The following is a 57,671-nucleotide window of genomic DNA, read 5'->3' as shown; positions in this document are numbered from 1 at the left end:
GACGGCCTCCAACTGACGGCGGCGATTCGAGAGCGCGACGACGAGATTCCGGTGATTCTGTTCAGCGGGCAGGGAAGCGGCGGCCTCGCCGACGAAGCCGCACGCGTCGGCGTCTCGGACTACATCCCGCTCCGCGCCGACCGGGACAACTTCGCGTTGCTCGCGCGCCGGGTTCGAACGCTCTCGAACGCCGCTCGCGCGCGGCGCGACGCCGATCGAGCGCGGACACAACGCGACCGCGTGCTCGAACGGACGAGCGACGGCGTCCTCGCAGTCGACGGCGAGTGGCGCATCGAGTACGCGAACGAGCAGTTCGCCGAGCGCCTCGGCCGCGCCCCCGACGAACTCGTTGGGACCGGGTTCTGGGAGGCGTTCCCGTCGGTCCGCGGGACCGAACTCGAAGCCACGCTCCGAACGGCGATGGAACGCGGCGAGGCCGCCTCGGTCGACCGGGGTCGCACCACGCCGTTCGGCGACAACGTCGACCTACGCGTGTTCCCCGACGACGACGGCCTCACGGTGTTCTCGCAGGCGAGCGCCACCGACCGGGGCCGCACCCGGACCCAGCGCCTCGACGCCGAGCGAAGCGAGACGGTTCTCGAACAGATTCACGACGTGGTGTTCATCCTCGACGCCGACCGGACCGTCCAGTTCGCCAACGCGGCGGCGGCCAGACTGCTCGGCGCGACGGGGCCGTCGGCGCTCGTCGGGTCGCAGTTAGGGTCGCTCGTCGGCCGGCACGTGTCCGACGACGACGCGAGCGAGTTCGTGCGGGCGGTCGCAGACACGCTCGACGCCGCCGAAAGCGACGGGGGGACCACGGGGCTGTACGACGCCGACCTCCAAGTCGATTTCACGGACGGAAGCGGCACGCGGACGTTCGACGTTCGACTGACGCCGTTTCGCCGGGCGGGCGAGTCCAACGCGCTCGTCGTCGCCCGAGACGTGACCGAACGGAGCGACGCCCAACGACAGTTAGAGCGCGAGCGCGACGCGCTGCGCGAACTCCAGTCGGTGATGGCCGCCGAGACGCCGTCGCCCGACGAACGCCTGTCGAGTCTGATTGCGGTCGGCTGTCGGACGCTCGGCCTCGATATCGGCATCGTCTCGCGTATCGACGGCGAGGACTACACCGTCCGGGCGGTCCACCCGTCCGACGCCGGCATCGACGTCGGCGACCGTTTCGACCTCGCGGCGACGTACTGCGAGGAGGTGGTCGGCCAGCGCGAGGTGTGCGCGTTCACGGACGCGGCGACCGCGGGGAAAGCAGACCACCCCGCCTACCGCGAGTTCGCGCTCGAATCGTACATCGGGGCCCCGCTCGTCGTCGACGGCGAGCGCTTCGGAACGCTCAACTTCTCGAGTCCGTCGCCGCGGGCGACGCCGTTCGGAACGCTCGAACACACGTTCGTCGAACTCCTGTCGGAACTCGTAAGCGCCGTGCTCTCGCGGAGCCGCGACCGGGGCGAACTCGAACGCCAGCAGTTCCTGTTCGACCGGGTCCAAGACATCGCTGACATCGGTATCTGGGAGTTTATCCCGGCGACCGGCACGCTCGAGTGGTCGGCCGGCGTCAGGCAGATTCACGGCGTCGACCCGGACTACGAGCCAGCGCTCGACGACGCCATCGACTTCTACCACCCGGACGACCGAGACCGGGTTTCGGCGGCCGTCGCGGCGGCGGTCGAAGACGGCGAGTCGTTCGACCTCGATCTTCGGCTCGTCCGGACGGACGGTGAGATTCGCGACGTTCGCGCGTGGGGCCACCCGGTCGACAGCGACCCCCACGACGGCCGGGTCGTCCGCGGCGTCTTCCAGGACGTCACCGAGCACACCCAGCAGGCGCGCGTCCACAAAACGCTCGCCGAGGAGTACGAGGCCCTGCTCGACACGTCCGGCGACGCGATTTTCCTCATCGACGTCGAGACGACCGACGACGGCCCGAGCTTCGAGTTCACCCGTCTCAGCACCGGCTACGAGCGGGCGACGGGCCTGACGACCGACGACGTGCGAGGGAGGACGCCGCGAGACGTGTTCGGCGAGGAACGCGGGGACGAGTTGGAAGCCAACTACCGCCGCTGTGTCGAGCGGCGCGCCCCGATTTCGTACCGCGAGGAGCTTCCGCTCGGGGTCGACGCCCGATTTTGGGAGACGAGCCTCGCACCGGTCATCGTCGACGGCGACATCGCCAGAATCGTCGGCATCGCTCGCAACGTCACCCCGCAGGTCGAGCGGGAGCGCGCGCTCGAAACCACGAACCAGCGGCTCGAATCGCTCATCGAAGCCGCGCCGCTCACCATCACGGAGTTCGACGCGGACGGCGACGTCGTCCTCTGGAACCGGGGCGCAGAAGAGATGTTCGGGTGGTCGCAAGACGAGGTCGTCGGCGACCCCGTCCCGTTCGTCCCCGACGACGCCGAAGACGAGTTTGAGGCCCACCGAGAGCGGGCGCTTCAAGGCGAGCGAATCCGCGGCAAAGAGGTCCGCCGCGAGACGAAAGCCGGCGAGCAGTTGGACCTCCTCCTGTCGGCCGCCCCGATTTCGGACCCCACGGGAGAGGTGGCGAGCGTGCTCGCGGTGCTCGACGACATCACCGAACAAAAGCAGTTAGAACGCGACCTGCGCGCGCTTCAAGAGACCGCCCAAGCGCTGAGCCGGGCGCAGACGAGCGACGAAATCGGCGACATCGCCGTCGACGCCGCGAGCGACATCCTCGGTTTCGAAATCGCCGGCGTCTGGGAGTACGACGACCGGGACGACGCGCTCTTGCCGATCAGCGAAACCGCCACCGCGCGCGAGACCTTCGAGTCGATTCCGCGGTTGACCGCCGGCGAGAGTTTGGCGTGGCAGGCCTTCGAATCGGGCGAGTCACAGGTGTACGACGACGTGCTCTCACAGCCGGGGCTGTACAACCCGGAGACGGAGATTCACAGCGAGATTCAGGTCCCGCTGGGGGAGTACGGCCTCATGATGGCTGGCTCGCCGTCCACGGCGGCGTTCTCCGAGACCGACGTCGACCTCTTTCGCATCCTGAGCGCGACCGTCGAGGCCGCCTTCGCCCGCGCGAGTCGCGAGGCGAAACTCCAACGGCAGAACGACCGCCTCGATAAGTTCGCGAGCGTCGTCGCGCACGACCTCCGGAACCCGCTCACCGTCGCCATCGGCTTCCTCGAACTCACACAGGAGACGGGCGACACGAGCTATCTGTCGAAAGTCGAGTCGGCGCACGGGCGGATGGAACGGCTCATCGAGGATCTCCTCGCGCTCTCGCGCGGGGCGACGAGCGTCGAGCAACCGACGCAAATCGACCTCGCGGCGCTCGCGACCGAGGCGTGGGGCTACGTCGACACCGACGCGGCGACGCTCACGACGGCCGACGACCTCGGCGCGATCGCCGGCGACCGCGGACGACTGACGCAACTGTTCGAGAACCTGTTTCGGAACGCCGTCGAGCATGGCTCGACGGGCAGTCGGGATGCTCCCGACGACGCTGTGGAACACGGTTCCACAGGCAACCAGACTTCGTCTGGTGACGCCGTCGAGCATGGCTCGACGGGCAGTCGGATTTCATCCGACGACGCCATGGAACACGGCGGCCGCGACATCACGGTGACTGTCGGCCCCCTCGAAGACGCGGCGGGCTTCTACGTCGAAGACGACGGCGTCGGCATCCCCGAGTCACATCGCGGCGAGGTGTTCGACCACGGCGTGACGTTCAGCGACACGGGAACCGGCTTCGGCCTCTCCATCGTCGACGACATCGCGAGCGCACACGGCTGGCAGGTGGACGTGACCGACGGCACCGACGGCGGTGCGCGCTTCGAGTTCCGGACGGAGCGGTGAGCGAGTGCGGCCGGCTGCCGTCTCCGAATCGTTCCGTCAGGTCGTTCAACGAAGGGTCGCCACCCGTCCGCATCCCCGCGAGCAACAACACCATTATGTTGTGGTACGATCACGTTTGTCTCACGAATGGATCCGCCTCGCGACGCGCCGCGTTCGCTCTTGGAGTCGGCGTCTATCGACGTGCTGCACGTCGATGACGACCCCGAGTTCGCCGAGATGATTGCGGCGTTTCTGGAACGCGAGCACTTCACCGTCCATACCGAGGCAGACCCGCAGACCGCGCTCGACCGAATTCGGCGGAACGGCTCGGCATTCGACTGCATCGTCTGCGACTGCGACATGCCCGATGTCGACGGCCTCGACGTGCTGCGGCGCGTCCGCGACGAGCACCCCGACCTCCCGGTCATCCTCTTCACCGGAAAGGCGAGAGACGAGATTGTGAACGAGGCGCTTTCGGCAGGCGCGACCGACTATCTCCGGAAGGGCGACGACACGAGTCAGTATCGACTGCTCGCCACCCGCATCGAAAACGCCGTCGAGCGCACTCGGGCCTCGCGGGACCGCACCCGCGGACTCGCGGCCATCGAAACCGCGCACGATGCCATCTGCATCCTCGATACGGACGGCACTATCGAGTACGCGAACACGGCCAGCGCGACGCTGTTCGGCACCGACCGCGAGGACCTCCTCGGCCGCCACTGTGAGGCGTTCTTCCCCGACGACGACGTGCCGGCAGTCTACGACTCGGTGTTGCCCGAGGCCCGCGAGAGCCGGTGGTCGGGTCGGTCGTCGCTCGTGCGTGATGACGATGGACTGGTCGACGTGGAGCACACGCTCACGAGCACGGCGGACGGAGCGCTCATCTGGTCGCTGTCACAGCGTTCGCGAGGCGACGAACTCGAAGCGAAACTGTCGCGTCGGGAGCGGGCGATGGACGAAGCGCCAATCGGCATCGTGCTCACCGACCCCCACGCGGCGGACAACCCCATTGTCTACGCCAACGAGCAGTTCACCGACCTCACAGGCTACCGACGAGACGAGGTCCTCGGACGGAACTGCCGGTTCCTCCAAGGCGAGCGGACGGACGAGGCGGCCGTCGACGAACTCCGGACGGCGGTCGAGGAACGCGAGCCTGTGACGACCGAACTCCTGAACTATCGCAAGGACGGCACCGAGTTCTGGAATCGCGTGCGCGTCGCGCCCCTGTTCGACGACGACGGCGTGATCGACTTCTTCGTCGGCTTCCAAGACGACATCACGCCGCGGAAGACCTACGAGGAACTCCTCCGGTCGAACACCGCCCGACTCGAAGCGCTGTTCGAACACTCGCCCGACCTCGTCGTCGTTCATCAAGACGACGGCACCATCCAAGACGTGAACCAGCGGATGTGCGAGGAACTGGGCTACAGTGAGGCGGAGCTCGTCGGCAAGACCGTCTGGGATCTCGACCCCTCGTCCGACCCGGCCCGCTCGAAGTCGTTCTGGGCGGAGCTGCCGGCGAACGAACCACACCGGTTCGAAGGCGCGCTCGAACGCCGCGACGGCACGACGTTCCCGACCGAAGTCCACCTCATCGAACTCAACATGGACGGCGAGGACCTGTTCGTCGCGATGATTCGCGACATCAGCGAGCAGAAGGAACGCGAGGCCGAACTCGTCGAACAGAACGAGCGCCTCGACCGCTTTACGAGCGTTGTGAGCCACGACCTCCGCAACCCGCTTCAGGTCGCCATGGGTCGTCTCGAGATGCTACAGGACAACTGCGACAGCGACCATATCGACGATATCGACCGCGCGCTGACCCGCATGGACGACCTCATCAGCGACCTGCTCGTCCTCGCCCACGACGGCGACGATGCCATGGACATCGCACCGGTCGCGCTGGCCGACCTCGCGCGGTCGTGCTGGCAGAACGTCGTCACCGACGGCGCGACGCTGACCGTCGAGACCGACGCCGTCCTCGACGCCGACCGCGACCAACTCCAGCAACTCCTCGAAAACCTGTTTCGCAATGCGGTCGAACACGGATCCGACGACGGCGACGTGACCGTCACTATCAGCGAGACCGACGACGGCTTCGCCGTCGAAGACGACGGCCACGGAATCCCCGAGGACGACCGTCACACCGTGTTCGAAGCCGGCTACACCACGTCTCCCGAGGGGACCGGCTTCGGCCTGAACATCGTCTCGCAGGTCGCGGCCGCGCACGGCTGGGAGGTGGCGGTTTCAGAAGGGGCCGCAGGCGGCGCGCGCTTCGAGTTCCGCGTGGACTGACTTACGCGTCGCCGGCGTCGAGGTCGAACTGCTCGTTTTCGGAGACCGCGTTGAGGACGACGCTGGTGTTCGACTCGCGGATGGGCGCTTCGCTCAACAGCGCCTTGATCTGGCGGTTCATGTCGTCGGTGTTTCTGAACTTGCCGACCGCGAGGACGTCGTAGTCGCCGGTGACCTCGTACACCGAGACCATCTGCGGTTCGTCAGCGAGGAGTTCGGTCACATCCGTGAGCGCGCTCCCTTCGACTTTGAGGTGCATGACCGCGGTCACGTCGTAGCCGAGCGCGTCGTAATCGAGCCGTGGCGTGTAGCCCTCGATGATACCCTCTTCTTCGAGGTCTCGCAGGTGGTTCGAGACGGTCGTCACCGACACATCGAGTTCTTCGGCGAGGCTCCGAAGACTGCGCCGCCCGTCTTTCAACAGGGCATTGATGAGGTCGGAATCCAGGTTTTCGTAGGTCATACGCGGTCTGTTTGCAGGTGATTGTGATTAATCTCTCGGTCGAAAGTTGACAATCCGGTGAATCGTCCACGCTTTCATTCTGAAAATGTCTCGAACCCTCGTCGGTCGAGAACGAACCGCCTGCCACGTCATCACCCCCGCGTCACTCCGACAGTTGGCCCGCGTTTTCGAGAGGGAAGTGCGGTAAAGGAATATCTCACACTTTCGTCTCACCGATTTACGACACGAAAATAGCGCATAATTATTTATGTTACTCAACTCTGAGTGAGTCTGAGGCCACACTATGGCACCAAGGGACACAACCGCGGGCGATTCGAAAGACGAGACGACAGCGCAGGAGACACGACAGCGTGGGAGCCGACGGCGGGACGTTCTCAAATCGGGACTCAGCCTCGCCGCGATGGCTGGGGTCGCGGGCTGTATGGGTGGCAACGGCTCGGAAGAGACGACCGAAACGACCGAGACGTCCGGCTCGGACGACGAGGAGACCGACTCCGAGACGACAACGAGCGACGAGTCGGAAAGCGAGCCGACGAACGTCGCAATCGTCTCCAGTCCGGCGGGATTCGGCGACCAGGCGTTCAACGACCTCGCGCTCCAGGGACTCCAGACGGCCGCCGAAGACTACAACATCGAGATTCAGCAGGTCGAAGAGACGAACCAGTCGAACTACCAAACGGTCCAGTCGCGGCTCGCAGAGAGCACGAATCCCGACTACGACCTCATCGTGCTCGTGAGCTACAACCACACGCAGGCGCTGCAGACGAACGCCGAGGCGTACCCTGACCAAGACTGGATGCTGATAAACGCGTCCGTCGACCAACCGAACGTCGCGGGTTACACGTGGGCGAACCACGAGATGTCGTTCCAGGCGGGCGTGTTGGCTGGGACGATGACGACCCGCGAACTCTCTCACGAGGGGAACTCGCTCGACCCCGACACGTCGACTGTCGGGTTCGTCGGCGGCGTCGACGGCTCGCTCATCAACGCCTTCGAGCGTTCCTACCGAGCGGGCGTCGAGTGGGTCGACGAGAACATCGACGTCAGGGTCGGCTACATCGGAAACTACACCGACACACAGACCGCCAACAACATCGCCACCTCGCAGTACGATGCCGGCGCGGACATCGTCTACCACGCCGCGGCGGCGGCGGGGCAAGGTGTGTTCCAGGCCGCACAGGACTCCAGCCGGTTCGCCATCGGCGTCGACGCGGACCAGTCGGTCACGCTCCCGGAGTACCAAGACGTCATCATGGGCTCCGCGGTGAAGTACATCAACGAGGGGACGTACGAAGTCGCCGAGGCCGTCGTCCAAGACAACTGGTCGGCAGTCCAGGGCGCGAACGTCCTCGGCCTCGAAGAGGACGCCGTTCGGGTCGTCTTAGGTCAGGCAGTCGGCGACTCGCTTCCCGACGTCGTCACGCAGAACCTCGAAGAGGCGAGACAAGCCATCATCGACGGCGACGTCTCTGTCCCCTGTAGCGCCGGCGGTTGCTAACGACGCCGCCATGTCACCCTTTCGCGGATTTTTTACTGACTGCACCGACGCCAACCCATGACAGACACAACCGCACCAGCAGTTCAACTCACGGACATCACGAAGCGTTTCGGCGACGTCGTTGCCAACGATAGTGTCGACCTGACGCTCGATCGCGGGTCGATTCACGCCGTTGTCGGAGAGAACGGTGCCGGAAAGACGACGCTGATGAACGTCCTGTACGGGCTGTACGACCCGAATGAGGGGACCATCACCATCGACGGCGAACCCCGGTCGTTTGACTCTCCGCGAGATGCGATTGCGGCGGGCATCGGGATGATTCACCAGCACTTTCAGCTCGTCGACAACATGACCGTCCTCCAGAACATCGTGCTCGGCCACGAACCCTCGACACGGGGGCTCGTCGACGAGGACGCCGCCCGCCGTCGAATCACGGATATCTGCGACACGTACGGCTTTACCGTCGACGAACACCTCGACACGCGAATCGAAGAACTCGGCCTCGGCATCCAACAGCACGTCGAAATCGTCAAAAGCCTCTATCGAGGTGCCGAGACGCTGATTCTCGACGAACCGACGGCCGTGTTGACGCCCCAAGAAGTCGAGGGACTGTTCGACGTGATGGAGGAGCTCACCGCCGACGGTCGGTCGCTGATCTTCATCACCCACAAGTTAGACGAGGCGATGCACGCGGCCGACGATATCACCGTCCTCCGCGACGGGAGCGCCGTCGGGACGGTCGACGCATCGGCGACGTCGCAGAACGAACTCGCACGCATGATGGTCGGGCGCGAAGTGCTGTTCGACGTCGATTCGGGGACCAGCACGCCCGGTGAGGTCGCCCTCACCGTCGACGACATTGCCGTCCGCGACGAGCGCGGTCTCGAGCAAGTCCGCGACGTCGGCTTCACCGTCCGCGAAGGCGAGATTCTCGGTATCGCCGGTGTCGAGGGCAACGGCCAACAGGAACTCATCGAGGCCATTACCGGGATGCGCGAACCGGAACGCGGCACCGTTTCGCTCCACGGACGGGATATCACGGAGACGTCTCGCCGCCACCGCATCGAAGCCGGCATCTCGTACGTTCCGGGCGACCGACTCGAAGAAGGGCTCGTCCAGGACTACACGCTCGTCAGGAACGCGCTGTTGAGCAACCAGACGATCGACGCGTTCTCCGACGGGGTCTTTCTGGACTGGGCACGAATCAGCGACCACGCGGACGAGATTATCGAGGAGTACGACGTGCGACCGCGAAACCCGGAGGCGACCGCGAAGTCGCTTTCCGGTGGGAACCAACAGAAGTTCATCGTTGGTCGCGAACTCGAACGCGAGCCGTCGGTGCTCGTCGCGGCCCACCCAACCCGCGGCGTCGACATCGGGTCGATCGAGTTCATTCACCAGCGATTCCAAGAGATGCGAGACGAGGGCGTCGCTATCCTCCTCGTCTCGTCGAAACTCGACGAGGTCCAGAAGCTCTCAGACCGAACGGCCGTGATGTACGAGGGCTCGGTCGTCGATATCGTCGATCCGGACGACGTGACCGAGGAGGACCTCGGCTTACTGATGGCAGGACGGTCGCAGAACGACACCGAGCACACGACCGCCGGCATGGAGGGTGACGCGTGAGCGACGCCGCAACTGGTGGGGTCCGCGGCCTCGCAGATCGCATCGCCGACTACATGCTCGACGCGTCGGTGCTCGAACGCATCGTCATCGCAGTCGTTGCGACCGCGCTCGCGTTGCTCATCGGCTCGATCATCGTCGCCGCGTCCGGATACGACGCCGTCGAGTTCGTCTCGTCGCTCGTGTACGGCGCGGTCGGAAACGTCTCTAACCTCGCGTTCATGCTCCGGCAGTCGTCGATGTTGATACTCACCGGCGTCGCGGTCGCGGTCGCGTTCCGCGCCGGCGTGTTCAACATCGGCGTCCAAGGCCAGTTCGTCGTCGGCGGCTTCGCGGCCACCCTCGGCATCCTCTTCGCCGCGCCGGTGCTCCCGCAGTCACCGCTCTCCGGCGTGGTGTTGATGGCGTTCGCCACAGTCTGTGCGCTCGTCGCCGGCGGCGCGTACGCCGCGCTTCCGGGACTCATGAAAGCGTACGCCGACGCCAACGAGGTCATCACGACCATCATGCTGAACTTCATCGCCTCCGGCGTCGTCTACTTCCTGCTCGATGCGTATCTCCGCCCGGAGGGGGCGGCCGCACCGAACACCGAACAGTTCCCCGACTACGTCGGACTCCCATCGGTCGTCTTCGAGAGCCCGTCGTTTTCGATTCTCGGGCTCGGCGTCGCGCTGGTGACCGTCGTCGTCATTTATCTGGTGATGGACCGCACGGGGTTCGGCTACGACCTCGTCACGAGCGGCTACCAAGAGCCCGCCGCGAAATATTCCGGCGTCGACCCCCAGCGGATGATCGTCCGGACGATGACAATCTCCGGGATGATCGCCGGCCTCGCCGGCGCACTCTTCGCAATCATGATTCTCGGCTACTACAGCGACCCCAACACGTTCCCGACCTTCGGCTTCGATGCGATCGCCGTGAGCCTCCTCGCGGCGAACAACCCGCTCGGTGTGATTCCCGCCGGACTCCTGTTCGGTGGCCTCGACGCCGGCGGCCAGTACATCGGGTTCACGCTCGACGTGCCGAGCGAGCTCGTCGACGGCGTCATCGGGCTCATCGTCCTGTTCGTCGCCGCGCCGGAACTGTTCCGCGCGGCGGGACAGTACACCTCTCTCGGGGGTGACCGCGAATGAGCGCGACCGGCACCCTGTTCGACGACCGCCGGGCACTTCTCGGTGTGCTCGGCGCGCTCGTCGCCGTCATCGCGCTCCTGCTGTTCGTCGATCTCCCGGGGTCGGACCTCGTGACTGTCGGCGCGCTCGAACGCGCCCTCCAGGCGGCGACGCCAATCGCGCTCGCGGCCATCGGCGGCCTGTACGCGGAGAAAAGCGGCGTCTTCAACATCGGGTTAGAGGGCTTCATGATCTTCGGCGCGCTCATCGGTGCCGCGGTCGCCTGGCTCATCGCCGGTGGGGGAGACATCAGTCAACTCCACCTCTGGATCGCCTTCGGTGCGGTCGCCGTCATCACTGGCGTGTTAGCGACGCTGTTCGCCGTCCTGCTGATTCGGTACGAGGCGAATCAGATCGTCGCTGGCCTCGCGGTGTGGTTCATCGGACTCGGCTTCGGGCCGTTCGCCGCGACGGTCCTCTGGGGCGGCGTGTCCAGCCCGTCGCTCCCGAACATCGATACGATTGCCGTGCCCGTCCTCGCCGAGATTCCGGTGCTCGGACGGTTGCTATTCGACGCCTCACCGCTCGTCTTGCTGACCATCGTGGTCACCGTCGCGGCCTGGGTCGTCCTGTTCCGCACGCGATACGGCTACTGGGTCCAAGCGGCCGGCGAGAACCCGGAAGCACTCGATACCGCCGGTGTCGACGTCAACCGCGTCCGCTATGCGACGGTCATCTTTTCGGGCGTCATGGCCGGCTTGGGCGGCGCTGTCCTGTCGATCGGTATCGGAAGCGGGTTCACCGGCACCGGCGTGACGATGGTCGACGGCCGCGGCTGGATCGCTATCGTCGCGTATCTCTTCGGCAACTACAACCCGCTCGGGACGTACGGCGCGTCGCTCCTGTTCGGCGCGATGGACATGCTCCAGATTCAACTGCAGACCATCGGCATCTCGCTGCCGGGGAGCATCACCGGACTGTTCCCCTACGTCGCCGTACTCATCGTCCTCGTCGGCGTTGGCTACACGCGCGTGCCGTCGGCGGTCGGTGAGTCCTACGACACCGAGGAATAGGGTGCTGGCTCCCCTCCCGGGGACGCCAGTTCGAACCGACAACACCGACTGCGGTGTCCGTAGTGCTGTCACCAACGAACAGTTCAACTATCGTTCGTCTCGAAAGGTGGGGTAGTGACCATCGATGAACCAACCGTTCGCGAACGGCTGAAGGCGTTCGGCTTTTCGGACAAGGAGGTCGACACGTACGTCGCGCTCTTGGAACAGGGCGAGGCAAAAGCGAGCGACCTCGCCCAGCGCGCCGGCGTGTCCAAGCGCTACGTCTACAACGTCCTCGGTGACTTCGAGGACCGTGGACTCGTCGAGGTCAATGACCACGAGACGCCGACGACGGTCCGCGCGGTCGACCCGGCGGTCGTCGTCAGACAGCTCACCGATCAGTTGTCATCGCTCGAAACACAGCTCGAAGCCATCCACAACCCCGACCCCGGCGAAGACCGCCGCTACGAGGTCATCAAATCCACGTCCACCGTGAAAAAGCGCATCGCGTCGCTGGTCCAGCAGGCCGAAAACGAGATCAATCTCTCGGTGCCGGCGTCATTGCTTCCGGACCTCGCACCCGAACTGGAGCAGGCCGTCGACCGGGGGGTCCTCACGCTCGTCCTCGCCAACGGCCACGGCGGCGAACCGGCCTCCACGTCAGCGCTCGAAGGGCTCGGAAGCGTCGTCCGATACTGGGCCAACGATGGCCCGATGCTCGTCTGTGTCGACCGTACGCACGGGCTGTTCTCACCACCGGAGTTCGTCATGGGGCGCGAGTCAGATCGGCAGGCGATCGGGTTTACCGAGGACCGCCTTTCCCCCGCGCTCGTGGGGTCGTTTCTCGGCAATTACTGGCCGCTCGCCGAGGAGGTCTACCTGCACGAACCGGACGACCTTCCGGCGACGTACGAGCGCTTCAGACACGCGATTTTCACGGCGACCCGCTATCTGAAACGCGGCTACACACTCGTTGCCGAGGTCGAACTCAGGGCCACAGACTCGAACGAGGCGTTCGAAACCCGAACGGGACGCGTGAGCGAGGTCACTCAGGGGCTGGTCAAACCAACGACGAATTCCATTCCGATCGAGAACTCGTTCGTCATCGATGACGGGACTGAGCAGTTTACTGTTGGCGGCCCCGGTGCCATCGTCGAACCGTACGAGGCCAGACGCGTGACCCTCGACGTCGTCGAGTCCGACGGGCAGTCTGTCGCGGAGTTGCTCAGTCGGTCAGACGTCCTTGCCGACCGCTAATCGCCGAGTTCCGTCTCACTTCTGCTTGCGTCCGAGAATCCACTCGCACTTCCCGCAGGGCGTCTTCCCCGTTCGCTTAGCCTCGGCACGGGTGACTTCGACGAAGCGACCCTCGCTGTGGCCGCCGCAGACGATGTCGCCGTCCTCGTTGAGTTCGTGGTACGCATAGCCGCCGGTGTACGCGCCGTTGGGGGTCGTTGCGACGCGGTCGTCGTCGTCGCGGGTGTCCTGCGCAGCGAGTTCGCTTCGCTGCTCGCTCGTGGGCTTCTGGTCGATGTGCTCTCGCGTCGGCATCCGTGCAGGTACACTCACCGGGCGGCATATGTTCATTTCGGCCCTGACAGGACGTGAAGAACCATCATAGATATTCGCGGCGCGTACTGGTTGCGTCTCACTCGGCGAATGCTGCACGTCCGTCGCTTTCGTTCGACGACGTACTGGCACGCGATCAGTATGTGCAGAAACTGGCCAACACTTATTATATGTCGTTGCGCAGGATCAGATAGTGTCCGACAACACGAAACAACATATAAAAGTCTGCCTTCCCGTCACACCCGGTGACGACACGAAGATATTCAGGCTCCACGCGGCTGACGACGCGCTTCGGTTGCTCGTCGACGCCCACCAGTCGGAGTTCACACTAAAGGAGTTGTCCGAGATGACCGGCCGGAGCCGGTCAACAGTCTGGCGGGCAGTCGAGTTCCTCGACGGACTCGGCGTCGTTCAAGTACGAAAGACGACACAGCGAAAGTACGTCTCTATCGACCCCGCACGACTCCAGAAAGACGATCCAATACTCGGCATCGAACAGACCGAGTACCACGCTCCGGTTCGTACGTTCGTAGAGCGCGTCGAGACAGTCGTCGAGAACTCGGACGAAGTCGACCAACTGCTCGGCGTGCTCGTGTTTGGGAGTGTCGCTCGCGGTGAGGCCGACCGGAAGAGCGACATCGACGTGTTCGTCCTCGTCGACGGCGACCGAACAGCTGCTCGCCGCGTCGTCTCGAACGTGGCCAGCGAACTCGGAGAAAAGCGGTTTGACGGTGACCGATACACGTTCGAACCGTTCGTCGAGAGCGAAGGGAGTGCAGCCCGAGCAGGCGAGAAACTCCGAGAGATATTCCGAGAGGGCACCACCGTCTACGGCGGCGACGACTTCCAACGAATCCGGATGAAGGTGATGGGAGGTGAGTAGTGTCCGAATCGAGACGTTGGTAGACGAGGTGCAAGCCGCCTTCGACTATCGGCCCGAGAACGTCGAGGATGGCCTAGAGACGAGCGAGGCGGACGTCCTCCAGCTCCGAAAGTCGTGTCGACTACTCGCGGGCGCAGGGACACTACTGGAACAAGGGTTCTACACGTTGGTTATCGAGGCGTCGTTCGTCGCCATCGAGCGCGTCGTCGAGTTCAAACTCCTCGAAGGTGGCATCGAACCGCGAGACCTTCCCGGAACGCACCCCGGCGTGTACACAGAAGCAGCGAGACGCGGAATTCTTTCAGAACACGTCGCCGAGAGTCTCCAAGATCTGTGGCGGAACTACCGTGCGAAGACTATTACCAGGATGAACTCGCGGCGAGAGAGCGCGCAGAGAAGTTATACGAACTCGCGTTGGAGACCCACGAGTACGTCGTCAACCAGTCGGCGAAGAAACACGAGTGTGTCTGCCACTAATTGAATAAGGAGTTCGGCTTAACGAGACGCTCACGGCTCGTTCACTCACGAGAGCACGACTCTCGTGAACGCAGTCGCTCCCCCCTAGTTGCATTCTCCGGTCGTACCTTGCGGAAGGGGCTAACCACCTATTTCAGGCGAAATCCTTTGTCGGAGTGGGTCGATGCAGCCGACAGATGGGTCGGACGCTCGAACTCTCAGGGACGTGGTTCAGCTATCTGCTGTACGCGGTCCAACTAGCCGTGCTCGCGTTGGTCCTCGTGTTCGTCGTGCCCGCGCTCGAGTACCCGGCCGATATCCTCTTGGGCGGGCTGTTCGCCGTGGTCATCCTCGCGTCCGTGGTCGCGCTGTGGCGGCGTGCGACCGGACACGATGGCGAGAGTCGGCTCGGAACCGCAGAAGACATCACCTATGACCCGTTCGCGGACCCCGGGCAGGCCGCCCGCGACAGGTGGGAGAAAGCCGTTCGCCGGCTTCCCGGCTCGGACGACGACGAGTGAGACACCGTCCTCGGTCCGTCTGGAGCGAGATTCAGGGAGTCACGCCATCTCGGGGACGGGGAAGTCGAACAGTTCCGCGCGAAGCTGTTCGGGGGACTCGGTCTTTCCCCACTGAATGAGTTTCCCCACGAGCTCGGGGTCGGAGAAGTCGACGTGTCGCGCCCGCTCGTCGCCCCAGCCGTAGACGTGCTTCGGGAGCCAGTCCGCTCGCCGCAGTTCCGCGAACAGCAGGCCAGCGGCCTCGTCAACGCTCGCGTCGCCCGCCCGGTAGGCGTCCAGTATCTCGCCCATTCGTCGATGTATCTCGGCTTTCTGCGGCACGAATGGCGCGCCGTCACCCGGCGTCGGCTCTGCGAGAAGCGAGTCGAACTCGGCGGGCTGTCCGGTCGCGAGGTAGGTGAAGCAATGCCGCTGGATGTACAGGTCGTGAAACAGGACCTGCCCCAGCCACATCTGGGTCCACGCGTTCCAGAGCCGGAAGTCACCCATCGACTTGTACGCGTTGCTGATGACCCGGTCGTTGGTCGCGAGTTGGCGGTGGTGCATCTCGTCGATGGGCGCGAAGCGCGCCGCCGAGAACTCGCCGTCGTCGAACGCGTCCAGCAGCAGGTTGGTCGACACGAAGACGGATTCGAGGGTGTTCACCAGCCCGACCGCGTAGAGCGGGTCGACGAAGCCGTAGGTGTTGTTGGTCAGGTAGTGGCGGTGCCCCGCGGACTGATTGGCGGTCCGCTGGAGTCTCCCGGTCCGGACCCACGGACGCACCGGCGTCGCCGACTCGAGGTGGCGCTCGATATCGGGGAACTCGGCGATGATTCGTCGGGCCTCTCGCTCGGCGCTGACCGACTCGTCTGTGGGGTACTGCGTCCGGTCGAGTACCAACCCGACGCTCGCCTTGTTCGCCTCGGAGCGGTCGAAGTTGTCGAAGGGGATAATCCACATCCAGCCCCCGTCGAACACGTGGTGGAGCGTCCCGTCGTGGAGGCGGTTGGACTGTCCGGGGCGGGCAGCCTCGTCGAGTAGCTCGTCGAACGGGGTGAGCCCCTCCACGTGCGTGAAGATGGCGCGCGAATCCGTCTCCAACTCCGGCGCGTCCTCGCGATATCCCATCTCGTCGGCGAGGACGGAGTTCCCGCCGGTGCCATCGACGTAGAACGTCGCGTCGATACGACCGTGGTCGGTCGTCACAGTCACCTCGTCGTGCCCGATGTCCACGCCGGTGATTTCGGTCTCGTCGAGATATTCCACGCCGTACCGCTGGGCGGTCTCGACCAGATAGTGGTCGACCTCCGAGCGCAGCAGGTGACTCTCGCTGTAGAACGGCAGGCTCGGCGGGATCAACTGGTGGCTGTGGTCCGCCGCGACCGACCGATCTGGCTCGTGGTACGCAAAGCCGATAGAGTGTTTGATACCGCACGACGGCGTGACGTTGTCGACGATGTCGTTCGTGTCGCTGAGATACTGAATCTCCGGAATGCCGTGGTACTCCCCGAGAATCCACATCCACATCGAACTCTGCGGGAGCATCGCCTCGCCGACGGCGAACCGCGGATGCGACCCAGCCTCCAGCATCACTACGTCGAGGCCGCGTTTCCCCAGAATCATCGCGGTGAGTGACGCCGACATCCCAGAGCCGCCGACAATCACGTCGTAGGTGTCGGTCGTTGGTGATTCTCCGTTGCCCCGGTCGTCTCGTCGCCCGTGCTGTCGATTCTCGTCGCCCGAATCGGTCTGCCCTGTCCGTTCCATATCCTGCTCGACGGACAGATCAGGATTATAGTCATTCCCTGAGACGGCGTCTCAGGTCGTGAGACATTGTTCAATCAGTATACTGCTCTCTCGCGTGTCGGGTAGCTACTGCTCGGTGCTCATCTGCGTCATATCGAGCCTGTCTGCATCGCGTTTGTAACGCCGATAGAGGTCCACGGCCCACTCACGAGCCTCGGGGTCGTCGGTCGTGACGGAGGCAATCGGGAGGGCAGTCTCGTCGTCGAAGCCGCCGACGATGACCACGTCGTCGATGATGCCCATGGTGAACGGCAATCCGGGGTGGGTGTACAGCGCGGGCGCGTCAGCCGACGCGATGGTGTCGAACGCGTTCTTCGAGGCGTTTCGGTCCGCTTCGAGCGCCAGCGGCGTGCAGATGGCCTCGAAATCCACGTCGTTTCGGGCGTGCTCGATGCCCTGTTCTGTGACCTTCGGCGGGCACCCCGCGACGACCAGACTCCGCGAGTGGTCGAACGACGCGAAATGTTCGAGCCACGGTTCGATGGGCGCGTTCGGGTTCTGCGGCGTGGCGACGTGGAGATCGGCGTCGGCGAACAGATGGACGTGACGCGTGAACTCCGGTGCCGAAATCTGGGCGAGTAGTGGTTCTAACCGGTCGGCCGCCGCGATTGAGCGCTCGAATCTGGAGACGGCATCGGCGACGGCACATCGCGCGCCCGTCGTCTGGTAGCCCGCAGGCGTCTGTTCGAGCAACTGCTCGTCCGTGAGCGCGGACGTCCACCGATAGGCCGTGGCACGAGAGATGTCGAGTTCATCTTGGAGCGTGGACCTATCGAGCGGCCCATCTCGGGTTGCATCCAACAGCGGTGCCTGGTCCAGCAATTGGTGTGAGTCCGGTCCGTGGTGAGCCATGTTCTCGGCACGGCCCTGCGAACTGTAAGTATATCTCTCAGAGAATGTCGTGGAATCGAGGGCGACTGAGACTCGTCTGTCGGCGACCCGCTACTGGACGACCGCGTCACCGAATCCGGTCGTGAATCTCGAGGAACCCGAGCGACCACACGAGTGCCCCAGCCAGTCCGGTGAACGCCGATGCGTTCCCCAAGAGGCCGAACCACTCCCCGTACAGGATCCCCGCGTTGAGGCCGAGGAAGAACCCGTCGAACGACGCGATGGTCTTCGCACGGACTCCCGCGTAGCGTTCGAGGACGACGAGTCCACACAGGAGGACGACAGACCCGGCGAGGAGTGCGCCGCCGATGTGTACGAGTGAGGCCTGCTGGCCCACCGTCGACTCGACGTACCAAAACGGACCGAAGGGCGCACCGAGAACGACGGCGATGAGCGCGTACGTCCCGAGCCGTTTGCTCGTCTCGGCGAGCGCGTGGGTGTCGGCCATTCCGTATTCGTGTGTCGAGTCGGGCGGTGAAATAACTCGGCGGTCCGAGGGTTTCTACACCCACGCAGTTTCCCGCAACAACGTGTCCGCTGTGGCCGTCGTCGCGTCGATTCCACGTCGGCCGGCAATCGCGGCCAAATTCGGGGCCTCTCGACGAACCCCCGTTTCAGGTCGAACGGGGCGAAAACGAGCGTTCAGACGGCGAGAGACGGGAGACTGTGGACTGTCGTCGACGCGCGTCGCGCCCGCATCGAGACGCCACTTCGAGTCGGATTTCCGGTTTCGAAATCGGTCGATACACCCCATCTACGACTGGGTGTACCGGAGAATCGACGATTTTCGACCCTGCCAAAGCGACGACGACCGGCCGTCGAGACGGCATTTACAGGACCGACTGTGAATCCACAAACGCGCCCAGAGACGGTGTGAGACGACTGCAGGCCGGAGTTGGGAGGAGCGACGAGAGCCACACAGCCGGCGTCGATGGTGCTCGCGACAGGTCACGAAGCGACGTGAATCGAGTACACCCTTGCGGAGAATCGGCGTCCATGTACACCCCTGCATGTCGGGGGTGTAGCGCCTCTGTCCCGGTTCACCCTCGGCATCAGGGGTGTAGAATGAGCCGGGATTTCGGCAGGGGTGTATCGAGGTGGGCGGCGTGGTAGCGTCGGCGCGGTCGTGGATGGCTGGCTGTGGAGTGCGCACATTTTCGGTTCGTCGTCGTGTTATATTCTCCACACGAATCGGATGCGTCGAGCTGTCGCAGGCGCGGCATCGCTCCGGTGTGTCCACAACTAAGCGAGGGAACCAGTCGGGGGCGACCACCCGGCGTGAAACGCCTGTTGAAACCCCGTTCTCTCTGGCGAGTTGCTGACTAGTGAAGTGCCAAAGCGACCGCGAAAACCCGGAGCAGAGCGACTCCCAACGATTCAACGGTGACGGCTGTCAGGAGAGCCGTCTCGATACGTTGGGATTCGATAAACAGTACCCCCGTGGTCAACAGTTCACTACATAGCACTAGTGTCAGATATTATAAGTGCTTAACGTGTCCGCCCGAGGGAATCGGGTGTGGAACGAACACACCAGACGAGCGAAATCGGGCGTCGAGCTGTGCTCGGACTCACCGGCGGAACCGTTCTTGGACTCCTCGCAGGGACAGCTGTCGCGGGGAACGACCAGGCGGCGGCTGACGCCGAGGCTGCGGGTGGGGTTTCGGGCGTCGAGAACGTCACGTTAGAACAGATCGGGCGGTACGAGTCGGGGCTGTTCGACGAAGGAGGGGCCGAAATCATCGCCTACCACGCCCCCACTCAGCGGCTGTTCGTGATCAACGCCGACCTCGGCGGCGTCGACGTGTTGGACGTGTCGGATCCGACCACGCCCGAGAAAGTCGGTGCGATCGACGCCGCGAGCGAGCTCGACGACGTGAGCTCCGCGAACAGCGTCGCGACGTCCGCCGACGTCGTCGCCGTCGCGCTCGAAGCCGAGGTCGCACAGGACCCCGGACAGGTCGGGCTTTACGACCCCGAGACGCTCGACCGCCTGGGGACGGCCCCGGTCGGTCCGCTGCCGGACAAAGTCACCTTCACCCCCGACGGAACGCGAGTGCTCGTCGCGAACGAGGGCGAGCCGACGGACAACTACGCGTACGACCCCCGTGGCTCGGTCAGCATCGTCGACGTGTCCGACGGTGCGGCTGCGCCGACGGTCAGCACCGCCGACTTCACCGCCTTCGACGGCAAGGAAGACCAGCTCCGAAAGCGAGGCATCCGCATCTTCGGCCCGAACGCGAGCGCGTCGCAGGACTTCGAGCCGGAGTACGTGGCCGTGAGCGACGACTCGGAGACGGCGTGGGTTCCGCTGCAGGAGAACAACGCGATCGCAGAGGTCGACATCGACACGGCGACCATCACGGACCTCATGCCGCTGGGCTTCAAAGACTACAGTCTAGCGGGGAACGAACTCGACGCGAGCAACGAGGACGGCGGGGTCAACATCCAGAACTGGCCGATCAACGGCATCCTCCAGCCCGACGCGATCGGCGCGTACAGCCCCGATGGCCAGACCTATCTCGTGACGGCCAACGAGGGCGATAGCCGGGATTACGGCTCGTTCAGCGAGGAAGCGGAAGTCGCGGACCTTCGACTCGACCCCGAAGCGTTCGACTTCGACGGGATCGAGGGGATCGACAGCGTCGAGGAACTCCAGCGGCCCGAGAACCTCGGCGCAAAAGGTGTGACGACGACGCTCGGCGACGTCGACGGCGACGGGCGCTACGAGGAGCTTTACGTCTTCGGTGGCCGGTCGTTCAGCATCTTCACGACGAACGGCACGCGGGTGTTCGACAGCGGGAGCGACTTCGAAACCATTACCGCCGAGCGATTCGGCGACCAGTTCAACAACGACAACAACGAACACGACCCTGACGGTCGCAGCGACAACAAAGGTCCCGAACCCGAGGGGCTGACAATCGGGCAGGTCGGCGACCGATACTACGCGTTCATCGGCCTCGAACGCATCGGCGGCGTCATGGTGTACGACATCACCGACCCCGAGTGTGCCACGTTCGTCGAGTACGTCAACAACCGGGACTTCTCGGTCGATATCGAGGCGGCCATCGAAGACGGTGACGCGCCCGCCGGGGCTGCTGGCGACCTCGGCCCGGAGGGACTGGACTTCGCGACCGCCGAAGAGAGCCCGATTGACGACCCGCTCGTCTTCGTCGGCCACGAGATCAGCGGCACGACGGCGATATTCCGCGTGACGAGCGACGGGAATGCGGACGTCCCTGTGGGGTCGTGCAGCACCGACTTACCGGGGAACGGACGTAAGAACGGCCGTGGCAACGGTCGTAAGAATGGCCGTGGCAACGGGCGCAAGAACGGCCACGACAAGGACCGTGGCAACGGCCGCGGGTCGTGAGCTAACGACGCCGACTGCGGGTCAGTAGCGAGCGGCCCAGTACCAGAGACGCACGGCGAGTGTCTCAGAGTCGGATGGGTCTCAACGCTGTCCGCAGTCAAGCAGGGCGTTAACAGATGAAGTCGCAGGGGTGAATTTCTGATTCACATCACCAGAACGAATTCCGTAGCGTCTGCACATCCCAGGTGTGGACCATTCGATACGGTCCGCTCTCTCCCCCCACCACTTCATCTGTTCGTGAGGAACGCCCGAATCTTCGGCAGCGACTGCACCACGACCGTTCACTTCCAATGGGTCGTGAGTGTCGGTTATCGGAGGGGAGATGCCACGAGAAGCAGCGACACAGATGACGTTGTGAGGTGGGAAACGGTGGTTCTGCAGGCGACGTGAACCTGCGAGTCTGGGCGTATAGACGATATATCTCTGCCACACAAAAGAAATATCGTGTTTGGGTGCGAACAGCCGTGTATGGAATCCGACCAGCCCGCGGATGCACGTGCCCAGTGGCGTGCAGAACGCACGACGTTCCAGCGGGTGTACGACGTGAGTACGGGCATGACCGAGTATGCGTCGGCGAAAGCAGTCAGCCAGCGGGCGGACTGCTCAGTTGATGGTGCACGTGCGGCGCTCGAGCAGCTTGCGGAGATGGGCATTGTTGAACGTCGTGACGGCCGTCCGACGACGTACCGCCGAAATGAGTCGTACCTCCGATGGAAGCGGGTCGAATCACTCGCACAAGAACACTCCGTGAGCGACCTCCGTGCGGAACTCGAGTCACTGCTCACCGAAGACGAGTCGTTCCAGACGCAGTTTGGCGTCCCTGATCCAGACGCGGTGTCGCCGAAATCGTTCGATATCGCCGACCACGACGCACTCCACGACCGGTGGGACGCACTAACTCGATGGCGGACCGTTCGCGAGGATCTTGCAGTCCTTCAGGAAGCACTCCATCGAGCAAGTGGCGACTCTAACGGTCAAACCGGGACTTCAGCGTCGGTATGAATCGGTGCACCGATGACTGACGACGAACAGAACGCGCCGCCCGACGCCGCTGTCGGCCGCCTCGACGTTCCGACACTTCAAACGCTCGCACAACGTGCGGCAACACACCCGCTCGTTGTCGACTGGTCGTTCGATCCCTCCAGCCTCTCACCACGTCGACTCCAGCTCAGTCTCGATGCACATGCCTATCCCGAACGAGTCGCAACTGCCCGACTCGACATCCGGTGGTTCACGTCCGGGGACTACTCGGTTCACTATCTAGAACTTGGACAAGACGACGGAGATGGACCGCAGTACCACTGTCGCTGGGATCGCCATCCCAAACCAACAGCTCCCCGAACGCACTTTCATCCGCCGCCAGATGCTGGTACTGCAGAACCATCTTCGCTCGAGCCCCACCATCTTGAGGTTCTGTTCACGGCCCTCGATTGGATTCGAGAGCGGGTCGAACAGTCGCATGGGACGACGTGATAAAGATACGAGCGCATACCCCCGTCTTTAGGCGGGGGTCAAGCGGACAATAGCCTACACACTCACCAAACGACTCCACGGCTGGATTTTCCACCGTACTATCAGTAGTATTAACACGCCGACAGACCATAGTGTGTAACACGGATGAAGACCACACGGCACGCGACTTACAACCTCAACTACCACATAGTGTGGTTGCCGAAGTACCGTCAATCGGTACTCGTCAATGAGGTTGCAGACCGTGTGAGAACTATCCTCCACGAAATAGCCGACGACAAAGGCGTCGAAATACTCGACCTCACCGTACAGCCGGACCACGTTCACCTGTTCGTCAGTAGCCCACCCAAGAACGAACCGGCGCTACTCGCCAACTGGTTCAAGGGTATCTCCTCGCGCAAGTACAACCACCGATACGCCGACCACGACGGCGAGAAAATCGGATGGGCGCGAGGATACTACGCAGGGACCGCCGGGCATGTTTCAAGTGAGACTGTCGAGAACTACATTCAACAGCACAAGGAGGGCGACTCGTGACCGAACTCACGAAAACTCTGGAACTCAAACTTGTGGACCCGAACGCCCACAAGCGGAGGAAACTCCGAGAGACGCGAGAAGCGTACAAACACGCCCTTCAAGACGCCTTCGACGCCCGATGTACCACGCAGACCGAAGCGAACGACGTGGTGGTCAACTACGACCTGAGCGGGTACGCGAAGAACGTGCTCAAGAAGTACGTCCCGCAACTCACAACGACGTACAACGCGGGCGAACTTCACGACGACCACCCTGTGCGCTTCACCAACGAGGGGCTACGGTTCGACCACAAGCCCGAGAACGCTATCGAGTGGTACGTCAAAATCCCGCACCACGAGGACTACCACCTCTGGATGCCAGCACAACCGAATCCCGAACAGCGGGGCTGGCTGGAAGCGTTAAACGCGGGGGACGCCACGATGGGCGAGAGTCGGCTGTTCGAGCGGGACGGAACGTGGTATCTCCACGTCACCGCCACCCGCGACGTGGAGGAACGCTCCGAGGTGTCCGCAGAAGAACGGACGCCCATCGGAGTGGACATCGGGGAAGCGTCACTCGTCACGGTGTGTCACCGCGACGACCACGGTTCTCCGACCGCGCCCGAACTGTGGGCCGACGAGGGCAAGACCGTTCGTCGTCACCGTAAGACCTACTTCACCGCCAAGCGCCGACTCCAGACGCGCGGGAGCGAACGTATCGCGGAGTCCTTCGGGAATGACGTGTGGAGACAGATCGACGACGTGTTCCACCGCGTCACCCGCAAAGTCGTGGAGTACGCCGAGTCCGTCGAGAATCCTGTTCTTGTTCTGGAAGACCTGACGAACATACGGGAGTCGATGGACTACGACGACTTCATGAACCGGCGTCTCCACGGATGGGGATTCGCCAAACTCCACGCGCAGATACGCTACAAGGCCGTCGAGAAGGGCATCCCCGTCGAGACGGTGAACCCGCGCAACACCTCAAAGGAGTGCCATGCCTGCGGTGAAGTAGGATACCGACCGCGACAGGCGACGTTCAAGTGTACGAACGACGCTTGCTGGATGGGCGAGTACCAAGCGGACGTGAACGGTGCGATAAATATCGCAGACCGCTACCTCAGTGGAGAGAGCCATTCAAGAGAACACACGGATGGCGATGACTCGGCTGAGGATGGGGGGCGTTTGACCGCCTCACAAGACACCCAAGCCGATGCTACCAAGCAAGAGACGCTTGGGACGTATGCGTCTTGAAACCATAGGGCTACGACCAGCCTGAAATCCCGTGGTGGGATTCCCGCGTCTTTAGGCGCGGGAGGAGGTCAATCGAAGCACACGAAACGCTCTCTCTGTACAAGAACAAATGAAGTCGTGGGTGACGTGAATCGCCTGCGTCAGCACGTGTTTGTTCTCTGTGCCAGCGCTGTTGGAACGTCTCGTCGAGAACTCGTGGGCTGAGTTTACATTCGCGGGCGCTGAACAACGACTGTGACATCCTCCCCGCCGTAAACGGCGGGGCTTCCCCTACGAGGGGAATCCGGCTTGGTAGGTTTCAGTCCGAGTACACCGAGAGCGTCATCTGTCCGGTTCTCGGACTCGTCTCTTGGTGGACTGTGGCGCTGTCACAGGCGCTCCCATCCTGTGGCGAGTCATCGCGTCCGGGTTCCCAACGGACGCTCTCTCCCCACGGGTTAGCGCGACCAGCGATGTTCGCCGCCGCGTTAATATCTGCTTGGAACTCCGATACGTGGCAGTCGTCGTGCGGACACACAAACTCCGCTTGCTGACCCCGCCGACCGAGACAACCGCAAGCGTGGCACGTCTGCGAGGTGTACGCCGCGTTGACGTACTCAACGCGAATCCCTGCCTCGGTCGCTTTGTCTTCGAGTCGGCCCTGTAACCGGGCGAACGCCCATGCGTGAAGGCGGCGGTTCATGAACTTCCCGTAGTCCAACCGCTCACGGATGTACGACAGGTCTTCGAGAACGATAACGGGGTTCTCGAACTGTTGGGCATACTCGACGGCCTGCCGAGACGCTTTCTCGACAATATCCGTCAGAGCGTTTTGGTAGTGGTCGAACCGTTCGTCCACGCGCCACTCGGCGGCGTCTCTCGACTGTAGCCGCCGGAGTGTGGTGAACATCTCTTTGCGAAGATGTCGCGCTCGACTGCCGCTGACGAGCATTGGCTTCCGTGGTACGTCGCGTTTGAGGGCACAGCCCGTTATCAACGCGCTCTCGCCTACGTCGAAGCCAATATACGTCGGGTTGTCCGGGTCGGTCGATTCTTCGACCGGGTATTCGACGGTGACGTGCAACTCCCACGACGTGCGGTGGCGCTGTAGCCGCAACTCGCCCGCCTTCGCGTCTTCGGAGAGCAGGTCGAACCACAGAGATTCCTGTTCGGGGTTAACCCGAAGCGGAATCCAGAAATTCGTCCCGCGTCCGGGTTGCGGAACCTGCCACACGAAGCCGTGTTCGCGCTCGTCGGAGTAGTCGAACTTCGCGGCCCGATTGACGAGTCGAAGCGGATGCTCGTCGTCCAACTCCTCGGCGTTGTACGTCGAACGGAGTTTCGGGACGTAGGATTTAAGCGCGTCTTTGGCTTGGTACGGAAGTTCGTAGGGCGTTACAACGTCGTTGACGGCAGACATTGTATCCGCCCTGTTGTCGAAGGCGTCGTGGAGTGCTTCGCGGTAGGTGTCCAAGAGCCGCTGTAGGCGTTGCTCTTTGCCCGCCGTGGGTGTGGCGAGAGTGGCCTGTAGCGTCTTCGTCACCGTCTTGGACACACCCGTAGATAGAACGTAGATATAATTAAGTGTAACGGGGCGCAAGAATGAGATATGCCACACATCAATTTCGAGGTAGACGAGGAACAGTACGAGTCGCTGAAAGAGACGAAGAAACGCCACGGTCTAACGTGGAAAGGGATGCTACTCCACGCACAGCGGGAGTTGGATTCCGGCCCAACCACCGAGTAGCGGGTGGTCAACACCGTGTCGCATTCCCTCCCGGCCTAAAGGCCGGGATTCCCTGCTTGAATTAAGATGGAACTCACAGAACCGACGCGATATTTCTCAATTCTCGAAGCGATTGCTGGAGGAAACACGAGCCGAAACGAGATTGCGGGAACGACTGGAATTGCGTATAATCAACTCTCGAAGTATCTGAATCGTCTGTCGCGGCTTCGTCTCATTGACCAGCACGTCCCAATCACCGAACAGAAAACCCGCAGTAAGCGCAGCCGGTACCGTATCCGCGACCCGTTCTTCCGGTTCTGGTTCCACTTCGTCTATGGCTCGGATGGACAGTATGATGCGCTTGGTGAAGATGCATTCGAGACGCTTATCGAACCAGCACTCCCGGACTTCGCTTCGAGTTCGTTTGAGGCACTATGCTGTCGTGCCCTCCGAGAGCTGTATCCAGACCAGACGATTACGAAGACCGGTCAGTGGTGGTACGGCGAACACGAAATTGATGTTGTCGGATTCGCGACCGATGGAACGTTGATCGTCGGTGAGTGTAAGTTCCAACAGTCACCACTCGGATACGACGCCTTCTCCAGCCTCCAGCAACATACGGCAGAGCTCCGATGGACACCGGATGACGGTGGCTCTCGTACAGAATCCTATGCGCTGTTTTCCCGGAGTGGATTCACACAGTCGGTGCTGGAAGTAGCTGCAGAGCGTGACGATGTGCAACTGTTCACCATTGACGACGTCGTTGCAGCCGTGGGCCGTTGATTCCCTCTTCGGTGGCGTGACTGTTGGGAATCGCACCGTTCTTACTCTCTCGGACGCGTGAGCAACATCTCGATGACGCGACGCCACTCGACTTCGAAGGCGACGGCGTACGCGATGCAGAACGCACCCAGCCAAGAGAGTCCGGTCTGCAGCGTCGGATACAGCGCACCGACGTGTCCGTCTCCACCACCGACGAGCGTGGTGACAGCGGTCCCGATCACCAACGCAACCACGGTAAAGCCCGTCAGCTGTCGGTAGCTGGGTCGGTGGGCGCTATTGACGAGGACTGCAACGACGAGCGCCACGACGACGGTCGAGACGATGCTGGGTCGCACAATCGGGGTCGGCCCGAACGCGTGCTGGACCGTCGCACGCACACCGACGCCGAGCGAGTACTGGAGGAGAAGCAGGAAGACGACTCCACGCCCCACTTGTCGAGCGTACCTCGACATCGCTGTCTGGGTGGGCGACGCAGAGTCGCTCACAGGTCAGCCTCCCCGGACGCGACATACCCGCGGACCGACTCGTGAGTTCTCACGTAGAGATTGCCGTCGGCGCTCGCCATGCCGTCGATTCCACCAGTTGATTCCGGAAGCGCGTGCCGAAACCGCGTCGAGCCGTCGGTCGTATCGAGCGCAATCACGGCGTCGTCGCCGGGGATGTACAGCGTCTCACCAGCGATGACGGGCGGGACGAACGGAGTGACGTCCCCGACCGATACCGACCACTGTCGAGTGCCGGTCGCCGCGTCGACCGCCACGGCGACGCCGCCACCGACGCCGTACACACGCTCGCCGTCGGTGACCGGCGAGATCGATTCGGCACGGTCCACGGTCGGAGTCTGCCACTCGACGCTCCCGTCGGTGGCCGCGAACGCAGTCAGCCGCGGCCCACCGGCGTAGACGCGCCCCTCGCTAATCGCGGGAAGTGCGAACGCCTCGAACGACGGCGCGTCGGCGGTCGTTCGCCAGCGGACGGAGCCATCGACTGGGTCGCGGCCGACCAACTGCCGGCTGTTGCTCTGTGCTGTGGTTCCGGTGAGGAGCAACGGGGCGTCCACGTGGCCCTCCGTGCCCGACGCGAACGCGAGTGGGACCTCGGCGGTCGCCCGCGACCAGCGCTCGAAACTCGTCGCCTGGTCGAGTGCGACGAGGGAGTCGGACCCACGCGAGACGCCGACGACGACGAGGGTGCCGACCGGGAGGACGTGGTCGAAGCTACTCGTCGTGCGAAGCGCCCACGTCGACTGCCCGCTTGTGGCGTCGAGGCCGTACAGCGTCACTCCACCGACGACGTACAGGTGGTCGCCGCTGACGGTCGGTCCCGTCTGGAGGAACTCGAAGGGGGCGCGACTGGTGAGGACGCTCGGGGCGTTCTCACGCGGTCGCGTCCAGTCGGGCTGGCCGTCAGCACTCGCGATCGCTCGCACCGTGTATCGACCGACGGTGTACACTCGGTCGTGCGTCGCCACCAGTCCGGGAGAGACGGTGTTCGCGGATTCGACGGGTTGGTGCCACGCCTCGACGAGGCCGTCTTGGGGGCCGGGCTGTGGTTGAAAACTGGTTCGTCGCGGCGTCCGTTTCGCCATCGGCCACTCGCCGGCGGGGACTCGGTGTTCGAGACTGAGCGGGGGACGGACGGCGTCCGACCCAACCACCGCCCCGAGACCAATCGACGCGGCCCCAGCCAGCGTGGCAAGCAGGCCGCGGCGTGAGACGAGCGATTCGGAGGGCATACTCGTCGGTTTTGCGTTCGGGATATAGTGTCTGTCGCTGTTGTTGACATGACTGCGGTCTTCATGGTGTTCGCTCGGAGTCCGTGCGGTGCTGTTCAGACAGGTGTGGCAGTTGTAGGGGTGTGATACCGATTCGGTTCTCGTGGCGGTCGCTCAGCCACCCCGGGACTGCGATACCGACCACCTGAGGGGGACCACACTCGTGCTGTCGGTCGTCGAACAAGAGTCAAATTTACCTGAATTGAGGCGCTAAGGCCCCTTCCTCAAGGAGCAACCGAAGGGAGCGAGTAGGGAGGGGATACAGCGCCGCACAGTTCTCATACACGATTCGGTGGCAGGCCCACAGGCCCACGCAATCGCAACGCTTATTTGTGTACTTTGTGTATATTGTGGCGTGGCAACACGCAAGAACATCTCTATCCGTGACGACCAAGCCGAGTGGATTGAGGAGAACCATCTTAACCTCTCGTCGTTCGTCCAAGAGAAACTTGACGAACTCATCGAAGAACGCTCGTAGATGAACTACAACTACAGGTATCGGCTGCGACCGTCCGACGCTCTCGAAGAACAGTTAGCGTGGACTGTCGATACCTGTAGGCAGGTCTACAACCACTTCCTCCACCGACTCAACCGAACCGACAACACTTCGGCATACAGCGAACAGAAGCTCCTTCCGAATCTTAAGAAGTGGTGGAACGACCTGAAACAAGTTCACTCGAAGGTTCTCCAGAAAGTCGTTCAGCGATTGTACGACAACCTCTCAACACTTCGCGGTCGCAAAGAGAACGGCTACCACGTCGGCACTCTCAACTGGAAGGCACCGGGCGAGTACCGCAGTTTCACCTACAGTCAATCCGGCTTCAAGCTCAAAAACACGAGCGGTCGGACCAAACTGTGGCTCTCGAAACTCGGGGAAATCCCGCTCACCTTCCACCGCGACCTGCCCGACGACGCCGAAATCAAGACGGTCACAATCAAGCAGGAACCAACCGGGAAGTGGTACGCCATTCTTGGTGTCGAAACGCCTGAGTCCCCACCAGCGAAGCCTGAAAACCCCGAGAAGTGCGTCGGCATCGACGTTGGAATTTGCAAGTATGCTCACGACACGGACGGAACGGCGGTCGAATCCCCCGACCTTTCCGACGAGCGCGAACGCTTGGAACGGGCACAACGTGCCCTCTCACGGAAGGAACACGGCTCTGCAAATTGGGAGAAACAACGCCGGGTCGTAGCCGAGCGTCACGCCGACCTCAAGCGAAAGCGGCGGGATTTCCTCCACAAGTTGTCGAACTACTACGCCACCGAGTACGATTTGGTAGCCGTGGAGGACTTGGACGCACAGGGGTTGGTGGAACTGCCGGGCAACTCACGGAACCGAGCAGGCGCGGCGTGGGGAACGTTCCTGCGGATGCTCGAATACAAGTGTGCACGCGAAGGCACACATTTCGTTGCCGTAGACCCGAGCGGGACGACCAAGGAGTGTGCGTCGTGTGGCGGTTCGACCGAGAAACCGCTGTGGGTGCGCGAACACTCGTGTCCAGCGTGTGGATTTGAGGCGGACAGGGACGCGAACGCGGCGTGGAATATCCTTTCTCGCGGTCTTGAAGATGTAGGAGAGGGACGCTCCGAATCAACGCCTGTGGAGACTGCGCTTCCTGTGGACACCGATTCGGTGTCTGCAAAGCGCGTCGTAGAAGCAGGAAGCCCCACCCTCAAGCGCGAGCCGTCAGGCGAGCGGTAGGGTGGGGTAGTTCACAATAACTCCGCCGACGATAGTGGATCCATGGATTCGGCCCTCCGCAGACACCTGCTGTTGATCGAGTTCTACCTGCTCGTCCTGATCGTCATCGGCGTGTTCAGCTACGGGCAGTTGGTCCCGCAATCTGGATACCTTGGCCTTGGACTCATCGGCCTCGTTGGAATACTGTATCTGGCCGTCTACGACTCGACCGGCTGACCCATGCTGAATTTCACGCCCGTCGGGGCGTAGTCAGTCCTCGTCGAGATATGGTTTTTCGATGTGTTGGTCGCCGCCGATGAGTGACGTCAGCCATCGCGTGACGATGTCGAACAACGCAACGAGTGGCCTCAGTACGCGTTCGACGTACGAGATTGGGCGGGCGACACGGAGACTCCACGACGCTGCGTGACCGAGGCCGTAGGATTTCGGCACGATTTCCCCGAAGACGAGGACGAGTACGCTCACACAGAGTGTTGCGAGCACGACGGTGTATCCGGGGGGAACGAACCGTGCAACCAGCAGTGTGACGATGCTGGTGATAGCGATGTTGACGAGATTGTTGCCGACCAACAGCGTGACGAGGAGTCGATGCGGGTTCGCGCGGAGTTGCTGGAGTGTGCGGCTGTCTTTTGTACTGTCTTCGGTCGCGGGTTGCATGTCATCCGGGAGCGAAAAGATCGCTGACTCGCTGCTGGAAAAGAACGCACTCAGTAACAACAGAAGCACGACTGCGACGAGTGACGGCCCCAAAATCGAATATGTACTCATACCAGAGTGGTACGTTGGGAGGTGTATGAATCTCGGTGGTTGAATGGTGACGCTGTTCGTGTCCGAGTCGACTGGCCCGACCGAGACAGACCAAGCCTGAACGCTGTGTTTTGTTTGTCACTCCGTATACACTACACTCCTACTATTCAACCGCACTCTCGACCAGACATCTGTATCTGTGCTCGGTTGCGACAGACCGCGCTCGGTGTGTCGACTGCGGTTGCTCCGTCAGGTGTGATGAAGTACCCCCGCTAGCAGATAGACGCCAACTCCGAGTACCACCGTGAGGAGTAGGACGAGGATGAACTGTGTGAGGGATGTCGCAGCGATGGCTAGCAACGTTCCCGCACTCACTACACTTGCTGCCAGTATTCGTGAAAGCTGTGTCGCCTTGGCTACCTGTGTGCGAGTGTCGCCACTCTGTGTGTTCTCTTCGGTAGGCATGTGTTCGGTCGCACCGTCTCGTCCGGGTCGGGTGCGCCTCCTACTGAGACCGTTGTACGAACGACATATAAGCAATTGGTCAAGAATTTTGCCGCTTTTGGAGTGGTCCATGGTGAGTACGGTCAGCGCTTCGAGGACAACCGTCCCAGTTTGAATCCGTGGATCCCATCGGAGACGCTGTTTCGATAGCACAACTCAGTCGCAACACTCTGTCAGTACTGCCAGGTTGAGTCGACCGGATGGCACCGTTTTGTACGAAAAACAGTCCCACGTGGGTCGTCGTCCTGCACTTCGAAGTACGAGACTCAATCTGTGAACTGCCTCGGGGTCTGTCCCCGAGGCACGAAGCCGTGTCCGCTACGACGAGGTTTCTGTCACCTCAACGAAGAGGTTCTGGATATCGACGATGTTCACCGCTCCGTTGCCGGAGAAGTCGAACCGCTCGGTGTGGTCGTCGAAAATATCGCTCTCGCGATTCGCGAACATCGCCTGCACGTCCGAGACAGTCACGTTGCCATCGCCGTTGATGTCTTCGAAGGTGCCGTCACCATCCGGATCAGTCGGTGGTGCCGTTGCATTCCCAATCGGAGTCAGCGTCGTGGCGGTGAGCTTGGCGTCAGCCTCATTGGTGAGGTTGTAGTCGTAGCCACTCGGCGTCCCGAGTGTGGCCTCTTCGACGACGAGGTCGGTCGAGCCAACGAGCGTGAGCGTGACGTTAACCCTCGCGAGCACGAGTTCATCGGCTGCAGTCCGATTCAGTCCGAAGGCAGCGAGCGACACCGACGTGTTATTGTCGCTCTGGTTGATCTCTACGCCCTCCGGTGTGCCGGCGACGGATGCATCCGCAATCCGAGCCGTATCGTTCGTCAGGCTGAGCGTGCTCGAAAAGGCACCCACACCCTCACTCGCGTTCGCAACGACGAACTCGAGCGTCACCGTCTCGTTAACTTGGGCGGTGTCCTGTGACGGCACCAGGCGGAGCGTCGCGTTCCGGTCGGCCGAGTCGCTGTCATCGCCAGTCGTGGTTTCGTTTTCGGGAAGTGTGACACGAACCGCGGTGTCGTTTGTGACCGTCGTGTATGTGGTGACCATCTGATTCTCGAATTCGGTCGAGTCGTAGACTGCGACAGAGACGTTCCCGCGTAGTTCGATGCCCTGCTGTTCGCTTACGATGTACTCGTACGCCCCGGTTTCAGTTGTCGTTCCTGCGGCCGCAGCGGATCGCTCTTGACGGGTGTGTCGAACGACAACGGTCGCATTCTCGACCGGCACGTCGCTCTCGTTCGTCACGGTGACGTTAAGCCGGTGTCCAATCGGGAGCTGTCCAGAGACCGTCGTGGTGTTCGACGTGTTGACCGTTCCGTAGGCGTAGATATCGGCGATTCCATCGTTTGCCCACGTCTGTGGGTGCGACTCGCCGCTGACGAAATTCGCTTGGTAGAACGCGACCGAATACGTTGTGTTCGCGGTGAGTGGGTCACCGCTCACGCGTGCCGTGTTGGAACTGTTGTACGCGCCGGTTTCGTTCGTGGCGACAAACGTCGTGGGGCCGCCAGACACCGGCGTGAACCCGACCGTCGCGTTGACCGCCGGACTGCCAGCTGCCGTTGCTAGTTGCCCCGTGACTGTCACGTTCCGTGGTTCGTCCGCCGACGAACTTCCGGGGGTGATGTCGAGATACTCGCTCTCGGTGGCAGTCACGCCAGATCCGTTCACGACGTACAGATCGACTCGATACGAGGACTCACCTGAGACGTCAGGGGCGGTCATGGTAAACGACTCTCCTTCAGAGACGACTTTGGCATTGGCACCCGGCGACTCGCCGTCTTCCCACGTTCTAAACATCACGACTGCCGATGTGTCATCACGACTCGTCGTGGTGTAATTGAGCGTGACCGTGTCGCCTCCTTCGAGCTCTCTGGAAAGCCCATTAACGGAGATGTCGTATCCCTGAACGTTCTCTGTCGGGAAGCCGCCATCGAAGTAGGGATATCGTGGCCCATACAGGAACTCACGCGTCGCGTGGCCTGGGAGGGTGAAGTTGACTGTCGCCGTTCCATCAGCATTCGAGACGTCCGTTCCAGTTCCGAAGGAGCCACCCTGCATCCGGGTGAACGTCTCGGCAGCGACCGAGATTGGGACGCCCGAAACACCAGCACCGGTCGCTGGGTCGAGGAACTGCAGCTCGTAGCCAATGTTGTCTCCGGGCGCATGGCCACCCAAGCGGTCCTCTTCAATCCGGTAGCGTTGGATTTCACCACCATCCTGACTGTCAATCGTCGTCCCGTCAATAGTGGCCTGCGTCAGTAACTCGAACGAAGCACTATCCGGGGCATCGCTTGGAACCGGAACTGCAATCGTTGCTTGGCCGGACTCGTCGGTTGTAACGCTGCCTGTCGCTGCGACCTGTTCTCGATACTCGTAGGCGAGTGTGTAGTTGACCGTCGTATCCGTGACAGCACTCCCGTTGGCCTCTGCGTGGACCGTTGCAGTAACGTTTCCACCGGGGGCAACAACGTTCCGATACGATGGTGAGTCAATCTCGGTGACGAGCGTGGCAGTCGGCTCAGCATCGTCACCGCCGCTCGTCCCATCATCTACTGCTTCTAGGTTGATCCGCCCTCCATCGTGTTCGATTCGCTCGCCGTCGCTCGTGTAGAGGTGCGCCTCGTACCGTGCTGTCGGTTTGTTCGGCGTCTGCCACGCCGTCGCATAGAGCCCGTCGTCGTTCGTCGACACGCTCAGGTTTGTGACGGGTGTGTCACGTCGGTCCGTGGTGTTGATAATCCGAATCGTCAGGTCCGTGTTCGCGAGTGCTGCACCATCGTCGTAGACGAGCCCAGAGAGTTGGACCTCGTCACCGGCCGGCATCCACGTCGAGTAATCTCTCGTGTTTGTCTTCAACTCCGCGACGACATCGACAGCGGTGAGTGACGTCGACTCACCCGGCCGGTCCGCAGGATGAACCCAGTATGGTCCAGACTGCGTCGGGGTGAAGTTAATCATCGAAAACCCGTCCGAGTCAGTCGTCACGGTCCGTGTCACTTCGGTGCCGTTCGGTCGCCGGATCGAAATATTAAGTTCCGTATTCGGCTGTGGTCGCCCCTGTTCTGCGAGTGACGCGGCGATCGTCGTTGGTTCACCGACTTCGATGTGGTCGGTAAAGTGTGGATAGACTCTGACGGTCGGCCCGGCGAGGAAGTCAGCACTCGCCGTATCCGATGTTTCAGGGCTCGAGACCTCGACATCGTAGGTGCCGTTCGGGAGGCCCGAGAGATCAATCGGGACGGCAACTGGACCAGTCGAACGCGACTGGACCGTTCGCGTGAGCTCAGTATTTTCCGGTCCGGTGACAGTCACCGTGAGATTCGGACCCTCAACTGGCATCGGCACAGCCGTGCTAGTATTGACTGCGCTCACGGAGACGTTCACCGTCTCATCCGACAGATATGGCTCGTCGTAGCTATGCCCAACAAGAACCTGAACACCGAGGTCGCTTTCGGTGACGGCCCCGCTAACGATCCCATCGGACTGTTCCGTACTCAGTTTGGTGACTGTCCCGTCTTCGGCAACCCGAATGTCGAAGTACGTCTCGGTTGTGTTCGTTCCCGTCTGCGTCACCTGTCGCACACGGTACTCGCCAGCTGGAACTGCGAGGTCGGCGAGCGGTTCGTTCGGTGCGAGTCGGTGGATCAGCTCAGTTGACGTATTGATGAGCGTATACCGAACTGAACGGTTTGTTGCAGATGTTGAGTCCGCTGTCGTGATTGATTGCGGTGCAGAATCAGTAACAGCCGTTGTGAGTTGTGATTCCGTGAGGGCTGTCAAGCGACTGTATTCTACTCCGTCCTGTTCCGGTTCGTATAGTGGGCCAGCCGCGGCCACCGGCTGGGTGATTAGTGCGACCACAAGGGCCACCAGAACTATATGCTTGAATTTCATCTACGGATTTTACTCCGATACAGCCACTTCATAATATTTCAATTGGCAAGTATTTCTTCTGAAGCACACTTTCAGCGCGTTTGAAATGTCCTTGCGCAGCCAGCGTGGTGGCCGTTCACACGCACCTCCGGCGACCTGCGGTTGCAGCTCTCCGTCACTCGTGTTGGTGTGGCAGTTGTACAGCTGTTATTCACTCCTGTGGATGAGCGGAGAACCAGCCATCGCGTCCGGTACCATTCGGAGAGAGCGACGAAGGCCCACGGCACGGAGCCGCGAACTTAGGTCGTCGTCGTGTAGAACAATCGCTGGACGTCGACGATGTTGAACACCCCGTTTCCGGTGACATCGAAGCGCTCACTCTGCTCTGTGACCGCCTCGCTGTCCCGATGGGTGAAAAGCGCCTGCACGTCGGAGACGGTGACGTTGCCGTCGCCGTTGACGTCTTCGTACACGCCGTCACCATCCGGATCGGTCGGCGGTGATTCGAAGTCGCCGACCGGGTCGAGTGCGGCGAGTGGAACGGTATCGCCCGTCATCGACGTGACCGTGATTTCGTCGCCTCCTTCGGTCGAGACGTTCGCATCCGAGACGCTGACGACTGTGTCGCCCTCGTCGATGGTCGTCCCACTCTCAAGTGTAATCGTCGCGAGGGTCGGCGACTCGCTTTCGGTCGGTGTTCGGCCGACGACGCTCACCCGCGCGGTCGTGTTGTTACGACTGTACGTGGTGTTGGCGAACGCCGGCGACCCGGTGGCGTTTACTGCCGTTATCGTGACTCCCGACGCCTCGGGAACGGAAATCGTCGCCTCGTAGGCACCGATATCCGACGAGACGTTTCGCGCGACGAGTTCGGCTGTCGTCGTGCTATTCGGGCCGAGCGGGTCATCGACAACCGCAATCTCGAGGTCGACCGTCGGCGCAGTCGTTTCGTCGCCGACCGTGAGGCTGCGATTGAGGGTTGTCTGCGCCCCCGTCTCGTCACTCGCCGAGACGTCAAGCGTGTACTCGCCGGCGGCCGTGTCGACGTATCGCGTCGTGTAAACGTACGTCGACCCGTTTTGCGTCTCCGAGAACGCATCGAGCGTAATCGTCTCCTGGTAGACCGTCGAGGAACTCGCGAGGACGGCTTCGAGCGAGTCGAGCGAGTCGTTCGCCGTGACCGTGAGGACGAGGTCACTATCGACCAGCTCGGTCGTTGCGTTGAGTCCGAGCGGCGTGGGCTCGTCAGTCGCCGTGCTCGCGGAATACTCGTCGCCACGCACCCCGACGAGATCCGGGTAGGCTCCCGACTCAACCTGCCACGTCTCTGCGAAGTCCAACGCAGTCAGATTCGTCGTGGCCGCCTCGCCCGTCATCGCCGCGGTCGAGAACCCAACGCTTCCGTTGCCCGCCGCCGCAGAGGTCGGTTGGCCGGAGGTTTGTTCGTTCCAGTACGACCCGATGACCGAACTGCCGTAGTACAGGCCGCCGACGAGGCCGCCGACGGTTGACTCGCCGGACACGTTCGCCGTCGCGTACGAGTCGGCGACGACGCCGCTTTCGTAGTTACTCGACCCCACGAGCCCGCCGACGTAGTTCGTGCCGGACACGCGGCCGTGAGCGTGCGTCGCGGTGATGTTCCCCGAATTGTATCCGACGAGGCCGCCAGTCGCGACACTCGTGTCGTCGGTCGTTCCGACGACGGTCGCGTTCACCGCTGCGCGTTCGATCGTCCCGGGGTTCTGTGCGGCGATGCCACCGACGTACGTCCCACCGGTGACGTGCCCGGACACGACGACATTGCTGACGGTGCCTTCGTTTTCAGCAACGAGTCCGCCTGCGCTCCCGGGGCTCTCTACTGTGACCGTTGCATCGACGTGTTCGACTGTCCCGCCGTCGGTGGTCGCCACCATGCCGGCGACGGTCCCGCTGCCCGAGATCGACCCGCTGACAGTCACCTCGCGGACGACGGTGTCCGTTGCCGACCCGACGAGGGCGGCCGTGGTGAAGTCGCCGGTGATGGCGACGTCAGTCAGTTGGAGGTCCGTAATCGAACTTTCTGAGGCGTAGCCAACGAGTGCGACGCCACTCGTCGACGGCCGGTCGATCGTCAGCCCCTCGATGGTGTGATTTTCACCGTCAATCGTGCCCGTGAACGGCGTCGAGAACGTCCCGATTGGTTCGAATCCGGAGCCGTTGTTCCACGTCGCCGTCTCGGTCGCGTCGATGTCCGACCCAAGGACGTAGTGGGCATCGAGGTCGTCGCGAATCGCGGTCAGCCCAGAGGCGTTAGTGATGACGTACGGATTCACCTCGGTCCCGTTGCCGCTTATTGCGAGTGTCGTTTCTGTTGTTTCGAGGCTCGACTGTCCCGTGGGCTGTACTTCGTGGGCAACTGTCGTCGCGCCTGCAATCGGTGCGGTGGCCAGCAGGCCGCACAGCAACAGTACAATCGTAGTCTGCGTGAGTTTGTGTCCCATATATCGCTCTAGTGTCATCGCTGTTGGTTCCGTGCTCGACAACTCCCTCGTCGTGATACCGCGGACGCTATGTTCGTCGTGGGTACGCCGTCATTCGCCGTTGGTATCCCGACACAACCGGTTGTTGACAGACTTCCCACACCTAAACCTGTGGGACGCCCTAGTGGTTGCGCAGGTGTTGTTGCAGAACGGGTTCAGTCTGGGCCCCAACACGACCTCGATGTCCTATCGCTGACCCGCACGAGGCGCGTTGCCGACGAGCAGTCTCGGAGCGCGCGGACGTATCGAGAACCGATGAGACGAGGTGATCGCTCGGATGAATGTCTCGATTTCTGAAATGTCGCGCTGATTGCGTTGGCCACGACCACGAGTTGCCGCCGGTATCTGGTACGGACCTGGTTCTCGCTCCGCGAGAGCTATCTGACAACTATATGTTTATTTGACGCCTCCCTCTAGCCAGGGTGCTTTGACCGATGACCCCAATCGTCTCGACCAGACACGAACAGCCCATGAACGCCTACCTCGCGCTCTGGAACGGCGAAGACTCGAACACGGACGCCGTCTCCGAGTCGTTCGTCGCCTACGAGCCGAGCGCTCCCGGCGGTGAAGTCCACGGCCCGGCGGCGCTCGAAGCGTACGTCCGCGAACTCCGGACCGCATTCCCGGATTTCACAATCACGCCCGTGGCCCTCCTCGAAGACGCCGAGATGGTCATGACCGAGTGGACGGCAACGGGGACGCACGACGGCGTCTTCAACGGCCTCCCCCCGACCGGACGCACGTTCGAGCACAAGGGCATGTCCGCGTTCGTCATCGCCGACGGCAAAATCCAAGAAGAGCGGCTGTACTACGACCCACGGGAGATCGCCGATCAGCTCGGCTTCCTCGAGGAGTGAGCGTCCTGCTTAGGGTGACTCGAATCGGTGTGCTCACCGTTCGACGTCTCCGATTCCCACGGGCGGTTCGAGTCGTGGTGTGGCTCTTGACCTTTGGTCGCGTGGTCGGTCGAGAGCGTTGTCGGCGCGTGTCAGTCACGAACGACTTTCTCGCCGCGCTGCGATTGGTCACCTATGAGTTCGGACGACGACGGCGAGATGGATTCGGCGACGGTGGGTACCTGGATTGCGATCGGGACCGGATTCGGCGTCGCACTCGGCTTAGTGCTGGACAATCTTGCATTGGGAATCGCAATCGGTGTCGCAATCGGGGCGGGGCTGGGTGCCGGGTTGTCAATGCGGTAAGGGTGAGCAGGGTCAAGAACAGGTCACGCTGGTCATCGGCTCACGACTGAAGCCGTGGGCTTCCTCCTTGCATCTCTGTGACTTTTCTCCGGAAGCGCGGGGTGTGTTGCGCATCGACCCACCCATCTTCCTACGAGGAGGGAATCCCGGCCTTCAGGCCGGGAGGGAATCTGACAACTGTTGAACTAACCGAGAGAACCAACCACGGGCGCGAATCTCCCGCGTCTTTGAACGGGTCGTCACCATAGACGACGTCGCCGCGCTCGAAGAGCGGTTTCGACTCGTCGTCTGTCACCGCTCGTCCTCGACACTCGGATGCGGCTCATTCGGTGCGTGTTCATGCCACGCCTCCTTGTCTTCCTCACCGAGTTGGTCGTTGAACAGCGCAGTCGCCCGCTCGTATCCGCTGTAACCTTGGAGACGAGCGTCGTCAGTAGTCACCGCCCAGTACGTCGCCTTGTGTTCGACCAGGCCACGCTCCTTCAGCCGAGAGAGAGCTGTACTGACGGCCCCTTCGTCGAGTTCGGTTTGGGAGGCAATTTCGCGTGCTTTGAACGCGCGGTCTTCGTGCGCAGCGAGAAACCCGAGAACTTGATCAGGAGTAGAGAGCCCCTCCAACTCGTCCTCGGAGGCGTTCTCGAACGTTTCTCGGTCGATTGACATGGTCACTCGTAACTGGGCGTTCGAGTGATATAGACGTTCGGTATGATAATTGTGAAAACAGCGTGAGATATGAGATAAACGAGGCCTGTTGAAAGCCGGTGCTAGAACTCGCGTGTGGTGAACCGCCTCGGGGTCAAGCTCCGAGGCACTCGGCCTGCTCCGCCTGTAGACCACGGCGGCATGCAGCATCGCAGGGCAGTTGCGTCTCGTGGTGCTGGTGCTGACTCAATACTTCAGTAGCGAGGGGGGTGCCGAGAAGTCAGGAATCGCGCCACTTGTGGCCGCACTCGACGCACGTGAACAGCCGAACCTCGTATGACCCGCCGGGCTTCGGCATCATCTCGTAGTGTGCCCGGTCGCTGTCGCAGTCGTCCGCCGGGCAGGGCTCTTGCATCGTCTCGCCGGCTCCGTGGGTCGCGTCGGCCACGGCGGGTGCGCCGTCGTCTCGCTGTCCGTCCTGAATCGACATGGCTGCTTCCGCGTTCGCGTCCCGCGGTTCTTCGTGCTCGCAGGACCGACACACCCACGTGTCGCCCGCCGTGTGCATTATCGAGCCGCATTCGGAGCAGAATTGCATATGGAGTTTGAATATACGGCTGTCGAATATATGTGTTAATTTCCGATTCGTCGTCCAGGTGCCTCCTCGTGCTGACAGTACGGCCGACTCTCGTTACCCGGCTCTTCGGGCAGGTCGTCGCGTTACTGGGAGGTTTCACTCTTGAGAACAACAACGGTGCCGGAGCAGTCGAATATGTACTCCGAAGTTAGGAATCAAACTATAATAGTTTGAGCAATAATAGTTCCACCTCTAACTTTCCGAGTCAATCACGAAGGCGGAATCCCACGACGGTCGGTCTCTTCGCACACCGTGTTCGATTTGAATTCACGGCTTGAAACTCGGTTTGATGGGTGTCTGAGCCGGTATTGAGTGGTCGACGCTTCTCGACAGATTTCATTTCGACGACGGTGTGGGGTGACGATCTAGTCGGTCGTGGACTCGGTACCTCGATTGTGGTCACGAGGATACCGTATTCAAGCGTGGTAACCCACACCTCGTACCGAGTGACAAACAGGCGAGCGACGGCGTTGTGACGCCCGCAGTCGCAAAACGACATCACACAACTCGGACCAACGAGGACCACATCGCCGGCCATGCAAGAACGCCCGTAACTGTAGCCCCTGACGGTGCATAAAAAAGACCACCCTCCAATGTGTTCCGAGTGTTCTGTTTCTTTATATGCGACCCACACACCGTTTTGCAAGTGTTCTTCAGCACGTCGCGGGGTCAATGGTCATCCATGAGAAGGAGACACAGTGAGGGGGACCCACACCGTGATCGAAATGAAATCTCCTCAATCCGAGACCAATTGTTGGCACCCTCACACACCGTAATCGAAATGAATTTTCCGTCCAACTCCCGGAATAGGAGGGGTTCAACGCCTGTTTCAACTGATTCACCTACTGCCAGCCCATTTCATTTCGATTGTGGTGTGCTGTCGCTCAGTAATCGCTGTTTGAGTCCTCACCATGCCGATATCAGCTGTGTCAGCGCAGACCCGCTGTACATTTCATCTCGAACACGGTGTGGGGGTGGCGTTCTAACCCACCAGTTCCCAGCTTCTGCAGAATTCATTTCGACACCGGTGTATTCATTTCGAACACACCCCGTTCATTTCGAAAAGGGTTATTACGCCCTAGTCTAGATATCTAGTAACGAATGAAAACGGACGGCGGCGATACGACCGAGGGCGGGGGTGATGGGGACCACGGTCAAGACTCCGAGACGTCGATTGTCGACGATATTCTTGACGGCGAGAGCACGACGGTCTTTCGGAACAAGCAGTTGGTCGACCCGAATACCATCGTCGACCACGACCGCATCTACGGCCGTGACGAACAGTTAGCGGCCGAGGCCCGTGCGTTCCGCGACACCCTCGATGGTGAGCGTCCACCGGACCTACTTCTGTATGGGCCAAGTGGGACCGGAAAGAGCCTGACAGTAAAGGCTGTCGCGGAGAAGGTCAAAGACAGAGCGAGGCAGAACAGTATCAACTTCGACTTCGTCTCGGTGAATTTCAAAACGATGGAGTCACACACCCTTGACCGCGCTGTCTGGAAACTTGGCCACCAGACCGCAACGAAAGCGGGCGTCGCGTGGGAAATACCGCGCAAGGGTGTATCGACGGATGCGAAATATGTGCGCCTCTACGAAATCGTCGACGAACACTTCGATTCGCTCGTGTTCATTCTCGATGAAATCGACGCACTCACCGGACGTTCTACCGAGCCAGAACCGGCGTACTCTCGACTCCTGTATAGCCTGAGTCGTGTCATGGCCGAACAGCACGTTGAGACCCTTATCTCGACGGTCGTCATCACGAATCATCCGAAGTTCCGCGAAAACGTCGACAGCCGAACGGACAGTTCGTACAATCCGAACGGAATCCATTTCTCCGACTACGACGCGGACGAACTCATCGAAATCCTCAATCGGCGACGTGACGCGTTCAAAGAAAACGCACTCGATGAAGGCGTGATCGAACTCGTTGCTGCCTACGGTGCGAAGAACGAGGGTGACGCACGTCGTTCAATCGACCTGCTTCGAGACGCAGGTGAGCTTGCGAATCAAAACGGTGATTCGGTCGTCACCGCCGAGCACGTCCACCGTGCTAACGACTCTGTGTTGAAGAACCGCGTCCTCGAGATTGTCGACGGGATGACCGTCCAAAAGAAGCTGTCTCTGTACGCTGCAGCGATTGTCGCCGATGTCAATGGTGGTGTTGCGCCAAGTCCAGTCGTATACAGCATTTATCAAGTACTTTGTAATCACTCCTCGCGAGATATCTACACCCAAGAGACTGTCAACAGCCACCTCAACAAGGCGGGGACGTATGGTGTCCTCGAGAGTACTCGAACGAGTGGCGGGTTCAAACGCGGCGTCTACCTGCGGTTCGCGTTCTCCGAGCCTGTTGAAGCAGTCCTTGACACCTTAGAGGAGGACACTCCGTTTGCCGGACTCGACTCCTCGAAACTCCGGTCGGCAGCCAAGCGATCACTTGCGAACTCGTCGCGGTGAGTGGAAATCTCACCGACCTCTTGATTGAGGTTGAACTCGTCGAAGAAGTCCCGGACACGTCCCCGCGCCGGTACCGGGTCACAGATAGCAACGTCGTCCGAGAACTCTTTGAACTGAACAGCGCGCTCAATAGCGTCGATCGCGAGTAGAAACGACTCCCCCGGTATATTCCGAGTGTTCTCCTTCTGTTATTGCCAGCTCGGTGAGTACCGTCTTCGGCTACTTGTTCTGGAAGACGCCATCGGTACCGAGCGCCTCTGCCTTCTCGACTGCCTCGCGCTCACGCTCAATATCCTCGAGTAGATCGCCGATGAGAACCTTTGCAACGCCTTCGTCCAGTTCTCCGTCGAGGTACTGTTGGTGCAACTCAACTCGGTCTTTATTCGAGAGCACTTCCCCAGATCAATCGTTTCACGAATATATCTGTTGTGACCAGCCATCCGTGTCATGACAGACTACCCTGGTGACAGACTCAACCCCACGGTGAAGAAGGGGTTCGCTGTATGGTCACACCACACGTATCACATCGCCCGTAAGGTAATTTGAATAGTGGACTGACCACGTCTCTTCAGTCAAATCTGAGTTGTCGTTCTGGAGTACGTTGGTACGTCGAAATTGTTGCTCACGGGTTTGTGAGGTACGGCAGCTCGTACTGTCGTTCAAATTCATATTCTGTGGGGTATACCGGTGCTGTCGTCTCCGCCCATACCTCGTTAACTCGCGCTTCGATCGTCTCGAAGACGAGTCGGAGTACGTCGTTCATGTCGGCAGGGTATTCCGCGTCAAGTGCGGTCGTTTCGCTGGGACGTGGTGGGACGTGGAAGTGGTCGTCCGTGTTGTGTGTATTCGGATGACGGTCCCATCGACAGACCCAGCGGTCACCGGCCCACCGTTCGCGATATGATAGATTGAACTCGCCATTCAACCGGAGTCGAAGCTCAAGCGCCGCAGCGTCAACCACGTCTGGATAGTACGTCTCCTCGAACGATGCAACAACACGGTCTGGTTTTTCGAGGGGGAAATAGTGGACCGACTCAACCATCGAAAGCGCTGCGAGACGAGAGCCAAGCAGCCGCATTCGTTCTTCGTTGAGGTCATCACGCCGACCCATCGCTAGGGGAACGGCGATGCAGCGCTGTGACCACCATCGGTGTCGAGTCGGAGTTTCGCCTCTCGAAGTTCTCGGAGCCGACGGGTGACCGTTCGCCACTCACGCAGGCGCTCTGCCGCGTCGTCGTCGCGAGCAGCAATCCCAGCGTACGCGACCGCGTCCGGTGACGGTTCGTCGAAGTGCGCTGCGAGTTCGCGCTCGCGGGTTCGATACTCGTCAATCGCCTCAGCGACCGCCGCGGACGTCTCGAACTCGCGAATCAGTTCGGTGACCCGACGAAACTCGAAGTACGCCTCGTTCCGAACGAACAATGCAGGGTTGTCAGCGACCTTCTCGAGGACGCCGAGATCGACGAACCACTCTAGGTGGGGGCGAGCACCCTCTTTCGTGCAATCAGCGCGAGCCGCGATATCCGCGACAGTCGTTGGTGTGGTGAGCGTCGTGGCCGCCTCGTACACACGGTCTTTCACAGTCCGCTGTGTAACGGCGCGTTCCCACTCCTCGGTGAGGTTCGCGTCCGGGGGCGTCGGCGTCTCGTCGGTCATGACCGGTGCTATGTGGCCCGCCAATATTACTTTGTGGGTGCACATATATCTGAGTTATCCATTGTTTTGCGCGTCGTGCTGCATGTCGATCTCGGTCAGCACCCACTCAGTCTGTCGGCGTCCGGTTTTCAATCGCAACGAGCGATTCATCGAGCGCCCGGAGTACGTCGCGATTTGCTGGTGCATCGCCCCACGAGTACCGAGACGTTGTGGTATTGAGGCCGACTTTTGCACCGACGACGAGCGTTGGGCTTGGTTCGCTCTCGGAGTATCCCTGCGTGTCGAACACGTCTCTGAACGCGTCGCTTCGAACCCACGACAGCCACGTTGTTTCAGCCTTTTCGCCGAGGAGTGCAAGCACACGGTCGTCGGTCAGCCACTCAACCGCCTGTGTGGCATCAATGTTTGTGTCATCGGGGAGGACGAGTAGGTCGGCGTTATGGGGTGCGCTCACCGTCTCGATTTCTGCAGGGATTGAGGGGTCGACTCCATCGGCGACGTAGACTGGCGTCACGTCAAGTCGCTCGTACGTCGGTTGCTCTGTGTCCTGATCGTCCGGTGGGAGGGCCGAACACCCAGCGAGTGAACTGAGGGCGGCAATGCCGCACGCACGGAGGGCGTTCCGGCGGGTGTACTGTTGCATGGAATCGAGTTAGTCGAGGGAACTGAAAATGTGTTGGATGGCTAACTAGGTTCGGTTGGTTCCCGCAGGCGAACCGCGGTCGTCTCTCATCTGGTGGATGGACACGCACGCGATAGGTTCTTGTCACTTGACGAAAGCAACCACGTATGGACGGCAAACGAGTCCTCGTTACTGGCGGGGCCGGTTTTATCGGTTCGAATCTCGCAAATCATCTTGCGGAAGACAACGACGTCATTGCAATCGACGACCTCTATCTCGGGACGCCCGAGAATCTGGATGATGCCGTGGAGTTCCACGACATGACGGTCCTCGACGACGACCTCCCGACCGAGGGCGTCGACGTGGTGTTCCATCTCGCGGCGCTGTCGTCGTACAAGATGCACGAGGAAAACCCGACGAAGGGCGCTCGTGTGAACATCGAAGGCTTCGTCAACACGGTCGAACAGGCCCGGAAAGACGGGTGCGACACGGTTGTGTACGCAACGACCTCGTCGATCTATGGCTCGCGGACGGAACCCTCGCCGGAAGACATGCCCGTGGAGTCGCGGACGGGCTACGAAGCGTCGAAGTTAGGCCGTGAGCGCTACGCGGAGTACTTCCACCACCACTACGACATGCAACTGGCTGGCATGCGCTTTTTCTCGGTGTACCAGGGCTTCGGTGGCGCAGAAGAACACAAAGGCGAGTTCGCGAATACGGTCGCGCAGTTCACCGACAAAATCGCCAATGGTGAGTCGCCGGAGCTGTTCGGTGATGGGTCGCAGACGCGTGACTTCACCCACGTGGATGATATCGTTCGGGGGATCGAACTCGCCGCAGAGGAACGACTCCAGGGCATCTACAACCTCGGGACTGCCGAGAGTTACTCGTTCAACGAGATGGTCGACATGATCAACGACGTGCTTGGGACGGATGTGGAGCCTGTGTACGTCGAGAACCCCTTCGAGGTGTACGTCCACGACACGAAAGCAGACTACTCGAAGATTCACGAGGCGACCGGGTGGGAGCCCCAGATGTCGTTCGAAGCGGGTGTCGAGCGGGTTTGTCAGCCGTATCTCGACTGACGAAGGAGTTCGTGGTTCGGCTGGAGGGTTTGCGTTTGATTTTCGAGGTGATCAGAGACGGTTTATTCTGGGAGTCAGTTTCCAAGAAACCGGTTCAGTTCGGTAAATTCGTCGGGTGAGAGAACGACCTCAGTATCGAACGCATCAAATCGTTCGAAGTCATCATCAATCGTCAACACAGTATTCACTCCTTGGTCAATCGCTACCTGAGCATAGTAGCCGTCCCATCCACCAACGTTTGCATCACTCGCCTGAGAGAGCCCACCCCGAACTACGTCTTCGGGCATCTCGTCGTACCAATGGATTCGTTGTGCATCCATGAAATTCTGTAGGAGCTGAGATGCGTCTGCGTTTGAGCGCCCGTAGTACGTTGTCAAGACGGTGTGTGCTCCGAATACCGCAGGATATGGAACAACAGCATCGATGTCGCCAACGATGGCGTCTCGGACATACGAGAGCGCAGCATCACGAACCGGGGCATCGGTATGTGCGAGGGCAATTACACCGACATCAAATAGATAGGGTCCACCAGCGTCACTCATCGCAGTGTTTCTCCGCTCCCTTTCGAACCGCATCTCTGTGCTTCTGGGCAATTGGGTCGGCCCCTTCGATACGCGGCGTCGTCTCTTCTCGCTTCGAAGACGTTTCCGCAATGAGTTGCTCCATGCGGGCGAGAATTTCGTCGGGGTCGTCTCTCGGTTCAACAACTGCTTTCCCGTCTTCTTCGTGGATGTCTACTTCTGTGCCGGGCGCAATACCGAGACGCTCTCGTACATCCTTTGGGAGGACGACTCGCCCTTTTGAGTCTACCTTGGTCATATTCCCACATAGAGTGGGAATAGACGTATTCGTTTTGGTCAGAGCACTCCGTTCGGCGCGCCTTCGAATTCGAAGCACTCGCTCACGCGCAATCGCTGGCGGTCTGCGTGCCGAGTCTTCCAGAACGTTCGTACCGAGGACGGCCTTCAGTTGTCAGTTCGGGCGTCGTGTACGAGTTGGTTAATCTCGTCCATCGAGCATTCGCGTTCGTTGGCACGTTTTTCTACACGCCCCTGGAACTCCGTGACTGGCGGCAACCCGATTTTCATTAGTACGAGTCCGAAATCGGTCGGCACGATCATCAAGTTTCGTTCTCTCTCAAGATCGAACTGCTCGCGGGGACGGCTTGGAATTGTGATGCAGAGTTCGACGTTACTCATCTACTTCGGCTTCCAGCTCTGCGAGTTCTGCATCGAGTTCCTCGTCGGTGCGACCGCCTCCGATTTGTCTGTCGGGTTCTTCGGGAGTGGCGTCCGCATCACGGTGGTGACCGAACAGTCGATCGACTTGGTTGAGACTGGAGACGTACCGCCGGATGCCGTCTCGTTCGCTCAGCGCGTAGTAGTAGCCGTCATCCGTTTTTCCGATGTAGTCGTCGTCGTAGAGACGCTTGAGTGTGGTCGTAGCGGTCCCTCGAGGGATGTCAAGTGCTTCCTTGAGCTCCTGGGGGGAGTATCCCCACTCAGAATTTTGGTACAGGTACGCCACGAGATCCGATTCCGTGGTCCCTGGCCGAAGACTGAGTTCAGCGTCGTGATGTTTGAGGGGGACCGGCATGATGTACTCGAATATAGTCGAGTGTGACATAGAGACGTTTCGGTCAGTTCTCTGGTCACAGTGAGCGATTCAGACGGGCAGAAGGGAGTCCAGATGTGGTGTCTTGGCCCGTGGCTTCGACGGCTCACCTCGCCTCGCGTCGGTCCGCGGAGTACGCATACAGATAGGTACACACGAGAATCGCCGCGCCAAGGCCGACCATATTCTGCAGGAGATCTGTGACCGTCACGACGAACATGAGCGAAAACACGCCGTAACACCCGAGGCCGGCAAAGAGACACATCGTAAACCGCTTTCGAACCCAGTACAGTTCGTGTTCGCGTTTCTGTGGGAGGCCATCAACCACCGGCCAGTACGACCCCGCGATGAAGCCGACCGCAATTGCACACACGAACAGCAACAACAGGGCTTGCGCATTCCCCCCCAGTAGCTCACTCGGCGTCCAGTGGGTGACGGCACTCACGACGAGGATCGACGCGCTCCCGACCGTTGGAGATGCGATGGCGGCAATCCCAGCACCCTGGCAGGCGGCCATGAATCGAGTCAGCGGGTCTGGACGAGTGGGACCGTACGATTCGACCGACATCGTGAGCGAATCCACTCGCGGCTCGTAGTTGGCTATTACGGCAGGATGGCCAACCGATTTTCATCACACCCGTTGTGATCTGTCTCGGTTGACTCGAAGCCTCCAAATCGTTGTATTCGGTCACACTACCTTTGTCCACAGGAGGGGTTTCTCGGGTGCTGCTGCTAGCTTGGGGGGCTGTACCCGCGGTGGGTGTCGACCGCGCGGCGGCGTGGAGTCGGTTATCGACTGGTGATCACACGCTCGCTATCGCCACCCCATCACAACTTCCGTGATGCTACTTCTCCCCGACGACGGTGCTGTCTCCGCGAGTTCCGAGACAACGTGTTCGGAGAAGATGACGCGTTTGGTCCCGCGACGTTTCACAATCTTCACACCTTCTTTCCCGAGGTCGTCGAGAAAGTCCATCACGCGACTGACGGTCTGGGTGTGGGGGGTGCGGCCTTCCTTTGCGTGGAGGACGGTGCGAATGGTACTCGAGTCGAGTGCGAAGCCCGCAGGGACGTTCGTGGCGTACTCTGTGATGTCCTTGGCGATGAAGCGAGCGCGTTCCTGGTTGGCGGTGAGCTTCGAGAGTGCCTTCGAGGGAAGTCGGATGAGTTGTTGGAGTGGCGAGAGACTTGTGTTGGGTTCGTCGTTGGGGGTGTCTTCGGATTCCACAGCGTAGAGTCGCTGTTGGAGATGCTTGCGGTGGTCCGTTGCGGCGTCGAGTTCGGCTTCGAGTTCTTGGGTGCGGGTTTCGTAGTCAGCGAGTTGGTCGCGTTGGGACGCGATTGTCTCTGCTTGGGCATCGACAGTCGCTTCGAGTTGTTCGGTGTCGGCCTCGAGTTCGTCGACGCGGTCTTCGAGTTCGTCGATTCGGGCGGCGAGGTCTTCGATGGAGGGCTTGGTCATTTGTGGCCCTCCGTGCGGCGTGGCTGTGCGACGAGACCTTTTTGCGTGGGTGGTGTGTTCGGAGACATGCGGTTGGGGTTAGACCGCACCGGGTCCGTGCTACAACACGGGTCCTTTCTGAGAGGACCAGTAATCCGGTGAGTCGTTAGATCACTCCATGCAATCGACCTACTTCAATCTGTTTACTAATAAGTAAACAAATAACACCTGATAGTGTATATTGTGTTATACATCGGTTCGGTTAACACGATAGTATTGATTGCTCCGGTATGCGCAAACGGGGGGAATGGATGAAGCCGACTGACGACCAGATTCTTGAGATACTGGGTGATTCTGGTCTTGTACTCTCACCGAGCATAATCGCGTTCAATGCTGGATTCACTCGAACACACGTGAATAATCGGTTGTCAGAGTTCGCAGAAAGGGGACTTGTGAACCGGGTTGAGAGAGGAAAATACGAGATTAGCGAAATCGGACGTGGCTATCTATCCGGAGATGTCGACGCATCCGAACTGTAGTATCTGAACGCTGCGCTTAGTCTTCTCGCGGATCACTCACGAATTCGAAGAGCCGAGTTGGTTCGTGGACCAGTTTCACGTAGCCGCGAGCCTCGAGTACTTCGAGGCGATTATACACACTGTTTCGTGAGTACCCGGTCTCATCGACGAGATAGCCTTTCGTCGCAATGCCCCACGGATGATCGCCATCGCGTCCTCGCTTGAGCACGTCGAGAATCGCTTTGTCAGTCCCAGTAAGGTTTGAGGCGCTCATAGTCGCAGTTAGACCGTGATATAGTATAAACCATGGCGTTATCAATGTTTATTTTGTCTTGGCATAATGCATAGTATTAAGTTGCTCAAGAATAGAGTTGTAACTGAGAAGTACCGGGTTCGCCTTTCGCAGAAAGGCCACGTGCTGGAACACGTGACCGGGTGGCTTCTCGATTGGAGCAAGAAAGCCAATGTCAGCTACGAACTCCGCGACACAAGAGCGTACCGTATCGCTAGCCGAACAACTCACCAACGCCCTCGCACGCTCGTTTACGCTTGGGATCGACGCCGAGGGATTCACACATCACTACTTCCGTCCGGCCGACGCCGTCGTCGTCTTTGATGGCCGTACACTCGATCACTACCAACCACTCGATGGCCGGCCACTTCGCGAGTGGAAGGCGTTCGTCTCCCAGAAGCGTGGGTGGGCTTCGATGGGCCAGCTTGCACACCTCGGGCTTCGAGTAGATACCGAGCGGAAGGAGAACCCACGCGCATGAGTGCCCACGAAGAATTGGAGATGCACCTCGCCCAAGCGCTGACGCGAACGACTGAGCCAGAGGTGCAGGCGCATCTGCACGCCGCGTTAGAGTCTTGTCAGGAGTTGCCGACGACGCTCGTGGCGTGTCCCGCGTGTGGTGCGGTGGGTCTGCCAGAACGGATTCAGATTCACGACTGTCGGTAAGGGAGTAGATATAGGGCAATAACAGAAGCGAGGCGTTGATCACTACACAAGGAATTTTCCCGGGCCAAAGGCAAGATTAGTTAATAATTACACTATGTGGCACCGATATATAATACATTAAACAATAAAATGAATACATATCAACAATTCACACTATCCGGTAGACTTTAGTCGCCTGTTCATAGAACTGGCAGACATCCTATGTCTGATGTTAGGGTGTGGAAATACAGAGGTGAGTCTGGCTGTGACATCTGAACGATCTGTCGGGATTGTCATTCCCGCATATGATCCGGACATTTTGACCTTAGAGCGATACATCAAAGATATTCGCCAGGCTCTCTCACCAGATGCCATTCGGGTTGAAATTGATGCGCCACGAAAATCACACGTAGATAGACTCAACGATGTCGCAGAGGTTAACACATCGAATAATCGTCGCGGCAAGGGAAGTGCGATCATGGAAGGGTTCGATGCGCTCAATACGGACATCTTAGCGTTTGCTGATGCAGACGGGTCGGTTCCCGCGTCGTCTCTCGACGATATTATCTATCAAATAAGGAAAGGGACCACCGATGTCAGCATCGCGTCCCGCCGCCACCCCTCTTCGCACATCGTCGCACACCAAACAGTAGTTCGCCGATTGCTAGGAGACGCATTCGCATTCGCAGCTCGAAAAATGCTCCCCACCCAGTGTCGAGATTACCAGTGTGGTGCAAAAGCCGTAAAAAGTGAAGCGTGGGAAGCTGTTGGACACCATTGCTACGAACCAGGATTTGCATGGGACCTAGAGTTTGTCTCTGTCGCAGGGTCACTCGGATACGAAATCGCTGAGGTTCCAGTTGACTGGGAAGACCATCCAGATTCGACAGTTAGCCCATTTTCGACATCGGTTGAGCTAGCGACTGCTCTTATCGACGTCAAGCGACGTACTGACGCAATCGACACCAGTCCACGATTCCGTAATGTGAAGAAAACGGAACGGTCGAAACTCATGAAGCTCGAGGAAGAGGATGGCGATTGAATCCAAGTTGGATATCCTTATTGACCACACACGGATTAGCAGATTCGTCTCCGTCGGCATCGTTGGTGCAACGATTGAGACAATTATCGTTGCTATCCTAACTGGGTTTTTAGGGATTAACCCATTAGTAGCGAAAGCGGTTGGCGCTGAAACTTCAATTTCGACGATGTTCGTCGTCAATGATCAATGGACGTTCGCTAATGTAGGAGGTTCCAGACTAGTTTTGGTCGTACGCCGATGGATAAAATCACATGCTGTTCGAGTAGTCGGGCTTTCAGTTGCGTTTTCAGTACTGTACCTGTTGACGTCGGTTGTTGAATTCTCAATTCCTGTCGCCGGGGTTGAACTCTGGCCAACCGTCGCAAACCTCACAGGAATTGGTGTTGGTATGTCAATTAATTATATAGCAGAGAGTCTGTTCACTTGGCAAGTAGATTCAAAATGAGGGATTCAATGACAAACGTAAGTATTCGCCGGGTGGAAGAGATTACGGGCGTACCGAAAGAGACATCGGAAACATCGCGGGAGTATCTTAAACGGGTGGGAGATCTAGCGGAGATTCCCCACGAGGAAATCTCACAGATCATCACAATTTTTGAGCAGGCACAGTTTAGCCCAGACGGCTCACTTGGGCAAGAAAAGATAGCTCAGGTTGACGATTTCTACGCCAATATTGAGAATCTCATTCAAAGCAACATTCCAGAGACAGGGGTGGCTAACAAAACAGACGGAAGTGATTTTGAGAAGACATCAACCGATGTCCATACACAGGTAGGAACCGCAAAAAACGGCAGGGGTTCAGACAAGAACGTCACAACAGAAACCTCTTCCGTGGCGAAGAACCAGCTACGGCATCAAGACACACCTAGCAACGCTACGTATAACCGGTATAGCCATCTGCGTTCGGCCTTGTCTGATGAATTCAAACCAATTGTACAGCAATTAAATGCTGTTGTTGACGAGGTAATTAACTGGTTCTTCCGAACATCCTACGATGTTGTCTTCGCGGTGAGCATCTTCTTCATTGGTTCTTTCTTTTATTTGAGAAATTTGGACAAACGCGCTCTGAGAAATTGGGACGAAGGGATATATGCAAATGCGGCGCAGCATATGGCCCAGAACGGCAATTGGCTGGTACCACATATAGAGGGTGGATTAGGTCCAACCGCTATTCATCCCTTCCTTGAAAAAACACCATTATCGATTTGGTTCCAAGCGATTTCGATGGAGATATTCGGGATCGGTGTGTTTGCGGCACGCTTGCCGTCTGCCTTATTAACGATACTTACTGCTGTCGTTGTATACTTTGTTGGGAGAGAGATGAAGTCTCGAATAGTAGGGCTTACTGGGGCCGCGATCTTCCTTTCAACACCATATGTTTATGTCGGTAATAATGCAGGAAGAGCAGCTGCAACAGATATACCACTAGTCTTCTTTGGAACTTGTTTTGTCGTACTCACTTGGCTTGTTTCTCGTCGCGACAACCAACGTCTCATCCCTGTTGTTTGTCTCGCTGCAGCATTAGCGGTTCTCTCGAAAGGCTTTGGTGCCGCCCCGTTCGTATTCGTTGTTCTTCCACTTGTAGCTACGAGTCCGCGGGACTTCACCAGCAAAAAAATGTTGAAGTCTGTTGTAGGGTTTTTGTGTATCATCATACCGTGGCCAGCATATATGTGGTTACAATTCGGGGATGAGTTCATCTATGAGATATTTATTTCACAAGTCCTTCAGCGGGCTACTGGGTCCTCATTTAGTGCGCAGTCTGGCACGATATTTGATTTCATGCGATTTCCATACCTCAATTATTTCCCAACGTTCTTCGATCCATGGGGATACTTTCTTTTACCCGCAACAGTCGGGTTACCCTTGGTCACCATCGTCCAGAAGCGCTACTCTGAATTGAAAGACCAGATCTTCCTCTTGTGGTGGACAGGGGTTGTCATCGGGTTTTACTCTCTCACAGGGAACCACGGATGGTATATCTTGCCTGCGTACGTTCCTGCTGCTCTCTTTGTAGGGTGGTTGTTCAACTACATCATCGAAGGAGATCTAATTGCACTTGGAACAACATTAATTGGACTTTTGCTTGCAAGTGTACTGTCGTTCAGGTCTACATTGCCAACGAGTGCGCAAGGAACAGATATTCTACCAGTTCATGGTTTTTCGGAAGGTGTTCTGTTCTATATGGCGATGGCAGCAGTTGTAATACTGTTAGCTGGGTATAGACGGTTTGGCGAAGTCGCGAAGAACAGATTATCGCGTGACGACTTCCATGTCGTCTCACATGTTGTACCAGTACTATGTGTTGTGTGCGTTTTATTGGTACTCATGGGACCTACCCCTGGTTGGGGAGGTAGTGACCAAAGCGTTGGTGAATCAATAGATCAGAATGTCCCTAATGGAGAGTTAGTCTCATTGAGCGACCAACTGATCGGTGAGGGTGTCAAGTTCTCACTCGCATTTTATGCTACAAACCCTATAGACCACGCTTCGGTTAGCGAGATGAATAAGGATTCAGATATTAGATATGCGGTGATTCACAAACCAGAAGAACAGGGATTGGAGAGAGAGTACGAAGTGCTTGATCGAGTGAACTCAGGAGAGACGTATCTGATAATCCGACTCACATCTTAGGGCATTCCGTTGAAGTCCAAGAAGTGGTTGCTGATCCGTCATCATTGGCACAATTGAGTATTTTCAGACCTCGCCTCAGCTCGTGTCGATTACCGTCTCTCACTTCATGCCTCACAGAAGCGTAATTGTTCGTGCTTATCTGCCGAAAAGGTAGTCCGTTCAGCACCACCTCGGTATCGTACTATACCCTAGTTTTCGTGTGTCGATTTCTTTGTATCAAGTACAGCTGTGGGTCACACCGGTCATGTTAGAACCCTTTGACTTCAGAAAACCTGTCAACGGGGGTGGAATCCAATAAGACTGTATTACTCCAGAGTAGGCACAAAAGCAACTAGAGCAAGTAGTGGGTGCCACGAGATGATTGAATTCACGTGTACCTCAGAAAAGACTTTTCGCACGTCTGCAAGCCGGGAGCAGCAGCATGAGTACTTCTGGGGATACATGATGTAGATTCCAATGTGAAATCACCCATTTTATAAATCTTTGAGTCTTTCCAAGGCAGTCCATGCAAGAGCGTAATAAAACAGACTAGTGATTGATGCTTCCGGTAGATGTCTCTCGGCTATTCCAAGCAAGTGCTACACAGCACCGAAACAGAAAGGGCCAGAGATATCAAGACGATTGCACCAGCGAGATGAACGAGTGGAAAGTGTCGGGAGGGTATTGTTTCGAGTGTATCCACAGACGACTCGCCGATTTTGATCGGCATAACACGAATTGTGTTGGGTTGATGTTTACTTCTCAAGTTGGTTACTGCCGACCGCCAACAGCACGCTTGTACACCTTCTCCGCCTGATCGGCAACGCTGTCCCAATCATATTCTTCAGCACGTTTCTTAGGTTCAGTAGGTGGTCTATCTCCAGCAAGTGCTCGGGCTAATGAGTCTGCGACTGAGTCGACAGTCGGCTCAGCGAGATAGCCCGCATCGCCGATGACCTCACTCGCTGCAGACTCGGGGTGTTGAACGCCGATGACGGTACAGTCGGCAGCCATCGCTTCGGCGTAGGTGATGCCGAATCCTTCTCTCGTACTGGGTGAGGCGAATACGTCCGCGGCGCGCATCTGTCCCAACACGTCCTCGTACTCGTCGAGGAAGCCCAGCATGCTCACGCGGTCGGCGTGGTCCAACTCACTCGCCTGTTGTTCGAGACGGTCGGCCTCTGGGCCGTCGCCGACGACACCCAGCGTCACGTCGTCGTACTCGTCGGCCACGCGGTCGAAGGCATCGAGGAGGATGGAGACGTTTTTGTCGGCGATGAGTCGGCCAGCAAACAGCACGTCGAACGAGTCGCCGTCATCGGGGAGTGGCGCGGTTCGAATCTGATCGACGTCGATGCCGTTCGGGACGACCTCGATCGTGTCTCTGTCCCGGCCAATATCGGCGAGGCGGTCGGCGGTAATACCAGAGACGGCGATTGGATATTGTGGTACGCGGACGGTGAGATGTTCGGTGAACTTGCCGAACGGGGCGAGTACGCCGAGATAGTCGTCCCAGTAGTCGCCCCACACCTCGTGCCAGGTCGTGACGACGGGCACGTCGGTCCCGAGGGCGGCGAGCTTCGAGGAGAGGACAGGGAAGTACGGAAAGACGGAGGCGACGACGAGGTCGTGGTTTTCCTTGTGGAGTCGTTTGGCGAGTGGGTAGGTGAGACGGGCGGCGAAGTCGAGCGCTTCGGTGATCGAGCGGCGGTCGTCGGTGTAGAGTTCTGTCTCGGGGGCGACTGCACGGAGGGTAACGCCCTCGTGGGTGGTTTCTTTCGGGCCGTCCCAGAAGTGGCGGCCGTAGATGGTTACGTCGTGGCCTCGCTGTGAGAGTCGGGTGGCGATTTCGTGAATACGCTTTTCTGCGCCACCAGTCACGAACGGAAATATCACATTACTGACAAACGCCACATCCATTATTCGTGTCATCTTCACCCCGGGTAAATGCCCTTTCGGTTGGGGCACTCAGGACGAAGTTGAATATAGCGCTAGTAATATAACGCTGGTTCAACATCTACGCAGTAGATGACTACTGACTGGGACAATATCATCCTCCTGTCAGCCGACGCCCTTCGGGCCGACCATCTCTCGTGTCACGGCTACCATCGAGAGACTTCCCCGGTGTTGGATGACCTTGCGTCCGACTCGCTTCACTTTACGAATGCCTACAGCGCGAGTTCACACACGCGTGAGGCGGTTCCAGCATTGTTAACTGGCGAGTATCCGGATACCGCTATTGACGCGAAGTACCGACTCGCAACCGATACCGTCGCCAAAACGCTCTCTGAGGAGGGCTTCGCGACGGCTGGCTTCCACTCGAATCCGTTCGTCTCTCGTGCCTACGCCTTCGACCAAGGATTCGACACATTCGACGACGACCTCCACTTCGGGAAGCACAAGGTCATCGCGCTGGCACAGCGGGCGCTCGACAAGCTTCGAAATCGCCACTATGCCCGCGCCGAAGAGATCAACGAACGCTCGTTAGAGTGGTTGGACTCGCTCGACGATGACGAGCCGTTCTTCCTCTGGAACCACTACATGGACACCCACGGCCCGTATGAGCCGCCGGGTGAATACGCGACGCTCTACACCGACGAGACGGTCTCCGGGCGGAACGCTCAGTCGCTGTATCAGCGGGCCATCAAAGACCCCGATTCGATTACCGACGACGAGCGGCAGTTATTGATCGACCTGTACGACGCTGAGATTCGCTACAACGACAAACGAATCGGCGAGTTCCTCGCTGCACTTCGTGAGCGTGGGCTGTTGGAGAACTCGTTGGTGGTCTTTACTGCCGACCACGGCGACGCCTTCGGTGAACACGGCTACTACGAACATCCGCGATACCTCCATGACGAGATTACGCACGTGCCGCTGATCGTTCGGCCACCGAACGATGACAGTGGGGTTGTGGAAACGCCTGTAAGCACGCTAGATATCGTGTCGACGATCGAATCTGCGTTCGGTGGCGAGTCGGAGTTCTCGCTTGTTGACCCTGTTG

Annotated in this window: 52 protein-coding genes and 3 pseudogenes (2 of these 55 running past the window's edge); 29 read left to right on the top strand and 26 right to left on the bottom strand. The window is 59.9% G+C overall.

What is annotated here, in order from left to right; all coding sequences use genetic code 11:
* A protein-coding gene (locus AUR65_RS09215; RefSeq protein ID WP_058566540.1) for a PAS domain S-box protein crosses the window boundary here: on the top strand, window positions 1-3,843 show its 3' portion. It extends 210 nt beyond the left edge of the window; 3,843 of the gene's 4,053 nt are visible here — the last part of the coding sequence; its start codon lies off the left edge, out of view; it ends in the stop codon at window positions 3,841-3,843.
* 126 nt (window positions 3,844-3,969) lie between these two features.
* A complete protein-coding gene (locus AUR65_RS09210; protein ID WP_058566539.1) occupies window positions 3,970-6,117 on the top strand; it encodes a PAS domain S-box protein in 2,148 nt (715 codons plus the stop codon).
* A 1-nt stretch (window position 6,118) separates the two neighbouring features.
* On the opposite strand, the gene lrp is transcribed toward AUR65_RS09210, so the two are convergent.
* On the bottom strand, window positions 6,119-6,580 hold the full coding sequence (gene lrp, locus AUR65_RS09205) for an HTH-type transcriptional regulator Lrp (protein WP_058566538.1): 462 nt from the start codon (window positions 6,578-6,580) through the stop codon (window positions 6,119-6,121).
* Between the two features lie 283 nt (window positions 6,581-6,863).
* Here lrp and AUR65_RS09200 point away from each other — a divergent pair, with 283 nt between their 5' ends.
* The 5 genes from AUR65_RS09200 to AUR65_RS09180 all read left to right on the top strand — a co-directional run bounded on the left by AUR65_RS09200 (window position 6,864) and on the right by AUR65_RS09180 (window position 13,122).
* Window positions 6,864-8,078: a BMP family lipoprotein gene (locus AUR65_RS09200; RefSeq protein WP_084816415.1), complete on the top strand. Its 1,215-nt coding sequence runs from the start codon at window positions 6,864-6,866 to the stop codon at window positions 8,076-8,078.
* A gap of 57 nt (window positions 8,079-8,135) precedes the next feature.
* Window positions 8,136-9,704, top strand: coding sequence for an ABC transporter ATP-binding protein (locus tag AUR65_RS09195; protein ID WP_058566536.1), 1,569 nt, complete (start codon window positions 8,136-8,138; stop codon window positions 9,702-9,704).
* Window positions 9,701-10,834, top strand: coding sequence for an ABC transporter permease (locus tag AUR65_RS09190; RefSeq protein WP_084816414.1), 1,134 nt, complete (start codon window positions 9,701-9,703; stop codon window positions 10,832-10,834). Before AUR65_RS09195 ends, AUR65_RS09190 begins: the two co-directional genes overlap by 4 nt.
* The gene (locus AUR65_RS09185; protein ID WP_058566535.1) at window positions 10,831-11,886 is read left to right on the top strand and encodes an ABC transporter permease; all 1,056 of its coding nucleotides are present in this window, start codon (window positions 10,831-10,833) and stop codon (window positions 11,884-11,886) included. The genes AUR65_RS09190 and AUR65_RS09185 overlap by 4 nt, the downstream gene beginning before the upstream one ends.
* A gap of 114 nt (window positions 11,887-12,000) precedes the next feature.
* On the top strand, window positions 12,001-13,122 hold the full coding sequence (locus tag AUR65_RS09180) for a TrmB family transcriptional regulator (protein WP_058566534.1): 1,122 nt from the start codon (window positions 12,001-12,003) through the stop codon (window positions 13,120-13,122).
* Window positions 13,123-13,137: 15 nt separating this feature from the next.
* Here the strand turns inward: AUR65_RS09180 and AUR65_RS09175 are convergent, their stop codons facing one another.
* Window positions 13,138-13,416: a hypothetical protein gene (locus AUR65_RS09175; RefSeq protein ID WP_058566533.1), complete on the bottom strand. Its 279-nt coding sequence runs from the start codon at window positions 13,414-13,416 to the stop codon at window positions 13,138-13,140.
* A 211-nt stretch (window positions 13,417-13,627) separates the two neighbouring features.
* Here AUR65_RS09175 and AUR65_RS09170 point away from each other — a divergent pair, with 211 nt between their 5' ends.
* The 3 genes and pseudogenes from AUR65_RS09170 to AUR65_RS09160 all read left to right on the top strand — a co-directional run bounded on the left by AUR65_RS09170 (window position 13,628) and on the right by AUR65_RS09160 (window position 15,294).
* The gene (locus AUR65_RS09170; protein ID WP_058566532.1) at window positions 13,628-14,317 is read left to right on the top strand and encodes a nucleotidyltransferase domain-containing protein; all 690 of its coding nucleotides are present in this window, start codon (window positions 13,628-13,630) and stop codon (window positions 14,315-14,317) included.
* Window positions 14,310-14,794 (top strand): annotated as a pseudogene (locus tag AUR65_RS09165) (hypothetical protein). The gene AUR65_RS09170 and the pseudogene AUR65_RS09165 overlap by 8 nt, the downstream one beginning before the upstream one ends.
* Window positions 14,795-14,970: 176 nt before the next feature.
* Window positions 14,971-15,294 carry a hypothetical protein gene (locus AUR65_RS09160; protein WP_058566531.1) on the top strand — a complete coding sequence of 108 codons (324 nt, stop codon included), beginning with the start codon at window positions 14,971-14,973 and terminating at the stop codon, window positions 15,292-15,294.
* A 39-nt stretch (window positions 15,295-15,333) separates the two neighbouring features.
* Here the strand turns inward: AUR65_RS09160 and AUR65_RS09155 are convergent, their stop codons facing one another.
* From AUR65_RS09155 to AUR65_RS09145, 3 genes are all read right to left on the bottom strand, one after another.
* Window positions 15,334-17,043 (bottom strand): NAD(P)/FAD-dependent oxidoreductase, encoded by a 1,710-nt coding sequence (locus AUR65_RS09155; RefSeq protein ID WP_084816413.1) that lies wholly within the window; start codon window positions 17,041-17,043, stop codon window positions 15,334-15,336.
* A 105-nt stretch (window positions 17,044-17,148) separates the two neighbouring features.
* Window positions 17,149-17,934, bottom strand: a complete 786-nt coding sequence (locus AUR65_RS09150; RefSeq protein ID WP_233194344.1) for a helix-turn-helix transcriptional regulator — start codon at window positions 17,932-17,934, stop codon at window positions 17,149-17,151.
* Between the two features lie 106 nt (window positions 17,935-18,040).
* Window positions 18,041-18,421 carry a hypothetical protein gene (locus tag AUR65_RS09145; protein WP_058566529.1) on the bottom strand — a complete coding sequence of 127 codons (381 nt, stop codon included), beginning with the start codon at window positions 18,419-18,421 and terminating at the stop codon, window positions 18,041-18,043.
* A gap of 1,068 nt (window positions 18,422-19,489) precedes the next feature.
* Here AUR65_RS09145 and AUR65_RS09140 point away from each other — a divergent pair.
* The 5 genes from AUR65_RS09140 (at window position 19,490) to AUR65_RS09120 (ending at window position 24,582) form a co-directional block, all read left to right on the top strand.
* Window positions 19,490-21,343 (top strand): choice-of-anchor I family protein, encoded by a 1,854-nt coding sequence (locus tag AUR65_RS09140; RefSeq protein WP_233194343.1) that lies wholly within the window; start codon window positions 19,490-19,492, stop codon window positions 21,341-21,343.
* A 468-nt stretch (window positions 21,344-21,811) separates the two neighbouring features.
* On the top strand, window positions 21,812-22,345 hold the full coding sequence (locus AUR65_RS09135; protein ID WP_058566528.1) for a DUF7342 family protein: 534 nt from the start codon (window positions 21,812-21,814) through the stop codon (window positions 22,343-22,345).
* Window positions 22,346-22,357: 12 nt separating this feature from the next.
* Window positions 22,358-22,816 carry a hypothetical protein gene (locus AUR65_RS09130; RefSeq protein WP_084816412.1) on the top strand — a complete coding sequence of 153 codons (459 nt, stop codon included), beginning with the start codon at window positions 22,358-22,360 and terminating at the stop codon, window positions 22,814-22,816.
* A gap of 144 nt (window positions 22,817-22,960) precedes the next feature.
* Window positions 22,961-23,350 (top strand): IS200/IS605 family transposase, encoded by a 390-nt coding sequence (gene tnpA / locus AUR65_RS09125; RefSeq protein ID WP_058566526.1) that lies wholly within the window; start codon window positions 22,961-22,963, stop codon window positions 23,348-23,350.
* Entirely contained in the window at window positions 23,347-24,582 is a 1,236-nt protein-coding gene (locus tag AUR65_RS09120) for an RNA-guided endonuclease InsQ/TnpB family protein (RefSeq protein WP_058566525.1), read from the top strand. Before tnpA ends, AUR65_RS09120 begins: the two co-directional genes overlap by 4 nt.
* A gap of 298 nt (window positions 24,583-24,880) precedes the next feature.
* On the opposite strand, the gene AUR65_RS09115 is transcribed toward AUR65_RS09120, so the two are convergent.
* Window positions 24,881-26,116: an RNA-guided endonuclease TnpB family protein gene (locus AUR65_RS09115; protein ID WP_058566524.1), complete on the bottom strand. Its 1,236-nt coding sequence runs from the start codon at window positions 26,114-26,116 to the stop codon at window positions 24,881-24,883.
* A gap of 54 nt (window positions 26,117-26,170) precedes the next feature.
* Here AUR65_RS09115 and AUR65_RS19965 point away from each other — a divergent pair, with 54 nt between their 5' ends.
* Window positions 26,171-26,308 (top strand): hypothetical protein, encoded by a 138-nt coding sequence (locus AUR65_RS19965; protein WP_008096044.1) that lies wholly within the window; start codon window positions 26,171-26,173, stop codon window positions 26,306-26,308.
* Window positions 26,309-26,368: 60 nt separating this feature from the next.
* Window positions 26,369-27,070 (top strand): annotated as a pseudogene (locus AUR65_RS09110) (ATP-binding protein); the annotation flags it as partial.
* Window positions 27,071-27,111: 41 nt separating this feature from the next.
* Here the strand turns inward: AUR65_RS09110 and AUR65_RS09105 are convergent.
* Complete coding sequence (locus AUR65_RS09105) at window positions 27,112-27,501, bottom strand: hypothetical protein (protein WP_146047398.1); 390 nt, start codon at window positions 27,499-27,501, stop codon at window positions 27,112-27,114.
* 50 nt (window positions 27,502-27,551) lie between these two features.
* Window positions 27,552-28,805, bottom strand: coding sequence for an outer membrane protein assembly factor BamB family protein (locus AUR65_RS09100; RefSeq protein ID WP_058566522.1), 1,254 nt, complete (start codon window positions 28,803-28,805; stop codon window positions 27,552-27,554).
* Between the two features lie 394 nt (window positions 28,806-29,199).
* On the opposite strand from AUR65_RS09100, the gene AUR65_RS20425 reads away from it, so the two are divergent.
* The 3 genes from AUR65_RS20425 to AUR65_RS19715 are packed head-to-tail and all read left to right on the top strand — an operon-like array spanning window position 29,200 to window position 30,762.
* Window positions 29,200-29,322: a hypothetical protein gene (locus AUR65_RS20425; RefSeq protein ID WP_256477161.1), complete on the top strand. Its 123-nt coding sequence runs from the start codon at window positions 29,200-29,202 to the stop codon at window positions 29,320-29,322.
* Entirely contained in the window at window positions 29,323-30,546 is a 1,224-nt protein-coding gene (locus AUR65_RS09095; protein ID WP_042664602.1) for an RNA-guided endonuclease InsQ/TnpB family protein, read from the top strand. It abuts the gene before it with no gap.
* 42 nt (window positions 30,547-30,588) lie between these two features.
* Complete coding sequence (locus AUR65_RS19715) at window positions 30,589-30,762, top strand: hypothetical protein (RefSeq protein WP_157575490.1); 174 nt, start codon at window positions 30,589-30,591, stop codon at window positions 30,760-30,762.
* 33 nt (window positions 30,763-30,795) lie between these two features.
* Here AUR65_RS19715 and AUR65_RS09090 read toward each other — a convergent pair whose 3' ends face one another.
* From AUR65_RS09090 to AUR65_RS09080, 3 genes are all read right to left on the bottom strand, one after another.
* The gene (locus tag AUR65_RS09090; RefSeq protein WP_058566521.1) at window positions 30,796-31,314 is read right to left on the bottom strand and encodes a DUF21 domain-containing protein; all 519 of its coding nucleotides are present in this window, start codon (window positions 31,312-31,314) and stop codon (window positions 30,796-30,798) included.
* Window positions 31,315-32,115: 801 nt separating this feature from the next.
* The gene (locus AUR65_RS09085) at window positions 32,116-35,700 is read right to left on the bottom strand and encodes a hypothetical protein (protein WP_146047397.1); all 3,585 of its coding nucleotides are present in this window, start codon (window positions 35,698-35,700) and stop codon (window positions 32,116-32,118) included.
* A 278-nt stretch (window positions 35,701-35,978) separates the two neighbouring features.
* On the bottom strand, window positions 35,979-38,159 hold the full coding sequence (locus AUR65_RS09080; protein ID WP_158250831.1) for a ZmpA/ZmpB/ZmpC family metallo-endopeptidase-related protein: 2,181 nt from the start codon (window positions 38,157-38,159) through the stop codon (window positions 35,979-35,981).
* A gap of 473 nt (window positions 38,160-38,632) precedes the next feature.
* Between AUR65_RS09080 and AUR65_RS09075 the strand changes: the two genes are divergently transcribed.
* On the top strand, window positions 38,633-39,055 hold the full coding sequence (locus AUR65_RS09075) for an ester cyclase (RefSeq protein WP_058566519.1): 423 nt from the start codon (window positions 38,633-38,635) through the stop codon (window positions 39,053-39,055).
* 174 nt (window positions 39,056-39,229) lie between these two features.
* Entirely contained in the window at window positions 39,230-39,400 is a 171-nt protein-coding gene (locus AUR65_RS19955; protein WP_199180584.1) for a hypothetical protein, read from the top strand.
* A 190-nt stretch (window positions 39,401-39,590) separates the two neighbouring features.
* On the opposite strand, the pseudogene AUR65_RS20195 reads toward AUR65_RS19955, so the two are convergent.
* The 3 genes and pseudogenes from AUR65_RS20195 to AUR65_RS09065 form a co-directional block, all read right to left on the bottom strand.
* Window positions 39,591-39,695 (bottom strand): annotated as a pseudogene (locus AUR65_RS20195) (type II toxin-antitoxin system PemK/MazF family toxin); the annotation flags it as partial.
* Window positions 39,692-40,063, bottom strand: coding sequence for a MarR family transcriptional regulator (locus AUR65_RS09070; RefSeq protein WP_058566518.1), 372 nt, complete (start codon window positions 40,061-40,063; stop codon window positions 39,692-39,694). The gene AUR65_RS09070 and the pseudogene AUR65_RS20195, both read right to left, overlap by 4 nt.
* Before the next feature lie 259 nt (window positions 40,064-40,322).
* Complete coding sequence (locus tag AUR65_RS09065) at window positions 40,323-40,640, bottom strand: RPA12/RPB9/RPC11 RNA polymerase family protein (RefSeq protein WP_058566517.1); 318 nt, start codon at window positions 40,638-40,640, stop codon at window positions 40,323-40,325.
* 1,140 nt (window positions 40,641-41,780) lie between these two features.
* Here AUR65_RS09065 and AUR65_RS09060 point away from each other — a divergent pair.
* On the top strand, window positions 41,781-43,139 hold the full coding sequence (locus tag AUR65_RS09060; protein WP_058566516.1) for a Cdc6/Cdc18 family protein: 1,359 nt from the start codon (window positions 41,781-41,783) through the stop codon (window positions 43,137-43,139).
* Between the two features lie 219 nt (window positions 43,140-43,358).
* Here AUR65_RS09060 and AUR65_RS19705 read toward each other — a convergent pair whose 3' ends face one another.
* From AUR65_RS19705 to AUR65_RS09045, 4 genes are all read right to left on the bottom strand, one after another.
* Complete coding sequence (locus AUR65_RS19705) at window positions 43,359-43,532, bottom strand: hypothetical protein (protein WP_158250829.1); 174 nt, start codon at window positions 43,530-43,532, stop codon at window positions 43,359-43,361.
* A gap of 229 nt (window positions 43,533-43,761) precedes the next feature.
* Window positions 43,762-44,217, bottom strand: coding sequence for a hypothetical protein (locus AUR65_RS09055; RefSeq protein ID WP_084816421.1), 456 nt, complete (start codon window positions 44,215-44,217; stop codon window positions 43,762-43,764).
* A gap of 35 nt (window positions 44,218-44,252) precedes the next feature.
* Window positions 44,253-44,795: a DUF7342 family protein gene (locus AUR65_RS09050; protein WP_058566515.1), complete on the bottom strand. Its 543-nt coding sequence runs from the start codon at window positions 44,793-44,795 to the stop codon at window positions 44,253-44,255.
* A 106-nt stretch (window positions 44,796-44,901) separates the two neighbouring features.
* A complete protein-coding gene (locus tag AUR65_RS09045) occupies window positions 44,902-45,438 on the bottom strand; it encodes a hypothetical protein (protein WP_058566514.1) in 537 nt (178 codons plus the stop codon).
* Between the two features lie 146 nt (window positions 45,439-45,584).
* On the opposite strand from AUR65_RS09045, the gene AUR65_RS09040 reads away from it, so the two are divergent.
* A complete protein-coding gene (locus AUR65_RS09040) occupies window positions 45,585-46,502 on the top strand; it encodes an NAD-dependent epimerase/dehydratase family protein (RefSeq protein WP_058566513.1) in 918 nt (305 codons plus the stop codon).
* Window positions 46,503-46,576: 74 nt separating this feature from the next.
* Here AUR65_RS09040 and AUR65_RS09035 read toward each other — a convergent pair whose 3' ends face one another.
* From AUR65_RS09035 to AUR65_RS09000, 7 genes are all read right to left on the bottom strand, one after another.
* Window positions 46,577-47,044: a type II toxin-antitoxin system VapC family toxin gene (locus AUR65_RS09035; protein WP_084816411.1), complete on the bottom strand. Its 468-nt coding sequence runs from the start codon at window positions 47,042-47,044 to the stop codon at window positions 46,577-46,579.
* Window positions 47,037-47,321 (bottom strand): AbrB/MazE/SpoVT family DNA-binding domain-containing protein, encoded by a 285-nt coding sequence (locus AUR65_RS09030; protein ID WP_084816410.1) that lies wholly within the window; start codon window positions 47,319-47,321, stop codon window positions 47,037-47,039. The genes AUR65_RS09035 and AUR65_RS09030 overlap by 8 nt, the downstream gene beginning before the upstream one ends.
* A gap of 146 nt (window positions 47,322-47,467) precedes the next feature.
* Entirely contained in the window at window positions 47,468-47,701 is a 234-nt protein-coding gene (locus AUR65_RS09025) for a transcriptional regulator (RefSeq protein ID WP_084816409.1), read from the bottom strand.
* Window positions 47,694-48,128: a helix-turn-helix domain-containing protein gene (locus tag AUR65_RS09020; RefSeq protein ID WP_084816408.1), complete on the bottom strand. Its 435-nt coding sequence runs from the start codon at window positions 48,126-48,128 to the stop codon at window positions 47,694-47,696. The genes AUR65_RS09025 and AUR65_RS09020 overlap by 8 nt, the downstream gene beginning before the upstream one ends.
* Before the next feature lie 94 nt (window positions 48,129-48,222).
* A complete protein-coding gene (locus tag AUR65_RS09015; protein ID WP_058566632.1) occupies window positions 48,223-48,633 on the bottom strand; it encodes a hypothetical protein in 411 nt (136 codons plus the stop codon).
* A gap of 297 nt (window positions 48,634-48,930) precedes the next feature.
* Complete coding sequence (locus tag AUR65_RS09010; protein WP_058566510.1) at window positions 48,931-49,578, bottom strand: hypothetical protein; 648 nt, start codon at window positions 49,576-49,578, stop codon at window positions 48,931-48,933.
* 534 nt (window positions 49,579-50,112) lie between these two features.
* Window positions 50,113-50,349 (bottom strand): MarR family transcriptional regulator, encoded by a 237-nt coding sequence (locus AUR65_RS09000; RefSeq protein WP_058566509.1) that lies wholly within the window; start codon window positions 50,347-50,349, stop codon window positions 50,113-50,115.
* Between the two features lie 190 nt (window positions 50,350-50,539).
* On the opposite strand from AUR65_RS09000, the gene AUR65_RS08995 reads away from it, so the two are divergent.
* The 4 genes from AUR65_RS08995 (at window position 50,540) to AUR65_RS08975 (ending at window position 54,688) form a co-directional block, all read left to right on the top strand.
* Window positions 50,540-50,848, top strand: coding sequence for a hypothetical protein (locus AUR65_RS08995; protein ID WP_084816407.1), 309 nt, complete (start codon window positions 50,540-50,542; stop codon window positions 50,846-50,848).
* Window positions 50,849-51,277: 429 nt separating this feature from the next.
* Window positions 51,278-52,054 (top strand): glycosyltransferase, encoded by a 777-nt coding sequence (locus AUR65_RS08985; RefSeq protein WP_199180582.1) that lies wholly within the window; start codon window positions 51,278-51,280, stop codon window positions 52,052-52,054.
* A complete protein-coding gene (locus AUR65_RS08980) occupies window positions 52,044-52,499 on the top strand; it encodes a GtrA family protein (protein WP_084816405.1) in 456 nt (151 codons plus the stop codon). The genes AUR65_RS08985 and AUR65_RS08980 overlap by 11 nt, the downstream gene beginning before the upstream one ends.
* Window positions 52,500-52,507: 8 nt before the next feature.
* Complete coding sequence (locus AUR65_RS08975; RefSeq protein WP_158250828.1) at window positions 52,508-54,688, top strand: glycosyltransferase family 39 protein; 2,181 nt, start codon at window positions 52,508-52,510, stop codon at window positions 54,686-54,688.
* A gap of 750 nt (window positions 54,689-55,438) precedes the next feature.
* Here AUR65_RS08975 and AUR65_RS08970 read toward each other — a convergent pair.
* Window positions 55,439-56,587, bottom strand: a complete 1,149-nt coding sequence (locus tag AUR65_RS08970) for a glycosyltransferase family 4 protein (RefSeq protein WP_058566506.1) — start codon at window positions 56,585-56,587, stop codon at window positions 55,439-55,441.
* Between the two features lie 108 nt (window positions 56,588-56,695).
* Here AUR65_RS08970 and AUR65_RS08965 point away from each other — a divergent pair, with 108 nt between their 5' ends.
* A protein-coding gene (locus tag AUR65_RS08965) for a sulfatase (RefSeq protein ID WP_058566505.1) crosses the window boundary here: on the top strand, window positions 56,696-57,671 show its 5' portion. Its footprint extends 281 nt past the window's final position; 976 of the gene's 1,257 nt are visible here — the first part of the coding sequence; it begins with the start codon at window positions 56,696-56,698; its stop codon lies off the right edge, out of view.

Source organism: Haloferax marisrubri, from assembly GCF_001469875.2.
Classification (GTDB): Archaea; Halobacteriota; Halobacteria; order Halobacteriales; family Haloferacaceae; genus Haloferax; species Haloferax marisrubri.
Note: the sequence above shows the minus strand (reverse complement) of the source record. Positions and strands in the feature narration are given on the sequence as shown.

Excerpts from the sequence above, each read along its gene's own strand:
- AUR65_RS09175 (WP_058566533.1), bottom strand. The coding sequence starts at position 13,416 with ATGCCGACGCGAGAGCACATCGACCAGAAGCCCACGAGCGAGCAGCGA.
- AUR65_RS09020 (WP_084816408.1), bottom strand. The coding sequence starts at position 48,128 with ATGTCACACTCGACTATATTCGAGTACATCATGCCGGTCCCCCTCAAA.
- AUR65_RS09040 (WP_058566513.1), top strand. The coding sequence starts at position 45,585 with ATGGACGGCAAACGAGTCCTCGTTACTGGCGGGGCCGGTTTTATCGGT.
- AUR65_RS09150 (WP_233194344.1), bottom strand. The coding sequence starts at position 17,934 with ATGGCTCACCACGGACCGGACTCACACCAATTGCTGGACCAGGCACCG.
- AUR65_RS19955 (WP_199180584.1), top strand. The coding sequence starts at position 39,230 with ATGAGTTCGGACGACGACGGCGAGATGGATTCGGCGACGGTGGGTACC.
- AUR65_RS09075 (WP_058566519.1), top strand. The coding sequence starts at position 38,633 with ATGACCCCAATCGTCTCGACCAGACACGAACAGCCCATGAACGCCTAC.
- AUR65_RS09135 (WP_058566528.1), top strand. The coding sequence starts at position 21,812 with ATGGAATCCGACCAGCCCGCGGATGCACGTGCCCAGTGGCGTGCAGAA.
- AUR65_RS09155 (WP_084816413.1), bottom strand. The coding sequence starts at position 17,043 with ATGGAACGGACAGGGCAGACCGATTCGGGCGACGAGAATCGACAGCAC.
- AUR65_RS09100 (WP_058566522.1), bottom strand. The coding sequence starts at position 28,805 with ATGCCCTCCGAATCGCTCGTCTCACGCCGCGGCCTGCTTGCCACGCTG.
- AUR65_RS09055 (WP_084816421.1), bottom strand. The coding sequence starts at position 44,217 with ATGCGGCTGCTTGGCTCTCGTCTCGCAGCGCTTTCGATGGTTGAGTCG.
- AUR65_RS09035 (WP_084816411.1), bottom strand. The coding sequence starts at position 47,044 with ATGAGTGACGCTGGTGGACCCTATCTATTTGATGTCGGTGTAATTGCC.
- AUR65_RS09060 (WP_058566516.1), top strand. The coding sequence starts at position 41,781 with ATGAAAACGGACGGCGGCGATACGACCGAGGGCGGGGGTGATGGGGAC.
- AUR65_RS09070 (WP_058566518.1), bottom strand. The coding sequence starts at position 40,063 with ATGTCAATCGACCGAGAAACGTTCGAGAACGCCTCCGAGGACGAGTTG.
- AUR65_RS09160 (WP_058566531.1), top strand. The coding sequence starts at position 14,971 with ATGGGTCGGACGCTCGAACTCTCAGGGACGTGGTTCAGCTATCTGCTG.
- AUR65_RS09080 (WP_158250831.1), bottom strand. The coding sequence starts at position 38,159 with ATGGGACACAAACTCACGCAGACTACGATTGTACTGTTGCTGTGCGGC.
- AUR65_RS09085 (WP_146047397.1), bottom strand. The coding sequence starts at position 35,700 with ATGAAATTCAAGCATATAGTTCTGGTGGCCCTTGTGGTCGCACTAATC.
- AUR65_RS19715 (WP_157575490.1), top strand. The coding sequence starts at position 30,589 with ATGGATTCGGCCCTCCGCAGACACCTGCTGTTGATCGAGTTCTACCTG.
- AUR65_RS08970 (WP_058566506.1), bottom strand. The coding sequence starts at position 56,587 with ATGGATGTGGCGTTTGTCAGTAATGTGATATTTCCGTTCGTGACTGGT.
- AUR65_RS09000 (WP_058566509.1), bottom strand. The coding sequence starts at position 50,349 with ATGAGCGCCTCAAACCTTACTGGGACTGACAAAGCGATTCTCGACGTG.
- AUR65_RS09065 (WP_058566517.1), bottom strand. The coding sequence starts at position 40,640 with ATGCAATTCTGCTCCGAATGCGGCTCGATAATGCACACGGCGGGCGAC.
- AUR65_RS09045 (WP_058566514.1), bottom strand. The coding sequence starts at position 45,438 with ATGCAACAGTACACCCGCCGGAACGCCCTCCGTGCGTGCGGCATTGCC.
- AUR65_RS09200 (WP_084816415.1), top strand. The coding sequence starts at position 6,864 with ATGGCACCAAGGGACACAACCGCGGGCGATTCGAAAGACGAGACGACA.
- AUR65_RS09025 (WP_084816409.1), bottom strand. The coding sequence starts at position 47,701 with ATGAGTAACGTCGAACTCTGCATCACAATTCCAAGCCGTCCCCGCGAG.
- AUR65_RS09185 (WP_058566535.1), top strand. The coding sequence starts at position 10,831 with ATGAGCGCGACCGGCACCCTGTTCGACGACCGCCGGGCACTTCTCGGT.
- AUR65_RS09145 (WP_058566529.1), bottom strand. The coding sequence starts at position 18,421 with ATGGCCGACACCCACGCGCTCGCCGAGACGAGCAAACGGCTCGGGACG.
- AUR65_RS09090 (WP_058566521.1), bottom strand. The coding sequence starts at position 31,314 with ATGAGTACATATTCGATTTTGGGGCCGTCACTCGTCGCAGTCGTGCTT.
- AUR65_RS08975 (WP_158250828.1), top strand. The coding sequence starts at position 52,508 with ATGACAAACGTAAGTATTCGCCGGGTGGAAGAGATTACGGGCGTACCG.
- AUR65_RS08995 (WP_084816407.1), top strand. The coding sequence starts at position 50,540 with ATGTCAGCTACGAACTCCGCGACACAAGAGCGTACCGTATCGCTAGCC.
- AUR65_RS09015 (WP_058566632.1), bottom strand. The coding sequence starts at position 48,633 with ATGGCCGCCTGCCAGGGTGCTGGGATTGCCGCCATCGCATCTCCAACG.
- AUR65_RS09010 (WP_058566510.1), bottom strand. The coding sequence starts at position 49,578 with ATGACCAAGCCCTCCATCGAAGACCTCGCCGCCCGAATCGACGAACTC.
- AUR65_RS19965 (WP_008096044.1), top strand. The coding sequence starts at position 26,171 with ATGCCACACATCAATTTCGAGGTAGACGAGGAACAGTACGAGTCGCTG.
- AUR65_RS09130 (WP_084816412.1), top strand. The coding sequence starts at position 22,358 with ATGACTGACGACGAACAGAACGCGCCGCCCGACGCCGCTGTCGGCCGC.
- lrp (WP_058566538.1), bottom strand. The coding sequence starts at position 6,580 with ATGACCTACGAAAACCTGGATTCCGACCTCATCAATGCCCTGTTGAAA.
- AUR65_RS09095 (WP_042664602.1), top strand. The coding sequence starts at position 29,323 with ATGAACTACAACTACAGGTATCGGCTGCGACCGTCCGACGCTCTCGAA.
- tnpA (WP_058566526.1), top strand. The coding sequence starts at position 22,961 with ATGAAGACCACACGGCACGCGACTTACAACCTCAACTACCACATAGTG.
- AUR65_RS09195 (WP_058566536.1), top strand. The coding sequence starts at position 8,136 with ATGACAGACACAACCGCACCAGCAGTTCAACTCACGGACATCACGAAG.
- AUR65_RS08980 (WP_084816405.1), top strand. The coding sequence starts at position 52,044 with ATGGCGATTGAATCCAAGTTGGATATCCTTATTGACCACACACGGATT.
- AUR65_RS09050 (WP_058566515.1), bottom strand. The coding sequence starts at position 44,795 with ATGACCGACGAGACGCCGACGCCCCCGGACGCGAACCTCACCGAGGAG.
- AUR65_RS09210 (WP_058566539.1), top strand. The coding sequence starts at position 3,970 with ATGGATCCGCCTCGCGACGCGCCGCGTTCGCTCTTGGAGTCGGCGTCT.
- AUR65_RS09030 (WP_084816410.1), bottom strand. The coding sequence starts at position 47,321 with ATGACCAAGGTAGACTCAAAAGGGCGAGTCGTCCTCCCAAAGGATGTA.